Source organism: Vibrio sp. 10N.261.54.A5, from assembly GCF_041471145.1.
Classification (GTDB): domain Bacteria; phylum Pseudomonadota; class Gammaproteobacteria; order Enterobacterales; family Vibrionaceae; genus Vibrio; species Vibrio crassostreae_C.
The window spans coordinates 1,002-58,672 of the sequence record NZ_JBFRNU010000058.1 but is presented as its reverse complement, the minus strand read 5'-3'; the positions used below and the strand labels follow the sequence as shown (position 1 = coordinate 58,672).

General features: G+C 44.5%; 51 protein-coding genes and 2 tRNA genes (1 of these 53 only partly in view). 22 read left to right on the top strand and 31 right to left on the bottom strand.

Annotation, left to right across the window (positions count from 1 at the left end; all coding sequences use genetic code 11):
• Together recB and recD are read left to right on the top strand one after the other, a co-directional pair.
• A protein-coding gene (recB, locus tag AB4329_RS18115) for an exodeoxyribonuclease V subunit beta (protein ID WP_372138966.1) crosses the window boundary here: on the top strand, positions 1-2,792 show its 3' portion. It extends 883 nt beyond the left edge of the window; 2,792 of the gene's 3,675 nt are visible here — the last part of the coding sequence; its start codon lies beyond the left edge, outside the window; it ends in the stop codon at positions 2,790-2,792.
• Positions 2,792-5,002, top strand: a complete 2,211-nt coding sequence (gene recD / locus AB4329_RS18110) for an exodeoxyribonuclease V subunit alpha (protein ID WP_372138964.1) — start codon at positions 2,792-2,794, stop codon at positions 5,000-5,002. Before recB ends, recD begins: the two co-directional genes overlap by 1 nt.
• Positions 5,003-5,083: 81 nt before the next feature.
• On the opposite strand, the gene AB4329_RS18105 is transcribed toward recD, so the two are convergent.
• Positions 5,084-5,275: a hypothetical protein gene (locus AB4329_RS18105; RefSeq protein WP_046224581.1), complete on the bottom strand. Its 192-nt coding sequence runs from the start codon at positions 5,273-5,275 to the stop codon at positions 5,084-5,086.
• Positions 5,276-5,558: 283 nt separating this feature from the next.
• Complete coding sequence (argA, locus tag AB4329_RS18100; RefSeq protein WP_017064194.1) at positions 5,559-6,896, bottom strand: amino-acid N-acetyltransferase; 1,338 nt, start codon at positions 6,894-6,896, stop codon at positions 5,559-5,561.
• Positions 6,897-7,057: 161 nt separating this feature from the next.
• Here argA and AB4329_RS18095 point away from each other — a divergent pair, with 161 nt between their 5' ends.
• The 4 genes from AB4329_RS18095 (at position 7,058) to csdE (ending at position 10,114) form a co-directional block, all read left to right on the top strand.
• Entirely contained in the window at positions 7,058-7,531 is a 474-nt protein-coding gene (locus tag AB4329_RS18095) for a DUF2850 domain-containing protein (RefSeq protein WP_017064193.1), read from the top strand.
• An 81-nt stretch (positions 7,532-7,612) separates the two neighbouring features.
• Positions 7,613-8,725 carry a murein transglycosylase A gene (mltA, locus tag AB4329_RS18090; RefSeq protein ID WP_017059898.1) on the top strand — a complete coding sequence of 371 codons (1,113 nt, stop codon included), beginning with the start codon at positions 7,613-7,615 and terminating at the stop codon, positions 8,723-8,725.
• Between the two features lie 113 nt (positions 8,726-8,838).
• Positions 8,839-9,648 (top strand): tRNA cyclic N6-threonylcarbamoyladenosine(37) synthase TcdA, encoded by an 810-nt coding sequence (tcdA, locus tag AB4329_RS18085; RefSeq protein ID WP_065676375.1) that lies wholly within the window; start codon positions 8,839-8,841, stop codon positions 9,646-9,648.
• 37 nt (positions 9,649-9,685) lie between these two features.
• Positions 9,686-10,114, top strand: a complete 429-nt coding sequence (gene csdE, locus AB4329_RS18080) for a cysteine desulfurase sulfur acceptor subunit CsdE (RefSeq protein ID WP_017059900.1) — start codon at positions 9,686-9,688, stop codon at positions 10,112-10,114.
• An 83-nt stretch (positions 10,115-10,197) separates the two neighbouring features.
• Here csdE and csdA read toward each other — a convergent pair whose 3' ends face one another.
• The 3 genes from csdA to AB4329_RS18065 all read right to left on the bottom strand — a co-directional run bounded on the left by csdA (position 10,198) and on the right by AB4329_RS18065 (position 13,317).
• On the bottom strand, positions 10,198-11,409 hold the full coding sequence (csdA, locus tag AB4329_RS18075) for a cysteine desulfurase CsdA (protein ID WP_372138963.1): 1,212 nt from the start codon (positions 11,407-11,409) through the stop codon (positions 10,198-10,200).
• A gap of 87 nt (positions 11,410-11,496) precedes the next feature.
• The gene (gene panE, locus AB4329_RS18070; protein WP_372138961.1) at positions 11,497-12,390 is read right to left on the bottom strand and encodes a 2-dehydropantoate 2-reductase; all 894 of its coding nucleotides are present in this window, start codon (positions 12,388-12,390) and stop codon (positions 11,497-11,499) included.
• A 111-nt stretch (positions 12,391-12,501) separates the two neighbouring features.
• Positions 12,502-13,317, bottom strand: coding sequence for an outer membrane protein OmpK (locus tag AB4329_RS18065; RefSeq protein ID WP_102320250.1), 816 nt, complete (start codon positions 13,315-13,317; stop codon positions 12,502-12,504).
• A 586-nt stretch (positions 13,318-13,903) separates the two neighbouring features.
• On the opposite strand from AB4329_RS18065, the gene AB4329_RS18060 reads away from it, so the two are divergent.
• Entirely contained in the window at positions 13,904-15,250 is a 1,347-nt protein-coding gene (locus AB4329_RS18060) for a DUF4397 domain-containing protein (protein ID WP_372138960.1), read from the top strand.
• Positions 15,251-15,317: 67 nt separating this feature from the next.
• Here the strand turns inward: AB4329_RS18060 and AB4329_RS18055 are convergent, their stop codons facing one another.
• The 4 genes from AB4329_RS18055 to AB4329_RS18040 form a co-directional block, all read right to left on the bottom strand.
• Positions 15,318-16,676, bottom strand: coding sequence for an AmpG family muropeptide MFS transporter (locus AB4329_RS18055; protein WP_372138958.1), 1,359 nt, complete (start codon positions 16,674-16,676; stop codon positions 15,318-15,320).
• 53 nt (positions 16,677-16,729) lie between these two features.
• Positions 16,730-17,278 (bottom strand): peptidylprolyl isomerase, encoded by a 549-nt coding sequence (locus AB4329_RS18050; RefSeq protein WP_017059906.1) that lies wholly within the window; start codon positions 17,276-17,278, stop codon positions 16,730-16,732.
• Positions 17,278-17,847 carry a YajG family lipoprotein gene (locus AB4329_RS18045; protein ID WP_017059907.1) on the bottom strand — a complete coding sequence of 190 codons (570 nt, stop codon included), beginning with the start codon at positions 17,845-17,847 and terminating at the stop codon, positions 17,278-17,280. Before AB4329_RS18045 ends, AB4329_RS18050 begins: the two co-directional genes overlap by 1 nt.
• Before the next feature lie 66 nt (positions 17,848-17,913).
• A complete protein-coding gene (locus AB4329_RS18040) occupies positions 17,914-19,065 on the bottom strand; it encodes a methyltransferase (protein ID WP_017068516.1) in 1,152 nt (383 codons plus the stop codon).
• Positions 19,066-19,239: 174 nt separating this feature from the next.
• Here AB4329_RS18040 and bolA point away from each other — a divergent pair, with 174 nt between their 5' ends.
• The 9 genes from bolA (at position 19,240) to nqrM (ending at position 27,359) form a co-directional block, all read left to right on the top strand.
• Positions 19,240-19,548 (top strand): transcriptional regulator BolA, encoded by a 309-nt coding sequence (gene bolA, locus AB4329_RS18035; RefSeq protein ID WP_017064186.1) that lies wholly within the window; start codon positions 19,240-19,242, stop codon positions 19,546-19,548.
• Between the two features lie 521 nt (positions 19,549-20,069).
• Positions 20,070-21,410: a Na(+)-translocating NADH-quinone reductase subunit A gene (locus tag AB4329_RS18030; RefSeq protein WP_372138956.1), complete on the top strand. Its 1,341-nt coding sequence runs from the start codon at positions 20,070-20,072 to the stop codon at positions 21,408-21,410.
• Positions 21,411-21,415: 5 nt separating this feature from the next.
• A complete protein-coding gene (locus tag AB4329_RS18025) occupies positions 21,416-22,660 on the top strand; it encodes an NADH:ubiquinone reductase (Na(+)-transporting) subunit B (RefSeq protein ID WP_010439046.1) in 1,245 nt (414 codons plus the stop codon).
• Complete coding sequence (locus tag AB4329_RS18020) at positions 22,650-23,417, top strand: Na(+)-translocating NADH-quinone reductase subunit C (protein WP_017059911.1); 768 nt, start codon at positions 22,650-22,652, stop codon at positions 23,415-23,417. Before AB4329_RS18025 ends, AB4329_RS18020 begins: the two co-directional genes overlap by 11 nt.
• Positions 23,417-24,049 (top strand): NADH:ubiquinone reductase (Na(+)-transporting) subunit D, encoded by a 633-nt coding sequence (locus AB4329_RS18015; RefSeq protein ID WP_008223083.1) that lies wholly within the window; start codon positions 23,417-23,419, stop codon positions 24,047-24,049. The genes AB4329_RS18020 and AB4329_RS18015 overlap by 1 nt, the downstream gene beginning before the upstream one ends.
• 7 nt (positions 24,050-24,056) lie before the next feature.
• A complete protein-coding gene (gene nqrE / locus AB4329_RS18010; RefSeq protein ID WP_009848375.1) occupies positions 24,057-24,653 on the top strand; it encodes an NADH:ubiquinone reductase (Na(+)-transporting) subunit E in 597 nt (198 codons plus the stop codon).
• A gap of 29 nt (positions 24,654-24,682) precedes the next feature.
• Positions 24,683-25,909, top strand: a complete 1,227-nt coding sequence (gene nqrF, locus AB4329_RS18005) for an NADH:ubiquinone reductase (Na(+)-transporting) subunit F (RefSeq protein WP_017631923.1) — start codon at positions 24,683-24,685, stop codon at positions 25,907-25,909.
• Between the two features lie 174 nt (positions 25,910-26,083).
• Positions 26,084-27,088, top strand: a complete 1,005-nt coding sequence (locus tag AB4329_RS18000; RefSeq protein WP_017059913.1) for an FAD:protein FMN transferase — start codon at positions 26,084-26,086, stop codon at positions 27,086-27,088.
• 16 nt (positions 27,089-27,104) lie between these two features.
• Positions 27,105-27,359 carry a (Na+)-NQR maturation NqrM gene (nqrM, locus tag AB4329_RS17995; protein ID WP_009848378.1) on the top strand — a complete coding sequence of 85 codons (255 nt, stop codon included), beginning with the start codon at positions 27,105-27,107 and terminating at the stop codon, positions 27,357-27,359.
• Between the two features lie 135 nt (positions 27,360-27,494).
• Here the strand turns inward: nqrM and AB4329_RS17990 are convergent, their stop codons facing one another.
• Positions 27,495-28,733 (bottom strand): response regulator, encoded by a 1,239-nt coding sequence (locus AB4329_RS17990; RefSeq protein WP_102333772.1) that lies wholly within the window; start codon positions 28,731-28,733, stop codon positions 27,495-27,497.
• Between the two features lie 164 nt (positions 28,734-28,897).
• Between AB4329_RS17990 and dinB the strand changes: the two genes are divergently transcribed.
• The gene (gene dinB / locus AB4329_RS17985; RefSeq protein ID WP_017071277.1) at positions 28,898-29,974 is read left to right on the top strand and encodes a DNA polymerase IV; all 1,077 of its coding nucleotides are present in this window, start codon (positions 28,898-28,900) and stop codon (positions 29,972-29,974) included.
• A gap of 64 nt (positions 29,975-30,038) precedes the next feature.
• On the opposite strand, the gene AB4329_RS17980 is transcribed toward dinB, so the two are convergent.
• Entirely contained in the window at positions 30,039-31,973 is a 1,935-nt protein-coding gene (locus AB4329_RS17980; protein WP_372138954.1) for an ATP-dependent DNA helicase RecQ, read from the bottom strand.
• 145 nt (positions 31,974-32,118) lie between these two features.
• Here AB4329_RS17980 and AB4329_RS17975 point away from each other — a divergent pair, with 145 nt between their 5' ends.
• The 3 genes from AB4329_RS17975 (at position 32,119) to AB4329_RS17965 (ending at position 35,108) form a co-directional block, all read left to right on the top strand.
• Complete coding sequence (locus AB4329_RS17975; protein ID WP_017059917.1) at positions 32,119-32,592, top strand: GreA/GreB family elongation factor; 474 nt, start codon at positions 32,119-32,121, stop codon at positions 32,590-32,592.
• An 88-nt stretch (positions 32,593-32,680) separates the two neighbouring features.
• A complete protein-coding gene (locus AB4329_RS17970) occupies positions 32,681-33,457 on the top strand; it encodes a YggN family protein (RefSeq protein ID WP_137001977.1) in 777 nt (258 codons plus the stop codon).
• Between the two features lie 289 nt (positions 33,458-33,746).
• Positions 33,747-35,108, top strand: a complete 1,362-nt coding sequence (locus tag AB4329_RS17965; RefSeq protein ID WP_372138953.1) for a sodium-dependent transporter — start codon at positions 33,747-33,749, stop codon at positions 35,106-35,108.
• Positions 35,109-35,312: 204 nt separating this feature from the next.
• Here AB4329_RS17965 and lipA read toward each other — a convergent pair whose 3' ends face one another.
• The 12 genes from lipA to leuS all read right to left on the bottom strand — a co-directional run bounded on the left by lipA (position 35,313) and on the right by leuS (position 48,077).
• Positions 35,313-36,278 (bottom strand): lipoyl synthase, encoded by a 966-nt coding sequence (gene lipA / locus AB4329_RS17960; protein WP_017064177.1) that lies wholly within the window; start codon positions 36,276-36,278, stop codon positions 35,313-35,315.
• Between the two features lie 4 nt (positions 36,279-36,282).
• Positions 36,283-36,942: a lipoyl(octanoyl) transferase LipB gene (lipB, locus tag AB4329_RS17955; protein ID WP_004737632.1), complete on the bottom strand. Its 660-nt coding sequence runs from the start codon at positions 36,940-36,942 to the stop codon at positions 36,283-36,285.
• 195 nt (positions 36,943-37,137) lie between these two features.
• Positions 37,138-37,416, bottom strand: coding sequence for a DUF493 family protein YbeD (gene ybeD, locus AB4329_RS17950; protein WP_026084358.1), 279 nt, complete (start codon positions 37,414-37,416; stop codon positions 37,138-37,140).
• 232 nt (positions 37,417-37,648) lie between these two features.
• The gene (locus AB4329_RS17945; protein WP_017068508.1) at positions 37,649-38,830 is read right to left on the bottom strand and encodes a serine hydrolase; all 1,182 of its coding nucleotides are present in this window, start codon (positions 38,828-38,830) and stop codon (positions 37,649-37,651) included.
• 93 nt (positions 38,831-38,923) lie between these two features.
• Entirely contained in the window at positions 38,924-39,763 is an 840-nt protein-coding gene (locus AB4329_RS17940; RefSeq protein ID WP_136974115.1) for a septal ring lytic transglycosylase RlpA family protein, read from the bottom strand.
• A gap of 3 nt (positions 39,764-39,766) precedes the next feature.
• Positions 39,767-40,888, bottom strand: coding sequence for a rod shape-determining protein RodA (gene rodA / locus AB4329_RS17935; protein WP_017062334.1), 1,122 nt, complete (start codon positions 40,886-40,888; stop codon positions 39,767-39,769).
• The gene (gene mrdA, locus AB4329_RS17930) at positions 40,888-42,780 is read right to left on the bottom strand and encodes a penicillin-binding protein 2 (RefSeq protein WP_372138951.1); all 1,893 of its coding nucleotides are present in this window, start codon (positions 42,778-42,780) and stop codon (positions 40,888-40,890) included. The genes rodA and mrdA overlap by 1 nt, the downstream gene beginning before the upstream one ends.
• A 6-nt stretch (positions 42,781-42,786) precedes the next feature.
• On the bottom strand, positions 42,787-43,257 hold the full coding sequence (rlmH, locus tag AB4329_RS17925; RefSeq protein ID WP_017068506.1) for a 23S rRNA (pseudouridine(1915)-N(3))-methyltransferase RlmH: 471 nt from the start codon (positions 43,255-43,257) through the stop codon (positions 42,787-42,789).
• A 3-nt stretch (positions 43,258-43,260) separates the two neighbouring features.
• A complete protein-coding gene (rsfS, locus tag AB4329_RS17920) occupies positions 43,261-43,578 on the bottom strand; it encodes a ribosome silencing factor (RefSeq protein ID WP_004735247.1) in 318 nt (105 codons plus the stop codon).
• A 66-nt stretch (positions 43,579-43,644) separates the two neighbouring features.
• Entirely contained in the window at positions 43,645-44,670 is a 1,026-nt protein-coding gene (gene holA, locus AB4329_RS17915) for a DNA polymerase III subunit delta (RefSeq protein WP_372138950.1), read from the bottom strand.
• A 12-nt stretch (positions 44,671-44,682) separates the two neighbouring features.
• Positions 44,683-45,321, bottom strand: coding sequence for an LPS assembly lipoprotein LptE (lptE, locus tag AB4329_RS17910; RefSeq protein WP_372128354.1), 639 nt, complete (start codon positions 45,319-45,321; stop codon positions 44,683-44,685).
• 179 nt (positions 45,322-45,500) lie between these two features.
• Complete coding sequence (leuS, locus tag AB4329_RS17905; protein ID WP_048614215.1) at positions 45,501-48,077, bottom strand: leucine--tRNA ligase; 2,577 nt, start codon at positions 48,075-48,077, stop codon at positions 45,501-45,503.
• 263 nt (positions 48,078-48,340) lie between these two features.
• Between leuS and AB4329_RS17900 the strand changes: the two genes are divergently transcribed.
• Entirely contained in the window at positions 48,341-48,811 is a 471-nt protein-coding gene (locus AB4329_RS17900) for a zinc ribbon-containing protein (protein ID WP_372138949.1), read from the top strand.
• Positions 48,812-48,901: 90 nt separating this feature from the next.
• On the opposite strand, the gene lnt is transcribed toward AB4329_RS17900, so the two are convergent.
• The 5 genes from lnt to miaB form a co-directional block, all read right to left on the bottom strand.
• Entirely contained in the window at positions 48,902-50,419 is a 1,518-nt protein-coding gene (gene lnt / locus AB4329_RS17895) for an apolipoprotein N-acyltransferase (RefSeq protein ID WP_065584440.1), read from the bottom strand.
• A gap of 32 nt (positions 50,420-50,451) precedes the next feature.
• Complete coding sequence (gene corC / locus AB4329_RS17890; RefSeq protein WP_012603382.1) at positions 50,452-51,342, bottom strand: CNNM family magnesium/cobalt transport protein CorC; 891 nt, start codon at positions 51,340-51,342, stop codon at positions 50,452-50,454.
• Between the two features lie 120 nt (positions 51,343-51,462).
• Positions 51,463-51,924 carry an rRNA maturation RNase YbeY gene (gene ybeY, locus AB4329_RS17885; protein WP_012603383.1) on the bottom strand — a complete coding sequence of 154 codons (462 nt, stop codon included), beginning with the start codon at positions 51,922-51,924 and terminating at the stop codon, positions 51,463-51,465.
• Positions 51,925-53,046 (bottom strand): PhoH family protein, encoded by a 1,122-nt coding sequence (locus tag AB4329_RS17880; RefSeq protein WP_017062327.1) that lies wholly within the window; start codon positions 53,044-53,046, stop codon positions 51,925-51,927.
• Between the two features lie 163 nt (positions 53,047-53,209).
• Entirely contained in the window at positions 53,210-54,634 is a 1,425-nt protein-coding gene (gene miaB, locus AB4329_RS17875) for a tRNA (N6-isopentenyl adenosine(37)-C2)-methylthiotransferase MiaB (protein WP_065584439.1), read from the bottom strand.
• Between the two features lie 308 nt (positions 54,635-54,942).
• On the opposite strand from miaB, the gene AB4329_RS17870 reads away from it, so the two are divergent.
• Complete coding sequence (locus AB4329_RS17870; RefSeq protein WP_017064167.1) at positions 54,943-56,118, top strand: 2-octaprenyl-3-methyl-6-methoxy-1,4-benzoquinol hydroxylase; 1,176 nt, start codon at positions 54,943-54,945, stop codon at positions 56,116-56,118.
• Positions 56,119-56,186: 68 nt separating this feature from the next.
• On the opposite strand, the gene AB4329_RS17865 is transcribed toward AB4329_RS17870, so the two are convergent.
• The 3 genes from AB4329_RS17865 to AB4329_RS17855 all read right to left on the bottom strand — a co-directional run bounded on the left by AB4329_RS17865 (position 56,187) and on the right by AB4329_RS17855 (position 57,608).
• Positions 56,187-57,233: a lactonase family protein gene (locus AB4329_RS17865; RefSeq protein ID WP_017071286.1), complete on the bottom strand. Its 1,047-nt coding sequence runs from the start codon at positions 57,231-57,233 to the stop codon at positions 56,187-56,189.
• A gap of 158 nt (positions 57,234-57,391) precedes the next feature.
• A tRNA-Leu gene (locus AB4329_RS17860) sits at positions 57,392-57,476 on the bottom strand.
• A 55-nt stretch (positions 57,477-57,531) separates the two neighbouring features.
• Positions 57,532-57,608 (bottom strand) — tRNA-Met (locus AB4329_RS17855).
• Positions 57,609-57,671: the final 63 nt, after the last annotated feature.

The window sequence follows — 57,671 nt, the reverse complement described above, 5'->3', positions numbered from 1 at the left end:
ATCAATATCCAGATAAGTTAGAGAAGTTCTCGCAAGCCACTCTCATTGAAAAAACACCGAAAGGCACTGCACCTCAGCATGCAGTTTTCGAAGCGATTGAAGATTTCTTAAATCACCCAGCCGACTTGAAAGCTCCATTGCTGGCACATGCGATTACCCATTGTCGAACTATGCTAGCAAAGGCGAAACAGCAAAAGCAGTGGTTATCATTTGATGATTTGTTGACTCAGTTATCTGCGTCGATTGATGTCGATGAGCAGTCCTTGCTGGTGGAAAGAATTCGCACACTCTACCCAGTTGCAATGATCGATGAATTCCAAGATACCGATCCACTGCAATACAGTATTTTTAGCCGAATCTATCTTGATAATCCGCAGTGCGGCTTGTTTATGATCGGTGACCCAAAGCAGGCGATTTATGGCTTCCGTGGCGCAGATATCTTTACCTATATCAAGGCGAGAAACCAAGTTAGTGCTCACTACACCTTAGGCACTAACTGGCGCTCAAGTGCCGATATGGTCAGTGCAGTAAACCAAGTGTTTATGAATTCGGACAGCCCGTTTATCTACGATCAAGACATTCCATTTTTGCCCGTTGCTGCCAGTCCATCAGCCGACAAACGCCAATGGGTGATGAACGGAGAAACTCAGCACGCACTTACCTTTTGGCTGCAAGAGGCTGAAGATAAGCCATTGCCGAAAGGTGAATATCACAAGGCAATGGCAGAAGCGACAGCGAGTCAAATTCAAACTATTCTGACCGCTTCTCAAAATCAACAAGCCTATTTTGATAACGGCAAAAAACAACATGCCGTGAATGCGGGTGATATTGCTGTTTTGGTTCGAACCGGTAGTGAAGGTCGTCTGATTAAGAACGCGTTGTCGGAACAAGGCATTGCGAGCGTGTATTTATCCAACCGAGACAGTGTGTTCACCAGCTTGGTCGCACAAGATATTCAACGTTTGTTGCAGGCGGTGCTGACACCTGAAAATGACCGAGCATTACGCGCCAGTTTAGCGTCGGAGTTGTTTGCTCTGGATGCCGCATCATTGGATGAACTCAACAACGATGAAGTGGTGTGGGAAAACGTCGTTAACGAGTTTAGAGAATATCGTAAGTTGTGGCTTCAGCGCGGCGTGTTGCCAATGCTTCGCAGCGTGATCAGTAAACGACATCTCGCGGAACGCTTACTGGAAGAAGAAAATGGTGAGCGCTCACTCACTGATTTAATGCACATTGGCGAATTGTTGCAACAAGCAAGACAAGAACTCGACAGTGACTATGGCTTGTTGCGTTGGCTGGCTGAAGCAATCTCAGATGCACAAAATGGTTTAGGTGGCAGTGACGACGACATTCAACGCCTTGAATCAGAAAGAAACTTGGTTCAAATCGTTACCATTCATAAATCGAAAGGCTTGGAATATGACTTAGTATTTTTGCCGTTCGTTGCAAGCTATCGTGAAGCGAGTGAAGGTAAGTTCTACGACCATGATTCAGACACCACAGTACTCGATATTACTGGCAGCGACAGTGCCTTAGCGCAAGCCGATAAAGAACGACTAGCGGAAGATTTGCGCCTGGTTTATGTAGCGCTGACTCGTGCGGTTTATGGCTGTTTTATTGGTATAGCGCCACTGCGTAAAGGGCGTTCAACCAAAGAATCGACAGGCGTGCATTTGAGTGCGATGGGCTACTTGGTTCAAAACGGACAAGAGCAGGGTATTGCCGAATTGCATCAAGCTCTAACGGCAATTGAAGGCAAAAATTCAAGTGTGCTGTTAGCCGAAACACCAACCGCTCATGAACAGGTGTTTGTACAAACAGAGCAAGTGAGTGACGACTTACATGCTAATGAACTCAAGGCTTCAATCGACCGAGCTTGGCGTATCACCAGTTACTCGGGGCTTGTAAAGCAAGGCAGTCACGGCGCGAGCCATGACGCGACCATTGAGGTGTCTGGTTTTGATATTGACTCGGCTGATGAGCAGGATGAGTCTGAGTTGATTGAGCCTGAACGCTCTATCTTTACGTTCCCTCGTGGTGCTCGCCCAGGTACTTTCTTACACACCTTGTTTGAGGAGGTTGAATTTACCGAGCCAGCAACCAGTGAACATAACACGCAAGTAATCACTCACTTATTAGAATCAGAGCAATATGAATTAGAGTGGCTACCTGTGCTTCAGCAACTGGTCGATACAGTGCTGAACACCGCATTAGACGGCAAGAACTTAAAGCTAAGCGAGAAAGACTCGACGCAACGTTTAGTTGAGATGGAATTCTTACTGCCGATCGAAGTATTGGCTGCATCTGAACTGAATCAAACCATTCAATATCACGATCCATTGTCAGCCAAAGCGGGCGATCTAGGTTTCCAAACCGTGCAAGGTATGTTGAAAGGCTTCATCGATTTGGTGTTTGAGCACCAAGGTAAATACTATGTACTCGACTGGAAATCGAATCACTTAGGAGATGATGTTGCTGTCTACCATGGCGAGGCATTGAAATCGGCGATGGCCGACCATCGCTATGATTTGCAATATCAAATCTATGCATTGGCGTTGCACCGTTTCTTACGCAGCCGCGTTGCCAATTACAGCTACGAACAACATTTTGGTGGCGTGTACTACTTGTTCTTACGAGGAATGGACGGCCAATCTCAGCAAGGTATTTTCTCGGCGAAACCAACACTGGCTTTACTTGATGAAATGGATCAATTGATTGACGGTAAAGTGATAGACAGACGTTCGGCACAATTGAATGACGATGAAACTGGACAGATGGGGCTTTTATAATGACAACAACGACCACTAATACCGGCATAGATACTGCGAACACAGCAAAGCCAGTTTCACTTATTCCTGAGCAACTGATGGATGTACTCCAGTTTCTTGCGGATAAGGGTTCTATTCGTCAGTTGGATTATCAATTTGCCCGTTTTCTTGCTCAGCAAGCCACGAGCTACCCTCAAGAGATCGGCTTTCTCGCGGGGGTAGTGAGCCATGAATTAGGCAAAGGACACATTTGTACTCAGCTTATACAGCAGCATACGACAGGCCCTGAACTAGCGGCAGATCTTGCTCAGTTACTTGGGTTATACGGTGAAACTGCACTGCAATTGAACCAAAAACTGTTGGGTATTGATTGGGTGGCTGTGCTTCAATCATCAAACTTAGTGGGAACGACCAACGATTGTGTTAAGCCTCTAATGTTCGATGGGCAGCGTGTCTATTTACAGCGTTATTGGAACTACGAAGTTGTGTTGGCTGAGACCTTAAACCGTTTAAGTAAGCCGGTAGAGTTCAATACTGAGCAGAAAAAAGCGCTGACTGAAACGCTCAATCTGCTTTTTGCACGTAGCTATCATTTTCTGTTTAACGCCTTAGCCAAGGCTGAAGCAAGCCAACAAACGTCTCAGGTATTACGCCAACAATTGGTGTGTGACCATCTTGATATTGTGAATGAGCAGGCTTTAGATTGGGGATCAATCGACCAAGCGATTGTACAAGCTAAGCAGGTAACGGACTTAGATGTGTTGGACGACTTGGTGCCGTTATCGGCATGTTTGAACTGGCAAAAAGTGGCAGCCGCGGTGGCGCTGAGTCGTCGCTTTGCGGTGATTTCCGGTGGGCCGGGTACCGGTAAAACGACCACAGTAACCAAATTACTGTCGGCGATGATCGAGCAATCGCTCAGCCAAGGTAAAACGCCAACGATTAAGCTGGTGGCACCGACAGGTAAAGCGGCGGCGCGTTTAACCGAGTCGATTGGTAAAGCGATTGAGCAGCTGCCATTAGCGCCTGAAGTGAAGGCCAACATACCAACTGAATCGAGCACGTTACATCGATTACTCGGCGCGATTCCTAACCGTGCTGAGTTTAGACATAACCGACGCAATCCACTCCACCTTGATATCTTGGTAGTGGATGAAGCTTCAATGGTTGATCTGTCGATGATGTATAAGCTGGTGGATGCACTTCCTGAGCACGCAAGGCTCATCTTATTGGGTGATAAAGACCAACTCGCTTCAGTAGAGGCAGGTGCTGTGCTCGGTGATATCTGTTCATTCAACTCTGCAGGGTACAGCACAGCGCAAGGCAATTTGATTGCAGAGATGACAGGTTTTGATGCGATAGCTAAACCAAGACAAGACAAAGCTGGAGCGGTGAATCCGCCTGCGATTGCGGATAGCTTGTGTATGCTGCAGAAGAGTTATCGTTTCGATGCGCGCTCCGGTATCGGTCAGCTGGCAAAAGCAATCAATAATGGTTCTGCGAATCAAGTAGACCAAGTGTTTGCCAAAGGTTTTGGCGATATCGAAAACCACCCTCTGTCGAGTGACAGCTATAACCTGATGCTGCGTACTTTGGTTAACGAGTATGGTGCGTACCTCAATAGAATGAATGTGCCGTTGGAAGAGTTAGAAACTCAAGAAGCGAGAGCGAAATCGGTACTCGATTTGTTCAGCCAATGCCGACTGTTGTGTTCCATTCGTGAAGGGGATTTTGGTGTTAAAGGCCTCAACCACAGAATTGAAAGAGCACTGGCCGCAAGGCGTTTGGTGAGCCCTCATAATGATGAGCTGTGGTATCACGGACGTCCTGTTATGGTGACGCGAAATGATCATGGCTTGGGTTTGTACAATGGTGATATTGGTATCTGTATGCTTGAGGCGGGTTCTAGTCAACCTGACTTAACCCCTCGTTTGAAGGTCTATTTTGAGTTGCCCGATGGCAGCGTAAAAGCTGTGCTACCAAGCCGAGTGCCCGATCATGAAACGGCTTATGCAATGACAATACACAAATCTCAGGGTAGTGAATTTGATCTGACCTTAATGATCTTGCCGCCAGATTTCAGCCCTATTTTAACGCGGGAGCTTATCTATACAGGTATTACACGTGCGAAGAAACGACTGATGATGTTCAGCGATACAAATGTGTTGAAGCGTGGGATTAAGGTGAAAACAGAGCGAGTGAGTGGTTTAGGCAGTCGCTTAACGAATTAGTCGTTATGGACGGCTAGAGAAGGTTTTGAACTTAGGGCTAGACAAACACAAAGCAACCATCCTTGGTTGCTTTGAGCGTTATTAGGAATCAGAGCCTAAAAACGCTCGAGTAAACGATATGTGGTTTATCTTGTACTTTGCTTGGCAATTCAAAATAAACTCTTTTAGATTCTCGCTAACAGGGAACACGCAGTGTACGTCTAGCCCTTCTAAGAATTGGTTATCAGCCATATCCCAAAAACTTTGCAGCGAGTTACAAACAATGGTTCTCATATCAATATTGCTCTTTTTGCTGTTTATATTAACGAGCAGAGCTAATGTTAGCGTGCTGGCCGTCAACGGGTATAGCAATCCGTGCAGTGACCACCTCAATGAGTTCGACATGACTATCGAGATGGCAATTCCAATAAAAACATTTGTTAAGATTATTAAAGCGTCTAAATTCTATACAATTATACGTGTGAGTGAAAGTGCATAGTTAATAAATCTCATATAGAAAACGATTACATTTGCAATTATTTTTCCTTTGAAGTGAGATTTTAGTCCAAAACTTTATTTACACATTTAACGCTAAGATTTTTGAGTTACGTTGATAGTTGTACAGCCCCTGTTTTTCCATCGGTAGCTCATCAACTCCGATCTCGTAAAACCCTTGTTCACGGAACCAATGCAGGCTATGTGTGGTTAAAACGAAAATTTGGTCGATATCACGAGACTTCGATTGATGACGCATGTAGTCCAGTAATATTTGCCCGCGGTTGCCATCACGATAATCAGGATGAATAGCCACGCACGCCATCTCCGCCATATGATCTTCCGGGTATGCGTAAAGCGCTGCGCAACCGATAATCAGTCCGTCTTTTTCGATAATCGTAAAGCGGTGAATCTCTTGTTCCAATTGTTCTCTTGAGCGACGAACGAGAATGCCTTGTTCTTCCAAAGGACGAATAAGGTCAAATATGCCACCAATATCGTCAATCTGAGCTTGTCTTACTTGCTCGGCACTCGCCATGACCACTTGGGTTCCAATACCGTCAAAAGAGAACAACTCTTGGATTAATGCGCCATCTACCTTGTAGCTGATTAGATGACAACGAGGCACACCAGCTCGACAAGCGGAGATCGCTCCTTTCAAGAAGCGCAGTGTTCCTGTGCTCATGTCTTCGGCAGGATTTTGAGATTCCGTTAATCGTTCTAGAATTTGCTTGGCATCTTTAGGGAAGAGTTCGGCGAGCACGTTACCGCGTTCATCTGTTACCCCTTGTTCGGAGCAGAAGCCAATCAGCTTGTCGGCCTTTAGACGAATAGCAACTTGGGTAGCGACCTCTTCAGAAAGTAGGTTAAAGCTTTCGCCTGTCACGGAGCTGGCAATAGGGCCAAGCAGTACAATTGAACCTTGGTCAAGCGTGCGATTGATCCCTTCGATATCGATTCGACGAATACGCCCGCTGTGGCAATAATCCGTACCGTCATCCACGCCAAGCGGTTGAGCCGTAATGAAGTTACCACTCATAACATTGAGTTGAGTGCCTGCCATCGGCGTGTTGTTTAAGCTCATTGAGAGGCGTGCGGTGATGGCAAGTTGAAGCTGTCCAGCAGCCTGCATAGCGACGCCCAAAGAATATTCATCAGTGACCCTAATATTCTTGTGATAAGGCGTATGGCAATCTTGCTTGGCGAGCAATTGGTTGATCTGCGGTCTTGCCCCGTGAACGAGAACAATCTTTACTCCAAGGCTGTGGAGCAAGGCTATATCACTAATAATGTTACCAAAGTTCCTGTCGGCAACGGCTTCGCCTCCCAGCATAATGACCATGGTTTTGCCACGGTGAGCATTTACGTAAGGGGTTGATTGTCTGAAACCTTTTACTAGCGCTGTACTTCTTAATTTCACAGAACAAGTCCATTTTGTTTATTTATTCGATAATTTAGCATTTAAATTCAAATGTAAACAACACCTTTTTGGAATAAAGCGCAAACTATTCTTATCTAGGCTTCAATATATAAACTGTCTCAGTGTAGAATGCGCATAGCATCCTTATGAGTAGTCACCGAATGCAACAAGCTCCAGCAACAAAGAACAAAATCGATGAGATAACCAAAGGTCTCTACAGCGAAGCTGATCAGCGCAATCAATCTAAGTTGAAGCGTAAGATCATTGAACGCTGTTTAATGGTTCTAGCCTTAGTGGGTTCGTTTGCGGTGGTTTCTTTGTTCGGCGATGTGCTTTCCCGAGTGCAAAATGCGGCGACGCCCGACAATCTGATATACGGCACTTGGATAGAGCAAGATGTTGCACATTATGCGACCGATGAGTTTGTTCTGAATGCTAATGGTGTGTCAGTTCGTGGGTCTGTTGTTTCGACGAGCTTTGACTTTGATGGAAACTACTTTGAATACAAGGCGGGTGATAAAACCTATCGCTTCCGCATGACCAATTCTGACAATACAGAAATGGTGCTCGATTCTGACAGTCACTACAATCCCATCTTCCGCCTTAAGGGCCATATCGATAACTCCGTCCGATAGGTTATCTTCTTGTAAACTCTTACAATCTAAGATTGTGTTATCTGACTGTTTTTGTCATCCTCGATGCATAGAATTTTTAGGATGACTCTTGTGATTAAAAAATGGCTTCCCCTTGTCGCTGCCTCTTTGTTATTTGGCTGTGCTCAACCCACTGATCTTGCTCAGCAACACCTTGATGACGAATTTCCTCGCACCTTGAATAAGGTCGATCAGGTTGAATCCAATAAACCAAGAGACTACACCGCATTTGCAGAACAAGCTGAGATGGTGGTTTCTAAATCCCCTTCGATGGCTAAAATCTATGAGCCGCTTTATCAACAACTCAATGAGTGGGCGATGCTGAGTGGAGATCCAAGCGAGCTAGCGAATTTTGGCGTTCAAACCGCTCAACTAGGTGGTGGTGATAAACAAGGCAATGTTTTGTTCACGGGCTACTTTTCTCCTGTGATGGAGCTGCGCCACGAAGCGAATGAAGAATACCGTTACCCTGTTTACGGGCTTCCTGAGTGTGGCAAAGAGTGTCCAACACGCGAAGAGATTTACAACGGCGCATTAGAAGGTCAAGGCCTTGAGTTAGGTTATTCAGCAAACCGCATCGACCCATTTATGATGGAAGTGCAGGGCAGTGGATTTGTGCACTTCGGTGATGATGACACGCTGCAGTATTTCGCCTACGCGGGTAAGAATAATAAAGCTTATGTGAGCATTGGCCGTGTTCTGATTGAACGAGGCTTAGTTCCACGCGAAAAAATGTCGCTAAAAGCAATCAAAGAGTGGGTATTGGCAAACGATCCTGAAGTAGTGAAAGAGCTGCTTGAGCAAAACCCATCTTTCGTGTTTTTTGAAGCGAGAGACGACCTATCTGTGATGGGTAGCGCGGGCATTCCTCTATTACCGATGGCGGCGGTAGCGGGCGATCGCTCTATCTTACCTATGGGAACACCGATTCTTGCTGAGGTTCCACTACTGAATGCTGATGGTACTTGGAGCGGCGCTCATCAACTAAGACTGCTATTGGTTTTGGATACGGGCGGCGCGGTTAAGCAAAACCATTTGGACCTTTACCACGGCATGGGCCCTCGAGCGGGTACAGAAGCGGGCCATTACAAGCATTTTGGTCGTGTGTGGAAGCTCGGTTTAGATGGCAGCGCAACTGAAGCGCCTTGGGCTTTGCCTCCTGAAAAGGTTGAGTAAGCTACAATAAAAAAGGGCATTGAAAGCGAATCGCTAATCCCCTAGACTTTTTATTCAAGAGTGCGTATAAAACGCACTCTTTTCTTTTTCTCAGAAATAAATTGGCGGCAACAATGCGTGAATTGACCACTCCAGCTTCAGAAAACTATGACCAACGATTTGGTGGCACTCGTCGCCTATATGGCAATAGTGAAGTCGACATACTTAGAGCTGCACACGTGTGCGTGATCGGTATTGGCGGTGTAGGTTCATGGGCGGTTGAAGCGCTTGCTCGTACTGGTTTAGGTGAGCTGACTTTGATCGATATGGATGATGTGTGTGTGACCAACATCAACCGTCAGATCCACGCAATGTCGGGTACCGTTGGTAAAAGCAAAATCGAAGTGATGGCAGAGCGCGTTAAGCTGATTAACCCTGAGTGTAAAGTTAACTTGGTTGACGACTTCATCGGCCCAGACAATCAGGCTGAATACCTATCGAAAGAGTTCGACTTTGTGTTAGATGCGATTGATAGCATGAAAGCTAAGGCTTCACTGTTGGCATATTGTCGTAGCAACAAAATTAAGGTGATCACCACCGGTGGTGCGGGTGGTCAAATCGATCCCACTCAAATCAAAGTGGCTGATCTGACTAAGACGATTCAAGATCCGCTAGCGAAGAAGCTAAAAGATACCCTTCGTCGTCATCATAACTTCCCTAAGAATCCAGCACGTAAGTTTGGTATCGATTGTGTGTTCTCAACTGAACAGCTGAAATACCCTCAAGCTGACGGCAGTGTATGTGCTGCGAAAGCGACAGCAGAAGGTCCAAAACGCATGGATTGTGCGACGGGTTTTGGTGCGGCAACGGTTGTAACAGCGACGTTTGGCTTTGTGGCTGTTTCACGTATCGTCGAAAAGCTGATTCAAAAGCACGCTAAGTAACGTCTTTTACTCAATTAACAATCGACTGGATATTAAAATGACCACATTCCCAAGCTCTCCATTCGGCACTGAAATTACCAGTGATGATATCGTCGCGAAGATGCAGACATTCAGCGGCTGGGAAGACCGTTATCGCCAAGTGATTCAATGGGGTAAGAAACTGCCAACGATGCCTGATGAACTGAAAAGTGAGCAGGTGATTGTCTCTGGCTGTGAAAGCCAAGTGTGGTTGGTTTCTCAAAATATCGACGGTGTTTGGCACTTTTGTGCTGATTCTGATGCGCGTATCGTTCGCGGTCTGATTGCTTTGGTGATGGCTGCGTATGATGGAAAAACATCAGAGCAGGTTCAAGCGTTCGATATTGATGGTTACTTTGAACAAATCGGTCTAATTACCCACCTTAGCCCATCTCGCGGTAATGGACTAAAAGCGATTGTTGCTCAAATCCAAGAGCTAAGTGCTTAATACCTCCTAGATACACAAAAGCAAAAAGGGTTGACGTTAAACGCCAACCCTAAATAATTTCGCTACTCGTTATTCTTTACTATCTATAGCATATCAACGGCTTTTTCTATCGCCGCTACGAGCTTTTCAACATCATCCATGTTGTTGTAAATACCAAATGAAATTCGAACCGTTCCTTTCACATTAAGTGCATCCATTAATGGGTGAGCACAATGATGTCCTGCACGTACTGCGATACCTTGCTGATCCAGTAGAGTCGCTATATCTTGATGGTGAACACCATCCATCACAAAAGTAATCACGCTTGCGTTGTGTTGATACCCTAAAATCTGAATGTCATCTAGTTTACTGAGCGCAAGATAAGTCTCGTGTTGTAGCTGGTGGATATGATTTTCGATATCTTGTTGTGCAAAACCACTTAACCATTCTATTGTGGTGCTTAAGGCAATCGCTCCCGCCACATTTGGTGTGCCCGCTTCGAATTTGCCAGGCAGTTCTGAAAAAGTAGTGCCAGAGAAAGAGACGCGCTCAACCATTTTGCCACCGCCATGCCAAGGTGGCATCGCTTCTAACAATTCAATCTTTCCATAAAGCACACCTATACCTGCAGGGGCATAGAGCTTGTGCCCAGAGAATACGTAGAAATCCGCACCTAAAGCAGCAACATCAATAGGCTCATGAACGATACCTTGCGCGCCATCTACCACCACAATTGCATTCATCTTGTGTGCTTTTTCTATGACAGCTTCAATTGGCTGACGAGAACCCGTTACGTTGGTTACCTGAGCTAATGCAACAATCTTGGTTCGTTCATTTAAAAGCGTATCAAACGCGACTAGGTCAAATTCGCAATCCGGTGTCATCGGTACTTTAACGACTTTAGCCCCGGTTTGTTCTGCCACAATTTGCCAAGGAACTATGTTAGCGTGATGCTCCATTTCACTCACTAAGATCTCATCGCCAGGCTGAAGGGTACTTCTTGCATACGTTTGAGCAATTAGGTTGAGCGCTTCGGTTGCACCGCGAGTCCAGATGATCTCTTTTGAAGAGCTTGCACCGATAAACTGAGCGACCTTATCTCTGGCAGCTTCAAACTGACTGGTCGCGTTCGCTGTTAAGCTATGGCTACCACGGTGCACATTGGCATTCTGCTTCGAGTAATATTGGCTAATGGCATCAATAACCACCTGAGGCTTCTGTGTCGTCGCCGCGCTGTCTAAGTAAATCAACGGTTGTTGATTGATGGTTTGGGATAGCGCAGGAAACTGCTCTCGGATGTGATTGATATCAAGCATCTATTCTTACCTAAAATCTTGGAAATTGGTGCCAGCGTTATGCTTAGCGGTATTGTTATTTTATCGCGACTTGTTGACCGTTGCTGACTAATCTTGATGATTCCAGCTATTTTCTTGCTCTTTGACTTGAGCAAACAGCTTTTGGTTAACAGGAACCTTTATGCCGTGCTTAAGTGCTGTCTTGATTAGATGGCCGCTAATGAAGTCGACCTCTGTCTTGCGTTGGTAAAACATATCCTGCTTCATGGATGAGTTGTTCTGCGCCGTGGCTTGGATGACCTGCTTGACACTTGCTTCTAATCCGTCGAATGAACAAGCGATCTCTTCGGCTTGCATAACTTGTGTTAGCTCTTCAACGATAGAACTTAAAATACCCTCAAACCTTTGGTCTGCAAGTTCACCATTCTTGATTTGTTCCAACCCTGTCAGTGGATTGATAGCACAATTGATGGCGAGTTTAGCCCAAAGCGCGGTTTCTATTTGTGGGTTCCAACTCACAGCGGGGAGAGCATCATCCAATACATCAACCAAAAACGTGCACTGTTGACCCGTTTGGTTAAAAGCACCCAATTGGGTGTGGCCTAACCCTGTATGAGATACATGATTACGGCTGGGTTTGAATGCGGCTTGAGTCGTGGTCGCCAATACAACGGGGTAACCATCGACTTGAGTAGCAATATTATCGACCGCGCCCATTCCGTTATGCATGAACATGAGAATGGTGTCAGAGTCGAGATATTGAAGTAACGGAGTGGTGGCTTCTTCTACTTGCCAAGCCTTGACTGTGAAGATAACCAAATCACTCGTTGATAGCTTGTCGATATTGTTATTGCTGAAGGAAAGTGAAGTTTGCTCATCAAGTGTTAGGTCAATTGAGGTTTCAGGGGAGCGACTCAACAAAGAGACATTATGACCAGCTTGAAGTAGTTTTATCGCCCATAAAGAGCCGATAGCTCCAGGTCCAACAATAGTGATGTTCACAGCAATACCGAGATAAGAAAGTGATGCTGCAAGGATAGCTAGGCATTAAATGAAAGCAATAAAAAATGGCACCCTAGGGTGCCATTTTGGAAACTTTTCTTAGAAGTTCGATTAGAACTTGTAAGTTACTGCAACGTAGTGACCTACGCCAGAAGAATCAGCTTGTGAAGAAGCGTCCCATGGTAGGTCTGCACCATCTTTAAAGCCGTATACATCGCTGTATAGTTTCAGGCCGTAACCAACTGCAAAACGATCTGAGTGCCAGTAGATACCGTTGAACATTGCGCCGCCGTTGCTTACTTGAGCGTACTCATCTTTCATACCGAATTGGTAATCAATGTAACCTTGGTAAGAGATGAATGAACCGTTCTCGAAGAAGTAGAATGGCTTGAACCAGTTAGTCGAGATTTGGAAACCGTTCCAATCTTTTTGGTTTGAGTCGTATGTACCGTAAAGGTTTAGACCCATTTTACCGAACCATGGAACCATTACGTCAGAACCTAGACCAACTTTCTGAGTGTTAACACCACCGTTGTTACCATCCCACTCGAAAAGAGTTGAAAGGTATAGTTCTTCAACTGGACCGAAAGAAAGGTCTTTACCAGTTAGGCCGTCAAGAGACATACGAGGAGCAAACTTCATGAAGATTTTGCCATCTTTGTCTGCTTTGTCGCTGCTTGAGTCTGATGTTAGGTTAAATACATCAACATAGCCGTAAAGGTCGAAGATTCCAGAGCGACCACCAAATTCCATCTCTAGGTAATCATGAGTAGATTCGTAAGGACCTTTCTCGTTGATTGCACCCATGATGTTGAACTGCATCCATTTGTAATCGTTTTTATGGATGTCGCCGTCAGAATAATCCGCTGCCATTACTGGAGCAGAAGTTGCTGCAAGTAGGCCAAGAGTTAAAAGTGATTTACGCATAATGGAACTCTCTATGTTTGAAATAAGTAACCCGCTAATCCGTGCGTGTTTATGATGTCCGAATGCCGAGCATAATAGCGATTTTGTTCTCAAATAAAAGTGAGACAGAGTGAAAATTACAATTATTAAGGTGAGGTTGATCACACTAATGATCTAAATGATGGAACTTTACGGTGGCAATGCATATTGATGCACCTCTAATTCTATTGATTTTGTGAAATTCGATTATTTTGTGGATAAATAGGTGAAATACTGCGCTAAGCAAACGATTCTACTAATTAGAGTGATATGCATATCAAAATCAACAGTATTCTTTTCTAAGCGTTTTCTCTTAAAAAATGACTCATTCAAACCACCTCTTAATCTCGTCTTTGATCTATTTTTGACCAACAGCGTAGTGGAGTTGGAATCAATTGATGGACAACTCATGTGATGACTGCCTAGGGATTTGAACCTAGCTACTTTTTGAATCACGGAGAATTAAAGACAGTTCACTGCACTAGATTTTGAAATACTTTTTAAAGATTAGTTATTGGACTAATCATTTGTGTGACGAACTGGTCTAACTTTTTTGGAGAGAAGACCGATGAAATATTCACCTATACTCGCTGTAGCGATATCAGCCCTTTTCATTGTTGGGTGTGATGATGACGATGAACCAACAACTCAACTACAAGCTGTACATGCATCGCCAGATGCGCCTTTAGCTAACGTTTTAGTCAATAGCCAGGCTCGTTGGAGCGGTGTCGATTATGCTCAGGCATCCGGATACGCCTCAGTAGATCAAGGACAGACAACTCTTCAAGTCGATGTTCAACTCCCAGGTGACGCTGTTGCTACTGTTATTTCTCCAAGCCAATTCGATTTAAGCGGTGAATTAGATTACACCGTGATGGTTGTAGGCGACGCCGATGGATCCAACAATCCTGTAGAGGCTTTGGTTGTTACTCGCCCTGCTGCAGGAACGGCAACAAGTTCAAGCCTAGATGTGCAAGTAGTACACGCGGCAACAGGTGTTGGCGATGTAAATCTGTATGTCACTGGTCCTAGTGATCCATTGGGCGCACCGTTAGGGACTTTAGCTTATAAAGATTTTACTGACGTGCTGAATATTCCAGCTGGTCAGTACCGAGTAAGATTAGAAACAGTGAGCGGAAGTGCTATTGCTTTTGATTCTGGAGAGATAACTCTGGCTGGCGGTAGCGAGCTAACGATCGCGGCTGTGCCAAGAGCTGACTCCAATAGCACTTCTCCAGTAAAATTGATGGTAATGGACGGTTCGGGCTCATCTTTAATCTACGACATGGCAGAAACTGCAGAAGTAAGAGTCGGTCATCTCGTTGATGGCGCCCCAGATGTAGATGTTTTTGTCAACGGAGCTGCATTTGCACCTCTTGCTGATTTGATGTTTAAAGAGATCCGCGGTTTTATCGATTTAGCCGCAGGAAGTTATGACATTGACATCTTTGCTGATGGCACTACAACCAATGCACTGATTGATGCAGATGGAGTCGCGGTATTTGCTGGTATGGATTACAGCATCTATGCAGTAGGGACGGTAACTCCACTGAGTTTGGAACCATTGGTTATTCCTGAAAACCGTCGTCCGGTTGCGACCAGCGCGGTGCTAAACATTACCCACGCCGCTGCTAACCCAATAGCGGCTTCGGTGGATATTTACTTAACAGAAAACGCGGGGATCTCTGGTAGCACTCCAGCGCTAAGTGATGTGAAGTTCAAAGATTACGCGAATGGTATTTATGTGGCAGCGGGATCTTACTACGTGACAATTACTGTAGCAGGAGACCCAACTACTGTTGCCATTGACTCTGCGCCTGCAACTTTGGCTGACGGTGTTGTTTATCAAGTCGTCGCGATTGATGACTCGATGGGTACGGGTTTTAACCTAATTGTCAGTGAAACAACAGACTAGATCTGAAGACAGAACGTAGAAGAGGGTAGATCAATGCTACCCTCTTCTTATTTGTTTTCTTTTACTCTTATTCGTGGTTGTTTTTGGCTTTTTCTAATAAATCAGTGAAAAAGTGGCGTAACGAGTAGAGCATGATCAAACTTGGAATCACCATAAGTGCGGTCAGTATAAAGAAGGTTGACCAATCATTGAGGTAATCGACCAATTCACCACTAAATGAAGCCAGTGTTGTTCGACCGAAGTTACCCAAGGATGCGAGTAATGCATATTGGGTTGCAGAGAAGGCCTGCCCGGTTAATAGTGTTAAGAAAGAGACAAACGCTACGGTTGAAAACGCAGTTGTAAAGTTATCGACAATGATGGTTGCCAAGAACAAGGTTTCACTCGGGCCAGTGTGAGCGATCCACGCAAACATTAGATTACTGGCCGCCATTGCCACACCGCCGATCATCAGTCCGCGTACAATACCGAATTTCACATTGAAGACACTGCCTACCAAAGTGAAGAATATCGTCGCACCCCAACCAATTAACTTGGAGTAGTGGCCGATTTGTTCATTGCTAAAGCCGATCTCTTTATAGAAGGGAATCGACATTCTGCCTAAGAAGGCCTCACCTATCTTAAACAGGAATACGAACAGCAGTAGGGTGATGGCAACTTGAACTCCGTTTCGTTTGAAGAAGTCATAAAACGGTTCTAACACGGTAACACTGAACCAAGCCACGACTTTCGAACCGACAACCTTATTGTGGCGTTGCTGAGCCTGTTCTTGCAGGGCTTCGCGTTGTGTATTTGGCTCTCCGACAAAAAGAGTAAACAGCATTAGTACGATAACGACGCCTGCCATTCCGTAATACACGCCATTCCAACCGATTGAGTCTGCGTTAATAAAGGCAAGGTAGCCTGGTAGAGAATACCCCGTCCACCAACCAATTACGGCCATTGCAGAAGCTTGCGGCAGTTTTGATGCTTCGGATTTTGGGAAGGTATCAATACGAAATGCATCAATCGCGATGTCTTGCGTGGCTGAGGCAATGGCAATAGCGAGCGCCAACATTGAAGTAAACGCCAAGTTCTCTGCGGGATTGACGCCTGCGATGAATAAGGTACCGATTAAAACAATGGATTGGCAGAAAAAGATCCAACTGCGTCGCTGGCCGAGTATTGCGTGAAGCACCGGCAGTTTTACTCGGTCTACCAATGGTGCCCATAGAAAGTTAATCGCATACACGGCAAACACACTGCCAAAGTAGCCGATGGCAGCACGCGTTAAACCTGCATCTTTTAGCCAACCAGACATATTGGATCCAATAAGAACCCATGGGAAGCCACTCGAACAGCCGAGCATAAACACCCAAAGTAGGCGTTTATCTAGGTAGCTGCGGAAAGTCTGCATCCAAGAAAGAGAGGGAGTGCCTGATGACATAGGGCGTCCTTGTGTAGAAAAACGCCCTTAAGAAATAAGGGCGTTAGATTGGATTACTTAAGAAGGGTCACTTTAGTGATGACGATTGGGTCAACTGGTATGTCTGACATGCGGCCCATTCGCTTGGTTGGAATCGTTGCCATCTTTTGAACAACATCAAAACCTTCAGTTACTTTGCCGAATACAGCGTAGCCTGGGTTGCTACCTTTTGCGTTCAAGAAGTCATTATCAGAGAAGTTAATGAAGAACTGACGAGTTGCAGAATCTGGCGCATTAGTACGAGCCATCGCGATTGTTGCTGTATCGTTCTTCAAGCCATTGCTGCCTTCATTCTTGATAGGAGCGTAAGTTGCTTGTTGATTCATCTCTTGATCGAAGCCGCCACCTTGAGCCATAAAGCCAGGAATAACACGGTGGAAGATAGTGCCTTCGTAGCTGCCGTCAGCAACGTATTTTAGGAAGTTCTCCGCACTAACCGGTGCTTGTTCTTGGTTAAGCTCAATAGTGAAGTCGCCTAATGTTGTTTCCACGTTTACTTTAGGACCAGCCCAAACGCTCACGCTCACTAGCATTAATGCGATAGAAGATAAAATACGACCCATTAGAAACGTTCCTTCATGTAAGTTTGTAGCTCTTGGTCGTTAGCGATCTCAGTAAGAACCAAGTTGATCACGTCATTAAGAACCATAGAGATGTCGTCGTTAGATGCACTCAATGCACCAGTGCGTGTTGCAGTGCCGTTGAATGTTTTAACTAGTTTGCCTTCAGGCGTTTCAGCCGTAACTTCAAGCGTTACTTTACCGTCCATTTTGTTTTCCATAATGGTGTGCTCTACGGTAACGAGTGCTTCTTGAATCTCTAAAACAATCGAGTTTTCACTGTTTACGCTCGCACGAAAACCTTGAGACTCTAACTGCTGTGCAACAGCATTTTCTAGAGAAATACGCATGTTTTGCTTAGCGTGAATTGGCTGAATGTTTGAACGGCCACTATCAACCAATGCAACATATTGAGCGGCACGAACATCTTTACTGGTTAGTGTGTATGTTTTGCCTTGTACAAGGTTGCTTGAGCTTAGTGAAGCTTCTGGCATTACATTGATCTGTTCTTGCTGAGGGGCTGAACATGCTGTCAAAGCCATAATAGAAGCAGCCAAAATCAGTTTTTTCATTCCTTTATCCTTTCTAAATTCACACCAGAAGCTCGGTATCTTAAATTCTTGTGAAGTCGTTTCTGCTTATTTATTAAAATTCGCAGGTTCTCTTGTTGCTTGTAATATCTCAAATTTTTGGTTTAGTTCAAGCGTTTCAACGTTAGCTTCACCAAATAGTCTTGCTAGTTTGACATCGTATCCGAGGTGTCGGTTGCCAATAACAATTAATTTGCCTCCGTTGCTAAGAACATGCTTTGCATCACAGAACATTTGCCATGCAATGTGGTCTGTAATCGCTTGTTGCTGGTGGAACGGAGGATTACACATAACTAAGTAAGTGCTGTTCTTCTTGAAGCCATCTAGACAGTTGTTGGCGATGAACTGGAAGTTGCCTTCTTCACCAAGGTTATCCTTGACGTTTTGGCGCGCCGACTCCACCGCCATAAAGCTTTCATCCACACAGGTGATACGAGCTTGTGGGTTCAATTGCCCTGCTTTTACACTCAATACACCGTTGCCACAGCCTAGATCGATGATATGACGTAGCTCAGGATCTTGTGGGATGTGCTCTAGCATATAGCGAGCGCCTTGATCGAGTGCTTCCCCTGAGTAAACATTTGGTAAATTTTTCAGACGGATATCTTCACCGTCCACATCCCATTCAACAAAAGGCTCTACTGTTTGAATAGGCTGGCAGTTTGGAGACGAGAATACTAAGCGGTGTTTTTTCTTCGCTAGTGATGTTTTGGTTTCGCCTAGGTACTTTTCGAACAGGTTAAGCGTAGAAGTGTGAATCTCTTTTACCTTGTTGACGCCGATCACTTGGCAGCCTTCAGGCAATGCTTGGCGTAGCTGGCTCAGTTGCCAGATTAGGTGACGATTTGTTTTTGGCAGCTGCATGATCACAAGGTCGATACCGTGTGGGATATCATCCATCGTGTTCAAGAAGTTCACTCGGTTACTTTGATTGCGCTGCAAGTTTTTCAGGGCACCGCGATGAGAGATAAATGAGTCGCTCATCATGGTGACATCATGATCTTTCGAGAACCAAGCGGATAGGGCACCGAAGCTGTCGTTCATGATCAGGATGTGTTTGCCAGGTTCGAGGTTCATCTCTTCAACATGACTGATCAGGTATTCGTCGCCCGCATCCCAAGCTTGAAGGGTTTCATTTGAACGTTTCGGGAAACGATGTAAGGTTAAAGTTCTATCGTGAAGGGTAAGTTCGGTTTTCATTGCTTGAGATACTTATGTAAGAAATAACAAAGATATTGTCTCAAATGCAGGCTGAACAAGATAGAAAAAACTCAACCAAACCTACGCCATTCGCTATCAAATACTCAGACAGTCGACCGCTTAGGGTTTATACTCATCCCACGGATAATGCCAATACGTTATTAAGGAATCACAATGATCCAAGAAGTTATCGAAACAAAATTGCACAATGAGTTTTCACCAAGTCATTTAAACGTGGTTAATGAGAGCTATATGCACAATGTTCCGGCCGGTTCTGAGAGTCATTTTAAAGTGATTGTTGTCAGTGATGTGTTTGAAGGATTGCGTCTTATTGCTCGTCATCGAGCGGTAAATAAAGCTCTTTCAGAAGAGCTAGCGAATAATATTCACGCACTGTCCATTCACACTTATACAAAAGATGAATGGATGAAGCAGCTCGATAACGTGCCAGACAGCCCTATGTGTATGGGTGGTGGCAAGTAACACAGCGAGCATATTGACAAAAGGTGGTGATGCCGCCTTTTTTGTCGCCAAACCTATGTGTTTTTCGTTGTTATATCACTCAAACTGATGGCAATTTGAACGACTAAAAATACCTACAATGAGTAATGTTTTTATTAACAGTGTTTCAACATAACTCGTAAAATAATAGTTTGTGACAGAGTATTAATCTCTTGTTTAAAACACGTTTCAAAAGCCATTTTATCTGTGCGGCTCGTCAAATTTATACATATTTGAGAGTCCATATGCTTCAAATCTCACCAAATAAACGCGGTATTCAAGTTATTGGTCATGGCATCAAGTTGTCAAAAAATGCTAGAATACGGCACCTGATAAATCTCACATAATATTTGTGATGAGTTTATTAATGTAATGTTGCGATTTTGGTATCTCAAATTTACCAAAACCGGACACTGTAATGTCGTGTCTAAGGGCGATTTTAAAACGTCCTGAATTTACGCAATTAAAAGAATCTTTTTCCCGATAAAGTAGTGCAAGTGCGTATGATTACAATAAAGAAGGGTTTGGATCTTCCTATCGCAGGAACTCCATCCCAGGTGATTAATGATGGTAAGTCCATCACTAAAGTCGCCTTGCTTGGCGAAGAGTACGTTGGTATGCGTCCTACGATGCATGCTCGCGTTGGTGATGAAGTGAAGAAAGGCCAAGTTCTTTTTGCAGATAAAAAGAACCCAGGTGTTGTATTTACTTCTCCAGCAAGCGGTAAAGTTATTGAAGTGAACCGTGGTGCTAAGCGTGTTCTTCAATCAGTAGTGATTGAAGTAGCAGGCAATGAGCAAATCACGTTCAATAGCTATGAAGCTAACCAACTAGCAAGTATTGACCGTGAAACGGTTAAAGCTCAGTTAGTTGAGTCTGGCGCATGGACCGCTTTGCGAACTCGTCCGTTCAGCAAGGTTCCAGCAGTTGATTCTGAAACTCAGGCTATTTTCGTTACTGCTATGGATACTAATCCGCTAGCAGCTGAGCCAGAATTAATCATTAACGAGCAGTCTGATGCTTTCGTTGCTGGTTTAGATCTTCTTTCAACTCTGACTAACGGTAAAGTGTACGTTTGTAAAAAAGGTACTAGCTTACCTCGTTCAGCTCAGTCTAACGTTGAAGAACATGTTTTTGATGGCCCACACCCTGCAGGTCTTGCAGGCACGCATATGCATTACCTATATCCGGTAAATGCACAAAATGTAGCGTGGAGCATTAACTACCAAGACGTTATCGCATTCGGTAAGTTGTTCCTTACTGGTGAGATTTACTCTGAGCGTGTTGTTTCTCTGGCTGGTCCAGTAGTTAATAACCCACGCCTAGTTCGTACTCAAATTGGTGCTAGCCTTGAAGAGTTGACGGACAGCGAGTTGATGCCAGGTGAAGTTCGCCTGATCTCAGGTTCAGTATTATCTGGTGTTCACGCTTCAGGTCCACATGCTTACCTTGGCCGTTACCATCAACAGGTTTCGGTTCTTCGTGAAGGTCGTGATAAAGAGCTATTTGGCTGGGCTATGCCTGGTAAGAACAAGTTCTCTGTTACTCGTTCATTCCTTGGTCACGTGTTTAAAGGTCAGTTGTTCAACATGACAACGACAACAAACGGTAGTGATCGCTCTATGGTTCCAATTGGTAACTACGAGAAAGTAATGCCATTAGATATGGAGCCTACTTTGCTGCTTCGCGATCTATGTGCTGGCGACGTTGATAGTGCACAAGCACTTGGTGCGCTAGAGCTAGATGAAGAAGATTTAGCACTGTGTACCTTTGTATGTCCTGGTAAGTACGAGTACGGTCAGTTACTTCGTGAATGCCTAGATACAATTGTGAAGGAAGGGTAATTTTCATGGGCCTTAAAAAGTTTATTGAAGACATCGAGCATCATTTTGAACCAGGTGGTAAACACGAAACGTGGTTTGCGCTTTACGAAGCTGCAGCAACACTTTTCTACACACCAGGTACAGTTACAAAGAAAAGCTCGCATGTCCGTGATAGCGTTGACTTAAAACGTATCATGATCATGGTTTGGCTTGCGGTATTCCCAGCAATGTTCTGGGGTATGTACAACGCAGGTGGTCAAGCTATTGCAGCACTAAACCACATGTATTCAGGTGCAGAACTAGTTTCTATCATTGATGGTAACTGGCACTACTGGCTAACCGAAATGCTTGGAGCCTCCTTAGGAGCCGATGCAGGTTGGGGCAGTAAGATGCTCTTGGGTGCGACTTACTTCTTACCTATCTACGCGACGGTCTTTATCGTTGGTGGTTTCTGGGAAGTACTGTTCTGTATGGTGCGTAAGCACGAAGTTAACGAAGGTTTCTTTGTTACTTCTATCTTGTTCGCGCTTATTGTTCCGCCAACACTTCCTCTATGGCAAGCTGCACTAGGTATTACCTTCGGTGTTGTTGTTGCTAAAGAGATTTTTGGTGGTACGGGTCGTAACTTCCTAAACCCTGCACTTGCTGGCCGTGCGTTCCTGTTCTTTGCATATCCTGCACAGATTTCAGGTGACGTAGTTTGGACTGCAGCTGACGGTTTCTCTGGTGCAACTGCGCTTAGCCAATGGGCTCAAGGCGGTGGTAGTGCACTAATGAATACAGTATCTGGTGAGACGATCACTTGGATGGATGCGTTCATTGGTAACATCCCAGGTTCTATCGGTGAAGTATCAACGCTTGCACTTATGATCGGTGCTGCAATGATTGTATACATGGGCATTGCTTCATGGCGCATCATTGCTGGTGTAATGATCGGTATGATTGCTGTATCAACATTGTTTAACGTGATCGGTTCTGACACTAATGCAATGTTCAGCATGCCTTGGCACTGGCATCTAGTTTTAGGTGGCTTCGCATTTGGTATGTTCTTCATGGCAACAGACCCTGTATCAGCGTCATTTACCAACGGTGGTAAATGGTGGTACGGCATCCTAATCGGCGCAATGTGTGTAATGATTCGTGTAGTTAACCCTGCATACCCAGAAGGCATGATGCTTGCGATTCTATTCGCAAACCTATTTGCTCCTCTGTTTGACCACGTTGTAATCGAGAAGAACATTAAGCGGAGACTAGCGCGCTATGGCAAGTAATAACGATAGCATTAAAAAGACGCTGTTTGTTGTTATCGCATTGAGCCTAGTGTGCTCAATCATCGTTTCAACAGCTGCAGTTGTTCTTAAACCTAAGCAACAAGCTAACGCGGTTCTAGATCAGCAAACTAAGATCCTTGAAGTTGCGGGCATTGAACTTGCGGGTAATATCCCTGAACTGTACGCAGAGAACATTGAACCTCGTCTAGTTGATTTCGCTACTGGCGATTTCGTTGACGGCGATGCTGCTGCATACGACCAACGTAAAGCGGCAAAAGATCCAGCTCAGTCAATCAAGCTTTCAGCTGAAGATGACATCGCTAAGATCCTTCGTCGTGCTAACACGGGTACTGTATACCTTGTGAAAGATGGCGCTGAAACTTCTAAAGTTATCATCCCTGTTCACGGTAACGGTCTATGGTCAATGATGTACGCATTCGTTGCGGTAGAAACTGATGGCAACACAGTTTCTGGTATCACTTACTACGAGCAAGGTGAAACTCCTGGACTTGGTGGTGAAGTTGAGAACCCATCTTGGCGCGCTCAATTCGTTGGTAAGAAATTATTCGACGAAAACCACAAACCTGCTATTCAGGTTGTTAAAGGTGGCGCTCCTCAAGGTTCTGAGCACGGTGTAGATGGCCTTTCTGGTGCAACACTGACTAGCGTTGGTGTTCAACATACATTTGACTTCTGGTTAGGTGATATGGGCTTTGGTCCGTTCCTAGCAAAAGTTCGTGACGGAGGTCTGAACTAATGTCTAGTGCAAAAGAAATTAAAAAGAGCATCTTAGCGCCGGTGTTGGACAACAACCCAATCGCGCTACAGGTTCTTGGTGTGTGTTCTGCTCTTGCGGTAACCACTAAGCTAGAAACAGCATTTGTTATGACTATCGCGGTAATGTTCGTTACTGCTCTGTCTAACTTCTTCGTTTCTTTGATCCGTAACCACATTCCTAACAGTGTGCGTATCATCGTTCAGATGGCAATTATCGCATCACTAGTAATCGTGGTAGACCAAGTGCTTAAAGCATACCTATACGATATCTCTAAGCAGCTATCTGTATTCGTAGGCCTAATCATTACTAACTGTATTGTAATGGGTCGTGCTGAAGCATTCGCAATGAAGTCTGCGCCAATCCCATCTCTAATCGATGGTCTTGGTAACGGTCTTGGTTACGGTTTCGTTCTTATCACTGTTGGTTTCTTCCGTGAGCTTCTAGGCTCTGGCAAACTATTTGGTATGGAAGTACTACCTCTAGTGAGCAACGGTGGTTGGTATCAGCCAAACGGCTTGATGCTTCTAGCACCTTCTGCATTCTTCCTAATTGGTTTCTTGATTTGGGCAATTCGTGTGTTCAAACCAGAACAAGTAGAAGCGAAGGGGTAAGGTAGTCATGGAACATTATATTAGTCTGCTAGTTAAATCGATTTTCATCGAAAACATGGCGCTTTCTTTCTTCCTAGGTATGTGTACATTCCTAGCGGTATCTAAGAAAGTTAAAACTTCTTTTGGTCTTGGTGTTGCGGTAGTTGTAGTACTTACAATCGCTGTTCCTGTAAACAACCTTGTTTACACACACATCCTGAAAGAAAACGCGCTTGTTGAAGGTGTCGATTTAAGTTTCCTTAACTTCATCGCATTCATCGGTGTTATCGCGGCACTTGTACAAATCCTAGAGATGGTTCTAGACCGTTTCTTCCCACCTTTGTACAACGCACTAGGTATCTTCCTTCCACTGATCACAGTTAACTGTGCAATCTTTGGTGGTGTATCTTTCATGGTAACTCGTGACTACAACTTTGCTGAATCTGTTGTTTACGGCTTCGGTTCTGGTGTGGGTTGGATGTTAGCTATCGTTGCTCTTGCGGGTATCCGTGAGAAGATGAAGTACTCTGACGTACCTCCAGGTCTTCGTGGCCTTGGTATCACGTTCATTACTGTTGGTCTGATGGCGTTAGGCTTTATGTCTTTCTCTGGTGTTCAACTGTAGGGTAAGCACCCAGTAATAAGGAATAACAAATGCAAAGCATTATTCTTGGCGTAGCGATGTTTACCATTATTGTATTGGCTCTAGTACTAGTGATTCTTTTCGCTAAATCTAAGCTAGTACCATCAGGTGACATCACTATTGCTGTAAACGGCGACCCTGAAAAGGCGATCGTTACTCAACCTGGTAGCAAGCTACTTGGTGCCCTAGCTGGCGCTGGTATCTTCGTATCTTCTGCTTGTGGTGGCGGTGGCTCTTGTGGTCAGTGTCGTGTAAAAGTTAAGTCTGGTGGTGGCGACATCCTTCCAACTGAACTTGATCACATCACAAAAGGTGAAGCTCGCGAAGGCGAACGTCTTGCATGTCAAGTTGCTATGAAAACTGACATGGAGATTGAACTAGACGAAGATATCTTTGGTGTTAAAAAGTGGGAATGTACTGTTATCTCGAATAACAACGAAGCTACTTTCATCAAAGAACTTGCTCTAGCGATCCCTGAAGGTGAAGAAGTTCCGTTCCGCGCGGGTGGTTACATTCAGATTGAAGCTGAACCACATCACGTGAAATACGCAGATTACGATATTCCTGAGGAATACCGTGGTGACTGGGATAAGTTCAACTTGTTCCGTTACGAATCTATCGTTAAAGAGCATTCGATCCGTGCTTACTCTATGGCTTCATACCCAGAAGAGAAAGGCATCATCAAGCTTAACGTGCGTATCGCAACTCCGCCGCCAAACAACCCTGACGTAGCTCCTGGTGTGATGTCTTCATACATCTGGTCTCTTAAAGAAGGCGACAAATGTACTATTTCTGGTCCATTTGGTGAGTTCTTTGCTAAAGACACAGACAATGAAATGGTATTCATCGGTGGTGGTGCAGGTATGGCGCCAATGCGTTCACATATCTTCGACCAACTTAAGCGTCTTAACTCTACTCGTAAGATGTCTTACTGGTACGGTGCACGTTCTAAGCGTGAGATGTTCTACATTGAAGATTTCGATGGCCTAGCGGCTGCAAACGAGAACTTCGTGTGGCACTGTGCTCTGTCTGATCCTCAACCAGAGGACAACTGGGACGGTTACACTGGTTTCATCCACAATGTACTGTACGAAAACTACCTGAAGGATCACGAAGCTCCTGAAGATTGTGAGTACTACATGTGTGGTCCACCGATGATGAACGCTGCTGTTATCGGCATGCTGAAAGATCTTGGTGTAGAAGATGAAAACATCCTACTAGATGACTTCGGTGGTTAATCCACTTAAGTGATTGATATTATGGCTGACTCCTACGAGTCAGCCATTTGTTTTTCTAAGACAGCTTTTGACAACATACTGGCTTATATAAGAAAGAGTAAGGCATTCAAAATACCTATTTTTTACTCTTATTTTTCCTTATATAAATCCTCAACATTAGACAGGAGTAAGCAAGTGAGAATTTGGCTTGTTGCATTAACTTCTTTGATTTTTCTTGCGGGCTGTGAGCAGTCAAGAGAGCAAGTGCATTTGAGTGGCCCAACGATGGGCACGAGTTACAATATTAAATACATCAATGGTGATGAATTTCCTGAGTCTAATGAAGTTCATACAGAGATCGATCGTCTACTTGAAGAAGTAAACGACCAGATGTCGACTTACCGTGAAGATTCCGAATTAAGCCGTTTCAACCAGCATAAAGGTGCGGATGCGTTCGAAGTATCTGAGCAAACAGCGACGGTTGTGAAAGAAGCGATTCGTTTGAACGGTCTTACTGAAGGAGCTCTGGATGTAACGGTTGGTCCGTTAGTTAACTTATGGGGTTTTGGTCCTGAAGCTCGTCCTGAAGTTGTGCCATCAGATGAAGAGCTGGCGGCTCGCAAGGCTAAGATTGGTATCCATCATCTTAGTGTTGAAGGCAACATGTTGAAGAAAGACCTACCTAACCTGTATGTCGATCTATCCACGATTGCAAAAGGTTGGGGTGTTGACGTCGTCGCTGACTACCTTGATTCTATCGGTATTCACAACTACATGGTTGAAGTTGGTGGCGAAATTCGTCTGAAAGGTTTAAACCGTGAGAACGTGGGCTGGCGTATCGCGATTGAGAAACCAAGCGTTGATGAGCGTAATATCCAAGAGATCATCGAGCCGGGTGATATGGCTATCGCAACCTCTGGTGATTACCGTAACTATTTTGAACGTGATGGTGTTCGTTACTCACACATCATCAACCCTGAAACAGGAAAGCCTCTTCACCATAAAGTGGTTTCTGTGACTGTTTTAAACCCGTCTTCAATGACTGCAGACGGCTTATCTACGGGCCTTATGGTCTTAGGTGAGGAAAAAGGAATGGAAGTCGCAAACCAACATAACATCCCAGTGTTCATGGTGGTAAAAACAGCAGATGGCTTTAAAGAAATTGCTTCTGAAGCATTTAAGCCATACTTAGGTAAATAAGGTAAGCGAGATAATTATGAATACATTTCTGATTACATTTGGTGTTTTTCTTGCAGTAATCGCAGCGATGTCAATTGGCTACATTATCCAAAAGAAAGTTGTGAAAGGTAGCTGTGGCGGTTTGGGTGCTGTTGGTATTGATAAAGTATGTAACTGCCCTGAACCTTGTGACGCGCGTAAGAAGCGTGAAGCACGTGAAGCTTACCGTGAAGAGAAGCTGGCTGAGCGTCAACAAAAAGAAGCGGCTTGGAGTAAAGACCGTATCGCTTAATTGGTGACAGTCATAGGGGATAGAGTTATCTATGCCCTCAAATTGAAAAGCTCAAGATTATCGTCTTGAGCTTTTTTAGTTTTGAGGTCTAGCAATTAATCTTGGTATACCAAAAATGGAAACAGAGGCGAATGACTATTGTTCGATTTGCATGCTGTTACGCGCAAACACTAGTTGGTTTCTACCTTGCTCTTTTGCCGTATAAAGAAGCTCATCAGCGGCTTTGATCTGCTCATCTAGCTTCGCGTCTAAATCGGTTACGCCGATACTGATACTGACCTTGATTCTTTGAGAGTCATGCTCAACAACATGGCTTTCAATGGCTTCTCTCATGGACTCTAAGTTGTCAACAAAGCTCTCAAACGAACCACACGACTGAATACAAAACTCTTCGCCACCGAAGCGTACAGCAACATCATCTTTAAAATGGTCTTTGATGATCTTGCCGACTTCCACGAGGACTGCATCACCACCATCGTGACCGTAGGTGTCGTTCACTTTCTTGAAGAAGTCGATATCCATCATGGCTATACTGCGCTGCTCACAACCTTTACATGTTTGATTGAACAGGTAACGACGGTTCCATAAGCCAGTAAGAGCATCCTCGTTGGCATGTCGAAATAGCTCGTTGGCCGCTTCTTTCATATCAAGCAGTTGATGGATACGGCAAAAAAATTCTTCTTGGTTAAAAGGCTTGTAAAGGAAGTCGTTAGCCCCCGCTTTAAGGAATCGAGCTGTCATGGTGCGATCATCGCTGCCTGATAACCCTAGAATAGCCAACTGGTTTCTGTCGTGATCGCGTCGTATCTCACGGATCATCGCTATACCGTCTTTCTTCGGCATATCATGGTCTGTAACAACGAACGTAATATCGGGATCGTTATGAAGGAGCTTTAATGCTTGTTCGCCATCTTCGGCTTGGATAGTTTGGATATATTGGTGTTCTAGAAGTTGAGCTATGTAACGGCGAACGACCGCTGAATCATCGACAACCAATGCTTTGTGATGGCGATTATTCGAAATTCTTTGAACCAGGGGAAGTAGGTAGCTTACTGATGACATACTGTCTTTAAGTATGTAATCGATAACGCCTTTGGCTAGGACTTGCTCTCGCAGTTGATTGTCGAACATCCCGGTCAGGACAATGATTTTCTGTTGATAGCCTAAGACGAGATCAATGATCTCGCCGTCTTGGCCGTCAGGTAAACAGTAGTCGAGGACTGCACACAAGAAATCCGTTTCTTGCTCTAAGATCGCTTTGGCTTCTTCTACAGATTCCGCCAACGCAACTTCATAGCCATCGTTCTTAAATTGTTGGTAAAGATAGTTTCTGAATGCGCGACTATCCTCTACCACTAGTATTTTTTCACTCAAAAGCTATCCCTACTTATAGACTAAATACTCGTTAACAATAGTATCAGAAGAGCTCATGGCTATTGAAGAGAAACCTCTTTAGCTGGACTCGAGATCGTTTTAAATCTGATAATAATTGGATTATACTGTTTATAGATACAGTTGTAAGGTCGAGTGATTCCTAGATGTGTAGTGCGGGTGAAGAGAAAGTAAGAAAAATAATTCATGTTGATATGGATTGTTTTTACGCTGCTGTAGAAATGCGTGATAACCCTGCTTACCGAAATCGCCCGTTAGCTGTTGGTGGGCATGAAAAGCAACGTGGTGTTTTGAGTACCTGTAATTACGAAGCCCGCAAGTTTGGTGTTCGCTCTGCAATGCCGACCGGAAAAGCCCTGCAGCTTTGTCCTAATCTATTGGTTGTGCCGGGAAGAATGTCGGTCTATGTCGAGATATCTAAAAAGATCCGTGAAATCTTCTCTCGATACACATCAATCATTGAACCACTTTCCTTGGATGAAGCTTTCCTTGATGTCACCGATTCTAAGCGGTGTCACGGTTCAGCAACACTTATTGCCGAGTCTATTCGCCGTGATATTTGGAACGAACTGAACCTGACAGCTTCTGCAGGAATTGCACCGATTAAATTCTTGGCGAAAGTGGCCTCAGATCTGAATAAGCCCAATGGTCAGTTTGTTATCCCTCCACAAGACGTGCAATCAGTGATCGATGAGCTACCACTTGAAAAGATTCCCGGTGTTGGCAAGGTGAGCATTGAAAAGCTGCATCAAGCAGGTTTCTTTACTTGTAAGGATATTAAAGAGTCTGACTATCGAGACCTCCTACTCAAGTTTGGCCGTCAAGGTGCATCACTCTGGAAGCGCAGTCATGGCATTGATGATCGAGAAGTTATCATCGAGCGCGAGCGAAAATCGGTAGGCGTAGAGCGCACCTTCACTCAAAATATTTCAACTTACGCTGAATGTTGGCAGGTAATCGAAGACAAGCTATTTCCTGAACTCGAGACTCGCTTAGAAAAGGCTAGTCCAAGCAAAGCGATCATCAAGCAGGGCATTAAGCTCAAGTTCGCCGATTTTCAACAAACCACGATTGAGCACATCCACGCCTCTCTCGATCGTGAACACTTCAAAGAGCTGCTTAGTGAAATACTGAAAAGACAACAAGGGCGAGAGATACGCCTACTTGGTTTAAGTGTAATGCTGCAACCCAAAGACCAAATGCGTCAGTTGAGCTTCTTTTAAAGATAATGAGTGAGATGAATACCGACTACGCTTCATAGCCTAGTCGGTTTTTTATAAGTAAGAATTACCTAGGAAGTTGTTTTACTCGCGCTAAGGTATCACTGAACGGTTGCTGCTCTAGCTTGCCGTAACCGACCATTTTACTGGCTTTGAGTTTGGTTGAAAGCGGGGTGGCTATTCCACATAAGAAGCGAGTAATTGCCTCGTCGGTAATCAGTTGTTGGCTAGCCGAAATAAACTCATGTATCCATGTCATCACCGTCTCATCATCGATAGGTTCAACATCAACGGTTGGTAAGATTGCCACTTCTCCTCGACATACAGAGCAGTGACCGCAGTTTGTTGGTGCTTTATCATCGGCAAAATAACTCGCAAGGCGTGAGCTTAGGCAAGTATCTGCCTCAAAGAAATTCAGCATTTGGTTAAGGCGGTTTATCTCGCTGTTTTCTTTTGCTTTAAACAACTCAGTTAGACGCTCTGACAGTTGCATCATATCTTCAGAAGTATTGTGGATCGCGTAGACATCGGTGATCTGCTTGCTCTCCAATTCAATCCAACCTTGTTCATTGAAGTAATCGATAGCTGCAATTACGCGCTGACGATCGGCTTGGAAGTGTGTCCAAAGCGCATCGAAGTCGATTTGGCACCACACTCTTGCTTGAGGAGAGCATTGGAAAATCGCTTCGACAAATTGACGACGTTCACTTTGAAATTGCTCTGTGATCTGCTGTTTCGGACGAATGAACTTAAATTTGTAGTCTGCGAAGTAGCTGTACTTGGGCTCAATCACACCTTCAATTTCGAGATACACCAGTAGTGTTTTTAGCGGTAACTGACGAATGTTGGATTCACGTGATAGTTGATTAAGCATGATCTCCCATTGATTCGAGCCAGAAGCGCCAATGTTTTGATTTTCGTAGATCTCTTTTAATACCGCTTGGATCGATATGTTGTCTGGCGTATCACCAAAAACGAAGTTCTCGAGTGTGCTTAAACCGTGTTTGTTAGCCAGTAAAATACATTCAGACGCTTGCCCATCTCGACCAGCTCTGCCGATCTCTTGTGAGTAGTTTTCGATCGATTTTGGTAAGTCAAAGTGAATCACTCGGCGAATGTTGGACTTATCCACGCCCATACCAAACGCGATAGTTGCGACGATACAGCTCACGTCATCATTCATGAATTGGTGTTGAATAGCATCTCTATTTTCAGGCTTAAGACCCGCATGGTAAGCCACTGCATTAACGCCAGCATTGCGAAGCTGCTGAGCCACCATCTCTGCCGTTTGTTGAAGGGTGACATAAACAATAGTCGGAGCGAGAGAAGCTTGGTTAACCACATTGCACAAGGTTTCTAGCTTACTGGTTTGTTCACAAGGTTGAATCGACAGATCGAGATTTTGACGATAGAAACCCGTAACCACAACGCGCTCCTCATCAATTTCAAACTTTGACTTCATATCTTGGATAACCGCTGTAGTCGCAGTGGCTGTCAGTAGTAGAACCTGAGGAATGTTGAGCTGTTTTTGGTATTGAGGAAGCTTCAGGTAGTCGGGTCTGAAGTTGTGTCCCCATTCTGAAATACAGTGCGCTTCATCGACCACAAGCAGTGAGATCGACACTTGGGAGATAAACTGACGAAAGCGTTCGTTCTTCAAGCGCTCGACGGAGATCATGAGGATCTTGGTGTCACCGTTACGCACTGACTGCATAACCTGCTGTGTGGTTTGTCGGTCTTGGCTTGATTCGATTGCCGCTGCGCTAATGCCTTTACTGTGCAGGAAAGCGAGTTGGTCTTTCATCAAGGCTAACAGTGGCGATATCACCAAGGTTAAGTGCGGTAACTCTAATGCTGGTAATTGATAGCACAGCGATTTACCTGAGCCTGTCGGGAATATCGCGGCAGTCGAGTGACCAGATAGAACGTTATCAATGACTTGCTTTTGCCCATTGCGCAGTGAGTCGAATCCGAATACTTGTTTTAGCTTCTGCTCAATCATTTATGTTCTACCTGAGTTATTAAGTGTCGTATTGATGCTAAAGCGGGCGCCCATTCATGATAGCGTCGCTTGATGAATCAAATGTCTTGCACCTGATTGTACCTAATTCTATTCTGTAGCTCCTATAGAAAAGCACCCCAATAGTATGAATAAGTCTGAGCTTCGCCAAATAATCATAGAGCAACTTGAATCCCGATTACGTATCGCACAATCTGCTACTCAACGCGCTATTGATGCTGCGACAGATGAAGAGACAGTGCCTGAACATAAGTACGATACATTGGCATTAGAAGCTTCGTATCTCGCCCATGGTCAAGCGGTGAGGGTACAAGAGTGTGAAGACGATATTCAGTGTTATCGTAACTTAGTGTTGCGTGATAGTGAGAAGGTTACGGTGAGCAGTTACGTTGTGGTCATTGACGAGCATGATCAATATAAACACTTTTTTATGGGGCCGAGAGTCGGCGGACTTTCTGTCACGTGGAATGAGAATGAGATTGCCATCGTGACGGCAAATGCACCTTTTGGCCAGGCTCTAATGGGTAAAGAAGTTGGTGATGAGATTGAGTTTAAGGTCGCAGATAAACAGTTTTGCTACGAAGTTATCTCTATCGACTAACTAACTGACTAATAGATATAAAACGTTTCTCTGACAAAGGAGCATATACCAAGGGTATAGTAATCTGTCAGATTGATGAGAGGATGTTATGAAAAACAATGTATTTATGAAAAACAGTGTATTAATTGCATCACTAACAGCGGTTATCGCTGTTGTGAGCTTGCCAACGTTTGCTGCTCAGTGTCGAGTTGATTTGAAGAATGAACTACGAATTGATGACCAAAAAGTCGAAATCCATCAAGTGAATGGTGATACGGCCGTTTTTGATGATAACAACGACCTCTATATTCATGGTGAGAAGGTTGAGCTTGATGCCGACCAACAAGCGGCGATTGAGAAATATCGCGAAAACATGAGTGAGTACTTACCTCGAGCGAAACAAATGGCCAACGATAGCTTAGCGTTAGCCAATGACGTGATTGATGATATCGCGGCTAGCCTGGATTCACCTGAGTCATTTGATAATGTAAAAGAATCAATGAAAACCTACTTTGCAGAACTGGAAGCGCGTTATTACAAAGATGGCGAATTAGTGTTGCCTGCAGAAAGCTTTGATTCGATGGCCAATGGTTGGTCTGAAGATTTCGAGAAGGCGAAAGAAATCTTTAACCAAGAATTTATCTCTAGCGCTTTTAATGCGATGTCAGAAAAAATGAAACAAGACGGTGGCCTAAACCTGACTGAACTGGCTGACAGTATGGCTGAATTAAAGCTGAAAGTTGAAGAGCGAATGAAAGAACACTCTCAACAAGTACAGGAGGAAGCGAATGAGTTCTGTGATTCACTTGATGAGATGGCAGAACAAGAGCAAGAACTGCATGAAATCATTCCGAACTTAAAAGATTACCAAGTCTTCACAATTTAATTCGAGTCTAGTGATGAATAGTAAGAGCACCGGTCGGTGCTCTTTTTGTTTGTATAAATGGAACCACACGGCGAGTATTTATCTCAATTCAATCCATTTCCTTCTTAAGCCTACTGCTTCGCTTTGTTGCTTATAATTGAACGATAAGACTGGTTTTTTGTTAATTTTGTTGTTCTAAATAGCGCATTGATTGTAAAAATCAGAGAATTGTTCATTTATTGGTTGTGCCTATCATTGCTTTTTATTACTGTACTTCTCAACTAGTTCACTGATTTTTAATGCGGGCGATATGGACCAACAATCTTCCTCTTCAAGAGAGTACTTTAGCTCTCGTTTAGGTTTTATTTTAGCAGCGGCTGGTGCAGCGGTTGGCTTGGGTAATATTTGGGGTTTCCCGACTCAAGTTGCTAGCAACGGTGGTGGCGCTTTCCTTTTAGTCTATTTGATCATGATCTTCGTGGTTGCTTTCCCTATGTTGGTGGTTGAGATGGCTATAGGCCGTCACGGCCAAGCAAACCCAGTTGATAGCATGCGATCTTTGACGACAAACCCTTTGGGTAAGAAAGTCGGTGAGTTTGTCGGTTGGGTTGGACTGAGTGTACCAAGCGCAGTGTTGGCGTTTTACAGTATTGTTGGTGGCTGGTTGATCTGTTTCCTAATTGGTGCGGTCGCGGATCTTATCGGCCTAGAAGCGATTGCTGATTGGTTTAAGGGCTTCAGTGTTGAGCGCAACGTATTTGGTACCGTCGTGTTCTATGTACTGACTATCTTGATTGTGCAGGGCGGTGTTAAGCAAGGCATCGAGAAATGGTCGACTCGTTTGATGCCTGCGCTGTTTGTTTTATTTGGCTTATTGTTTGTTTACATCATGACGCAATCTGGCGCGATGGAAGGCCTAAAACATTACCTTATTCCAGACTTTGAGAAAGTGTGGGATAGAAAGCTGATTCTAGCAGCGATGGGACAAGGCTTCTTCTCGCTCACCATTGGTGGCTGTTCAATGTTGGTTTATGGCTCTTACTTAAGCAAGAAAGAGAACCTACCAAAAATGGCGATGAACGTAACTCTGGTGGATACTGCTGTCGCTTTTATTGCTGGATTAGTGGTGATGCCAGCAATGTTTGTTGCGATGCAAAAAGGCGTTCAAATCTACGCTGAAGACGGCTCACTATTAAGCTCTGACACTCTAGTATTCACGGTTTTGCCGTTGATGTTTGATAGTTTAGGTGTGCTTGGACAGATCTTTGCGATTGTGTTCTTTTTACTACTAACGATTGCTGCACTGACTTCTTCGATTTCGATGCTTGAAGGCCCGGTTGCGCTAGTGAGTGAGCGTTTCAATACTAGACGAACGCCAACAAGCTGGGTGATTGGTGGTGCTATCGCGCTGTTTAGTGTGGTGATTGTTTACAACTTTGCTGCGATGTTTGGCATGGTAGCGATGATTGCAACTCAGTATCTTCAACCAGTCGCTGCACTGATGTTCTGTGTGTTTGGTGGTTGGGTATGGAGCCGAGCTTCAAAAGTGAAAGAGCTTGAACAAGGCAGTCCTGATTTTCAACTTGGTTGGTTTGGTAAGGTTTGGCCAATGTATGTGAAGTTTGTGTGCCCAATTTTGGTAGCAACGGTTATCTGGGCATCTTTCGGTTAATGCAGAACCCTATCTGGGCTTTTTGAAATTACCTCCTCTGAACTTGAAATATTAAGCACAAAGCCACTCATAAAGAGTGGCTTTGTTGTTTTTATATAAAGCTTAGTGGCACGAAATATAAAGCTATAGCGGCACGAACAAGATAGAAAAAAGGCGCTGAACATAATATTCAGCGCCTTTGCATTGTTCGTTAAGCAATCGTGATTACTTAATTTCCATACCTTGAGCTTGCAAGTCCGCATGGTAAGAAGAACGTACAAACGGGCCACACGCTGCGTGAGTAAAGCCTAGCTCTAGAGCAATCTCTTTCAGCTCATCGAACTCAGAAGGCGGCACGTAGCGTTCTACTGGTAAGTGGTGACGGCTTGGTGCTAGGTATTGACCTAGTGTCAGCATAGTCACACCATGTTCGCGAAGGTCTTTCAGTACTTGAACGATCTCTTCTTTTGTCTCGCCAAGACCCATCATCACACCTGATTTTGTTGGGATATCAGGGTGCTGCTCTTTGAATTTCTTCAGTAGATCAAGAGACCACTTGTAGTTCGCACCTGGACGCGCTTTACGGTATAGACGTGGCGCTGTCTCTAGGTTGTGGTTGAAAACATCTGGCGGGTTGTCTTTCATTAGGTCAAGCGCAACGTCCATACGACCGCGGAAGTCTGGAACCAGTGTTTCGATACGAATATTTGGGTTGAGTTCGCGAATCTCACGGTTACAGTCAGCAAAGTGCTGAGCACCGCCGTCACGCAAGTCATCACGGTCAACTGAAGTGATTACAACGTACTTCAGTTTCATGTCTTGAATTGTTTTAGCCAGTTTCTTCGGCTCTTCAGCTTCAGGAGCAACAGGACGACCATGGGCAACATCACAGAACGGGCAGCGACGAGTACAGATAGCGCCAAGAATCATAAACGTTGCCGTACCGTGGTTGAAACACTCGGCTAGGTTAGGGCAAGACGCTTCTTCACAAACTGAGTGCAGGTTGTTTTTACGCATTGCTGATTTGATTTCTTGAATACGATGGCTGTCTGAAGGAAGTTTAATCTTCATCCATTCAGGCTTACGTAGAACTTCTTTCTGTTCAGCAGGCATATTCTTTACGGGAATTAATGCCATTTTGTCAGCGTCACGATATTTAACGCCTTTTTCCATTTGGATTGGTTTGCTCATGATTTTATGCTTCTGCTGTAATGTTACTGGTGGCTTGAATGTCTACTTGGTCATAGCCGAGTAGCTCTACGAGCTCTTGTATTAACTGTTGCTCAACGTTTTCTAGTTCACTTGGTCCGCCGAGTTGGCTTACCTGCGCCATTTCCATACCTTGGTAACCACATGGGTTAATACGTAGGAATGGAGACAGGTCCATATCGACGTTGAGTGCTAACCCGTGGAACGAGCAGCCACGTCGAATACGTAATCCAAGTGAACAGATTTTCTTGCCATCGACATAAACACCAGGAGCGTCAGGTCGGGCAGCTGAATCTATATTGTAAGCTTTCAGAGTATTGATTACGAGGTTCTCGATATGAGTAACCAAATCACGTACTCCGAATTTCTTGCGGCGGATGTTAATCAGAAAGTAAGCCACTAATTGGCCTGGGCCGTGATAAGTCACTTGGCCACCGCGATCGCTTTGTATTACAGGGATATCACCAGCATTTAATACATGCTCAGCTTTGCCTGCTTGTCCTTGAGTGAAGACAGGGTTGTGTTCAACCAACCAAACTTGGTCTACGTCTTCTTCCGTGCGTTCGTCTGTGAACTTATGCATGGCTTTCCATACAGGTTCGTAATCCTGACGGCCTAATTTTTTTACGATTAGCTTATTTTGCAAAGCTGCACTCCCTCAAGGATTAATAAAGTGAACGCATTATAAACGCGAAACATGATTCTAACTACAGACGGACTGCAAGGTTTTTCAACTTTCTTTGTATTTATTGAAAATTAAGTTGAATGAATTTGAGCTAGATAGGGTGCTTTAAACAAAAACAGCGGCAATAAGCCGCTGTTTCTCATGTGTAATCGGAGATTACAGAACCATACGAACGATTTCGATCTCGCCCAGTTCTTTATAAAGAGTTTCTACTTGTTCAATTGAAGTCGCAGTAATATTGATAGAAACAGAGTGGTAGTTACCTTTCGCACTCGGTTTTAGCGTTGGGCTGTAGTCACCAGGAGCATGACGCTGGATCACTTCTAGTACTAGCTCAGTCAGTTCTGGCTTAGCGTGGCCCATTACTTTGTAAGTGAATGAACAAGGGAACTCTAAGAGGTCTTTTAGTTTTGCATCAGAATTGATGTTCATGATTAGCTCCAAAAGGCTAGACTCTCGCAAATTGGCGAAATGTCGATAAAAAGCGTGTTCGGTCAACAGACACGAGTAATAAGGCGGAATATTACGTGTAAATATCACCGAACTCAAGATCAACAAAAGCCGCACATGGCGGCTTTTGGTTCGCTAATGAGTAAATCATGAACTTACTCATTAGGTTAGCTATACAACAAGCTTGGGTTTTACCTAGAACAAACCTTTTGCTTGTTTAGAATAAACCCTTGAACAGAAGAACTAGGTAGTCCCATAGACGGCTGAATAGGCTGCCTTGGTCTACATCCTCAAGTGCTAGTAGTGGGTATTCAGCAACGTCTTCACCGTCTACTTGGTAGAATAGTTTACCAACTACATCGCCTTTGCTGATTGGCGCTTCTAGCTCTTTCTCAAGAACGAAGCTTGCCTTCAGGTTCTTAGCTTGACCACGAGGTAGCGTTACGAAAGTATCTTCGTCGACACCCAGTGCAACTGTGTCCTTGCTACCCATCCAGATCTTCTCTTCTACGAAGGTTTCACCGGCTGTGTGTGGTGCCACTGTTTCAAAGAAGCGGAAGCCGTAGCTAAGCAGTTTTTTGCTTTCTGTTTTACGAGCATTCGCATTCTTGGTGCCCATAACTACAGCCACTAGGCGCATTTTGCCTTCTGTCGCTGAGCTTACTAGGCTGTAACCTGCATTGCTTGTGTGGCCCGTTTTGATGCCATCAACGTTCATGCTCTTATCCCATAACAGACCGTTACGGTTGTATTGGGTGATGCCGTTGTATGTGAATTTCTTCTCTGAGTAGATACGGTACTCGTCTGGTACGTCGCGAATCAGCGCCTGACCAAGTAGCGCCATATCGTAAGGCGTTGAGTATAGGTTCGGGTTGTCTAGACCGTGCACGTTAGCAAAGTGCGTGTCTTTCATGCCGATAGAGCTTGCCCAAGCGTTCATTAGGTCAACGAATGCATCTTCAGAGCCAGCGATGTGTTCAGCCATAGCAACACATGCGTCGTTACCTGATTGAATGATGATACCGCGGTTTAATTCTTCAACTTTAACCGTAGTGCCCACTTCAACGAACATCTTAGATGAATCTGGGAAGTTTTTAGCCCAAGCATTTTCACTGATTACAACATCGTCGTTTAGGTTGATGTTGCCACGGTCGAGCTCTTGGCCGATCACGTAGCTCGTCATCATCTTGGTTAAACTTGCTGGAGAAAGCTGAGTATTCATCTCTTTCTCTGCTAGTACTTTGCCTGAATGGTAATCCATCAGAACAAAACCTTTAGCGGCGATTTGAGGTGCATCAGGAACAACAATAGGAGCGGCGAATGACGATGTAGCTATCGTTGCAGAAAGAGCAACAGAAGTAGCAAAAATCGATTTAACAAGTTTATTAGATTTAATCATTTTGAATGCAATTATTTGGTGAACTATTCATATATTAACAGAATCACTCTGTCACACCAGAGCGCTGATTACCAGAAGTAACTGTTAGATTAATTAGCGAGTTAGGGTGTGTTTTTTTATATAAGCTGACGGGTAACCCATTAGCTTAACTTGTTCTAATTTCTCTTGAGTCAGAGCATAGTCATGAAATGGCCCAATCATCAGACGGTAGTTGTCATCATTTGGCTGCAAGAACGTTGCTACTTCTAGCTTTTCGGCTAGATCTTTCGCTAACTTCTCTGTTCTATCTTCATGTGGAGATGTTGCGACTTGAATAATAAATTGCGGTAAAGCAGCCTTTTTATTTGCGTCGGTTGGCATAGCCACAGTAATGACTTCAATCTCAACATTTGCCGTGCCGGTTCTCAACACATCGAGCTTGTAAGCTGCCGCATAACTAAGGTCAATGATTCGGCCTTCATGGAATGGGCCGCGGTCATTGATACGAACAATCGTCGTTTTGTTATTGTCGGTATTCGTCACTTTTACATAGCTTGGAATTGGCAATGTTTTGTGCGCCGCAGACATCGAATACATGTCATAGATCTCGCCGTTAGACGTTAAGTGACCATGAAATTTCTTACCGTACCAAGAGGCTTTGCCTTTCTCAGTAAACCCTTCGGTCTTCTTTACGATCTTGTAGTCTTCGCCACGTAAAGTGTAATCCGTGTTACCACCTAAACTATAAGGTTCATACTGAGGGTGAGCATCCTCGAGATGCTCTACTGAGATAGGTGCGTCTGGTGCAATATCTGAATCAATATCGTAGCGCCCTGTTGGCTGCTTTGAAGAACAACCATTGATTAAAATCGCTAGCCCTAAGATAGAGGCTATTTTTTTGATTGGCAGCTCATCAACCAAGGATGCTTTTTTTGGAAACGTTGTAATAGACATCGATTAGGTCGCCTTTGAGAATGCTTTTCTGTGTGTATGGATCGACATTAAAATACCAAAACCAGCCATAAGGGTAACCATTGAAGTACCACCATAACTGACTAAAGGAAGAGGAACACCAACCACAGGTAGAATGCCACTTACCATGCCAATGTTTACAAAAATATAAACGAAGAAGCTCAGTACAATACTGCCGCCCATCATTCGACCGAATGCGGTTTGAGCTTGGCTCGCAAGCACTAAGCCACGTCCAATAATAAACAGGTAGATAGCAAGCAAGAACAAGATACCAATCATGCCCCACTCTTCGGCGATGACCGCAAAAATGAAGTCGGTGTGGCGCTCTGGAATGAATTCTAATTGAGATTGAGTGCCTTGCAGCCAACCTTTTCCTGATATACCACCCGAACCTATCGCAATCTTACTTTGAATGATGTGGTAACCCGCACCTAATGGATCTGATTCAGGATCAAAAAGGGTTCTAACACGCACTTTTTGATATTCACGCATCAAGAAGAACCATAGGATTGGGATAAATGCCCCTAATGCGATTGCGGCGCTAGCAATGATTTTCCAACTGATACCAGCCAGGAATATCACGAAGATACCAGATGCGGCGATAAGGATAGATGTACCTAGGTCAGGCTGCTTTGCGATTAGAATCGTCGGTACAAACACCATCACTAGCGAGATCGCTAATGTTTGGAATGTTGGTGGAAGTGAGCGCTTACCGATAAATCGTGCCAGCATCAAAGGCACCGCGAGCTTTAATAGCTCTGACGGTTGGAATCGAACAAAGCCGAAGTTTAACCAACGCTGGGCGCCTTTAGAGGCTTCACCAAAGAACAACACGCCCAATAGCAAGATGACACCACCTACAAATAGCAGTGGTGCCAAGGTTTCATAAGTACGAGGTGAGATTTGCGCTAGGAAGATCATCACACCTAAAGACAGAGCCATGCGCATCGCCTGGCGGTCCATCATCGCAAGGCTTTGTCCGCTTGCGCTGTACATGATCAGCAGGGCAAAGCCCATTAAAACCAGAATGCCAAGCAAAAGCGGCAGGTCGATATGCAGCCTTTCGAATAGGGCTCTATTTCGTCCAGTTGAAGGATCAAGTTTCATTATTTAATTGGCTCACTTTGATAATCTTCTGCAAGGATAATATGGTCTAAAATCCTTCTTACTACTGGGCCGCCGTTAGAAGAACCGCCACCTGCGTTCTCTAGAACGATAGTCACGACGGCTTCAGGATCTTCAAAAGGCGCGTAACCCGTAAAGAGGGCGTGATCGCGTAAGTGCTCTGCGATTTCATCCGCGTTGTACTCTTCATCTTCTTTTAAGCCGAATACCTGTGCGGTACCCGATTTACCAGCGGTTTGGTAAGACATTTTCTGGAATGAACGTCTTGCCGTACCTTTCTTACCGTGGTTAGCCAGCCTCATACCTTCCTGAGCGATATCCCAATACTTCTTCTTAACCCCGGTTAGCGGTGGGTAAGTTTCAATGTCCGACATGATTTGTTCATCGAATGGACGACCGTTATCAATGGTTGAACGAAGTAGGTGAGGTGCGGTTACTTCACCTTCATTGACCAAAACTGATGTGGCTTTTGCAATCTGCATGGGTGTTGCAGTCCAGTAGCCTTGGCCAATACCAACTGGGATGGTGTCACCTTGGTACCAAGGCACACGGTGTCTTGCCATCTTCCAATCACGAGTTGGCATATTGGCTTTGCTTTCTTCATAAATATCGATGCCAGTATAATCACCAAAGCCGAACATCATCATCCATTTGGATATGCGATCAATGCCGAGATCATAAGCAATTTGGTAAAAGAAAGTATCCACTGACTCTTCAATCGCTTTCTCTATATCAACGACCCCGTGTCCCCAACGCAACCAGTCACGGAATGGTCTCGTTTTTGAGTTTGGTATCTTCCAATAGCCTGGGTCATTGCGCGTAGTGTTTGGTGTAATAACACCTTCTTGCAGAGCAGCAACAGCAATGAAGGGTTTGATCGTCGATGCTGGTGGGTAAATCCCTAGCGTGGCACGGTTAACCAAAGGGCGGTTTTTGTCTTGAAGTAGCGCGTTATAGCCTTTAGACGAGATACCATGCACGAATGCGTTTGGGTCGTAGCTTGGGCTCGATACCATGGCTAACACGCCATTGTCTTTCGGATCGAGAACGATAGCTGAACCACGGCGGCCATCAAGTAACTTATGTACGTATAGCTGTAGCTTGATATCTAAGTTAAGTACGATATCTTTGCCTGGAACCGAAGGGACAAATTTGAGGGTACGAATCACTCGTCCACGACTGTTAACTTCGACTTCTTGGTAGCCAGCTGTACCGTGCAACATATCTTCGTAATAACGCTCAATACCCAACTTACCGATATCACGTGTAGCTTGGTAATTGGCGTCTTTTTCTTCTCGCATCAAGCGCTGCATATCACGGTCATTGATGCGCGATACATAGCCTATTACGTGAGTGAGCACATCACCGTAAGGGTAGAAACGCTTCAAAGTTCCCGTAACTTCAACACCTGGGAATTTGTGTTGGTTTACAGAGAAGACGGCAACTTGTTCTTCAGACAGTTGATTAAGAATAGGTACTGATTTAAAGCGTCGTGAATTATGACGATCACGATTAAAGCGCTCGATACGCTCTGGCGGGATCTCAATTAATGCTTGCAGACGAGCAAGCGTGTCATCCATATCTTTAATTTTTTCGGGTATGATTTCTAGATTGAAAACAGGACGGTTTTCGGCAAGAAGTATACCGTTGCGATCGTAAATCAAACCACGGTTAGGGGCGATCGGAACGACCTTGATACGGTTGTCGTTAGAACGAGTTTTATAGTCTTGGTATTGATTGACCTGAATGTTGTACAGGTTAACAACCAACATCGACATCATGACTATGATCCCCGCAAACGCAACAAAAGCACGGCTAGTAAATAGTCGTGCTTCTGCTTTGTAATCGCGGATTTGGCTACGTTTACGTAACATTAACGCTTATTCTCGATGATAAGGGTGGTTAGCAGTGATGCTCCAAGCTCGATACAAGCTTTCAGCCATGATAACGCGTACTAATGGGTGAGGGAGAGTAAGCGCAGACAGAGACCAACTTTGGTCTGCGGCCGCTTTACATGCAGGTGCTAGTCCTTCAGGCCCGCCAATAAGGATAGAAACGTCGCGTCCATCCAATTTCCAACTTTCCAATTGCTCAGCAAGTTGAGGTGTATCCCACTTTCTACCTGGGATATCGAGCGTGACAATACGGTTGCCTTTTGGAACTGCAGCCAGCATCGCTTCACCTTCTTTTTGAAGAATGCGTGCAATATCTGCATTTTTACCGCGCTTTCCTGCAGTAATTTCAATGAGCTCTAATGGCATATCGTGAGGGAAGCGGCGTTTGTATTCTTGAAACCCTTCTTCAACCCACTTTGGCATTTTTGTGCCAACTGCGATTAACTGGATCTTCAAAGCTTAGCCCCAAAGTTTTTCTAGTTGGTACAGCTCACGATGCTCTTCTTGCATAACGTGAAGCATGCTTGTGCCCATATCTAGAACAACCCATTCACCTTCTTGCTGACCGTCCATACCTAGAGGTTGCATACCCGCTTTACGCACTTCATCAGCAACATGCTGTGCAATAGAGGCAACATGGCGTTTAGAGGTGCCAGTACAAACAATCATGTAATCAGTAACGCTTGATTTGCCTTCTACATCGATAGTTACAATCGATTCTGCTTTCATGTCGTCGGCTTTGTCTGCAAGAAAATCTTTTAGTTCTTCACGTAACACTGGGTGTTCCTTTAATCTGAATTTAGCTTTGTTTAGGGCTTGTTGACCCTAGAATATAACACGCTTTTATGCGTGAAATGGTATTGAAGCTGAAGGGATACAAAACTCTACGCTTAACTGATGAATTAGTGGCCAAGGCGACTGCTCATATTGAGTTTTTGTCATCAATTCAGCTTGAGTGAGCAACGCGAACAAAGAGTGTAATTGAGAAATCGAAACTCTTGTTAGCGCGGCGTTATAAAGAGGCTTTTTAGATTGCCAGATACGGTGTTTTTCGAAGACCTGACCAATCGGCATCTGTTTCATTTGTTGCTGCATTTGTAATAGCAGAGCAAGCTCTCGTTGTATGCTACGTAATAAAATGACGGGTTCGACACCTTCAGCTTCTAGCTGACGCAGGATTCGTTGTGCTCGGTTACCTTTGCCTGCCAATAACGCATCACTCCAATGGAATGGAGTAAAATGGTTGTGTCGACTCAGCGATTCTTCTAAGCGTACTAACGTGAGTTTTCCATCTGGGTATTGGAGAGCCAGTTTTTCTAGGCTTTGGGTGAGAGCAAATAGATTACCCTCATGCCATTGCGCCAGCATTTGAATCGCTTCAGGGTCTGGCGTTAAACCGATTTGACGGCAACGCGCTTGGACAAACTGAGGTAACCGACTGACATCTGGCGTTAGGCAACTGACCCAGTGACCCTGATTCGAAAGAGCCTTAAACCACTTAGCGCTTTCTTGAGCTTTGGTGAGCTTAGTGCCCACCAAGATTAACAAGATATCACTGTGGATATGCTCGGAGATTGCGAGTAGCTCTTTCGCTATTGCGGCATTGACGCCTGACTCTGGCAGTTCAAGCTCGATGACCTGACGGCTAGAGAATAGGCTCAGTGCTTGAGTGCAGTCGTAGACTTGATTCCAGTCGAGACTGCTATCAATCGCAAAGCGGTGACGTTCTTCAAAGCCTTGCTGTTTTGCAGCCTTTTGAATCGCTTCTCGGCTCTCTTGCAACAGTAGCGGTTCGTTACCAAAAATTAGGTAAACATTACTCAACTGTTTAATAAGTTGCTCTGATAAGCGGTCAGTAAAAATACGCATCAAATAAACCTATTACTCAGCCGAATCGCTAAGTGTTGGTTGTTCTTCTGAAGCTGGTACGATCTCAACATTCTTGATGTTGTATTGCTTTTCAAGCTCTTTTACTTGAACGTGTTCTAGTGCTTCAAGGTCCATACTGTCTGCAGCGATGTTGGCTTTTAGGCGCGCCATTTGGCGAAGGATTTGGCTAGTTGCTAGCTTGCGCATTTCATCTTCGATCATGTCGCGTTCAACCGACTTTGCGAGGGCTGTTAGCGGGTTATCTAGGTAACTACGGGTAACACTGGTTGAGAACGTTTTTGAGCCAAGATCTGGGATCGTTACTCGGTATGAAGCGTTAAATGTTAGCTCAATTTCGGCGGCACGAGTATTTTGGTATAGCGATAAAGTACGCTCACCAACACTCTCGCTAATGATGTGCAGGTTAGGGGTATTTTCAGCTGGTGGCACAATTTCTACATCATTCATGCGCAGTTGGCCTTTCATCATACGTGTAAACGTACTGTATTGGTCGTAACTGGTTACGGAGATCTTGTTGAGTTCTTCGGGTACGGAGTAATCACCACGCAGGTGGAAACCACAGGCACTTAATAGGCTGACGGTTAAAACAACAACAGTAACTTTCAATGAAGATAGTGAAATCAGGCGCATTATTTGATGGCTCTCATGAAGGTAGAATACTTATTTAAAGGCTTTAGTTCGTTTGAGTGGTTAGGCTCAAGTCTAAAGCGCTTAAATAAGTAGACAGGGCAATTAGCTACCCTGTCTACAGACTGCTTTTGATGAATTAAGTTCGTTAATTCTTTAGCAATTGCATTGTGCTAACGAAATTAGTTAGCAACGATGTTTAGAAGCTTACCTGGTACGAAGATAACTTTACGGATAGTTAAGCCATCTAGGAACTTCTTAGCGTTCTCATCGTTTAGACCAAGCTCACGAACTTGCTCTTCTGTTGCATCAGCAGCAACGGTTAGTTTCGCACGTAGCTTACCGTTGATCATAACAACGATAGTTTTCTCGTCTTCAACTAGCGCTTTCTCATCGAAAGTTGGCCATGTTGCTGAGTCTACGTTTGATTCACCAAGTGCAATCCACATTTCGTAAGAGATGTGTGGCGTCATTGGGTAAAGCATGCGTACTACCGCTTTTAGCGCTTCGTCAAGGATTGCACGGTCTTGTGCAGACTCTTGAGGTGCTTTCGCCAGCTTGTTCATCAGTTCCATGATTGCAGCGATTGCCGTGTTGAACGTTTGGCGACGGCCAATATCGTCCGTTACTTTCGCGATAGTTTTATGGATATCACGACGAAGTGCTTTTTGGTCGCCAGATAGCGCAGAAGCATCAACAGATTCAGCAGCACCCTTAGAAGAGTGAGCGTGAACCAATTTCCAAACACGTTTAAGGAAGCGGTTAGCCCCTTCAACGCCAGACTCTTGCCACTCAAGCGTCATGTCTGCAGGTGATGCAAACATCATGAATAGACGTACTGTATCAGCGCCGTACTTGTCTACCATCTCTTGTGGGTCGATACCGTTGTTCTTAGACTTAGACATTTTGATCATGCCTGAGTGTTCAACTTCACGACCTTGATCGTCGACTGCTTTTTCGATGCGACCTTTACCGTCACGTTCAACCGTTACGTCAGTCGGTGCAATCCACTCTTTGGTGCCTTTTTCGTTTTCGTGATAGAACGCGTCAGCCAGAACCATGCCTTGACATAGTAGTTGCTTGAACGGTTCATCAGACGTCACGTAGCCAGCATCACGTAGAAGCTTATGGAAGAAACGAGAGTAAAGCAGGTGCATACAAGCGTGCTCGATACCACCAACGTATTGGTCAACTGGTAGCCAGTAGTTTGCTTTCTCTGGATCTAGAATGTCGTCTGCTTGCGGTGAACAGTAACGTGCGTAGTACCAAGAAGACTCCATAAACGTATCGAACGTGTCAGTCTCACGTAGAGCGGGTTCGCCGTTGAATGTTGTTTCAGCCCAAGACTTGTCAGCCTTGATTGGGCTCGTTACGCCATCCATTACTACATCTTCAGGAAGAATGACTGGCAGTTGGTCTGCTGGTACTGGGTGAACTTCACCGTCTTCAGTGGTTACCATTGGGATTGGAGCGCCCCAGTAACGTTGACGAGATACACCCCAGTCACGTAGACGGAAGTTTACTGTCTTCTTACCTTTGCCTTCAGCTTCAAGCTTCGCAGCAATTGCATCGAATGCTTCTTGGAACGCAAGACCATCGAATTCACCAGAATCAAACAGTACACCTTTTTCAGTGTAAGCCGCTTCAGACACGTCTAGTTCAGAACCATCTTCAGGTTTGATTACTGGGATGATATCGATGCCGTACTTAGTTGCGAACTCGTAGTCACGTTGATCGTGAGCAGGAACCGCCATTACCGCACCTGTGCCGTAATCCATAAGTACGAAGTTTGCTACGTATACAGGAACAACACGACCGTTAAGAGGGTGGATAGCCGTTAGGCCAGTATCCATACCTTTCTTTTCCATCGTTGCGAGTTCAGCTTCAGCAACTTTAGTGTTACGACACTCTTCAACGAATGCAGCAAGCTCTGGGTTGTTCTTCGATGCTTTCTCTGCAAGAGGGTGACCTGCAGCGATACCAACGTAAGAAACACCCATTAGTGTATCTGGACGTGTTGTGTACACTTCTAATGGTGCTTCTTCGCCGTTAACAGCGAAAGATAGCTCAACACCTTCAGAGCGGCCGATCCAGTTGCGCTGCATGGTCTTAACCATTTCAGGCCAACCTTCAAGGTTGTCTAGATCGTCTAGTAGCTCTTGAGCGTACTCAGTGATTTTAATAAACCACTGTGGAATTTTCTTTTGCTCTACTGGAGTGTCACAACGCCAGCAACAACCGTCTTCTACTTGCTCATTTGCCAGTACTGTTTGGTCGTTTGGACACCAGTTCACTGAAGATGTCTTCTTGTAAACCAGGCCTTTTTCGTAAAGCTTAGTGAAGAACTCTTGTTCCCAACGGTAGTACTCTGGAGTACACGTTGCGAATTCACGGTTCCAGTCGTAACCAAAGCCTAGAAGCTTAAGCTGGTTCTTCATGTACTCAATGTTTTCGTAAGTCCATGGTGCAGGTGCTGTATTGTTTTTAACAGCGGCGTTTTCTGCAGGTAGGCCGAATGCATCCCAACCAATTGGCTGCATTACGTTTTTGCCTTGTAGACGTTGGAAACGAGATACCACATCACCGATGGTGTAGTTACGCACGTGACCCATGTGCAGTCGGCCACTTGGGTAAGGGAACATAGAAAGACAGTAGAATTTTTCTTTGTTTGGGTCTTCACTTACAACGAAAGTCTCGCTGTTATCCCAGTGTTGTTGAACCTTTTGTTCAATCTCTTGCGGGTTATATTGTTCTTGCATCGATGGTATCCGGTTATCTTGGAATTTGTGAGTTCGGTTAGAACAGAATCTTACAGATCGTCATAGAATACCTAAAGGAGCTGAGTACAACAATAGTTATACCCTTCATACTTGCAGTTGCCGCTTAGTAGATTGTGTAATTTTCACTGAATTTCGCAGGGCAACTATACTTAAGAGTATGAATTGCATTTGTTTGTAAGCGGGAGTGCATTGCAGCGCATCCGTTTGCTCACTAAAAGGTTGGTTATCTTAAGGAGGTTGTTATGCCGAAGAAAAAAGCGCTCTATGAAGAAGTCGTCGAAGAGGTGATTGAAACGCTGAAGCATAGCCCTGAAGAGCTCAACAACAAAATCGAAACGTCGGGCAAGTTTGCGAAAGCAGCTAATGATATGACTAAAGATGAGCTTTCATTGATCTCTGCCTACGTGAAGTCGGACTTAAAAGAGTTTTCCGAAAGCTATGAAGAGAGTAAAAGCGGTCCATTCTATTTGATGATTGCGGACTCTATTTGGCAAGGGCTGTTGGATATTACTGATCGTACTAAGGTGGAATGGGTTGAACTGTTCCAAGACTTAGAACACCAAGGCTTGTATCAATCGGGTGAAGTCATTGGCTTGGGAACCTTAGTATGTGACGAGTGTGGTCACCAAACCGAATATAACCACCCAACCAATATCATTCCATGCATTAAATGTGGTTCTAAAGGGTTTAGTCGTAAAGCCCTTAAACCGTAAGCTTCTGAACAATAGCGTATCAACGCAAAACCACAGCAATGAAAAAGGGTTGACCCGATCAGTCAACCCTCAAATCACTTTTCGTCGAATCTAGCTTTTTGGCTTTCTAATTACCCAACCAATCACCAAGCTGAGCATCGCCCAGATATACAGTGGCCAAGTACCTACTGTGTGATAAGGCGTTTGACCATCCGTTGAAATGAGTTCAGCTTTTAACACTGCCGTTTCAAACTGAGGCACTTGCTTGATTATATTGCCTTTGTAATCAGTAACTGCCGTCACACCGTTGTTGGTCGAGCGAATAACCGGCTTACCAAGCTCCAGAGCACGCATCTGTGCAATTTCCATATGTTGCAGAGGGCCAATCGAACGACCAAACCACGCATCGTTAGAGAGCGTTAAAATAAAGTCAGTCTCGTCGGTTACGTTCTGTCTAACTTGATCATTAAAGATGATCTCATAACACAGTGCCGGCGCTAAGTGACGACCATTTGCCACTATGTTTGGTTGAACAAAGTCGCCACGGCTAAATGATGACATTGGCAAGTTAAAGAAAGGTGCTAATGGACGCAAGATATCTTCAAACGGCACAAACTCACCAAATGGTAACAGGTGGTGTTTATGGTAGCGTTCGTCTGGATCGTAGCTGTACTCACCGTATGGATTCACACCGAGAGAAAGAACACTGTTGTAGTATTTCTTATCTTCAGACTGATTCAGCACACCGGTAATGATCGAACTGTTGTTCATCTTCGCTGCGCTATCCAAGTTACGTAGGAAAGATGGGATCTCAACTTCGAATGCTGGAATAGCCGCTTCAGGCCAGATGATGATATCCGCTCCCCAGTTTTCTCTGCTTAGGTCGGTGTACTTCATCATGGTTGGCCAGCGATGACTCGGTAGCCATTTACTGTCTTGATCGACGTTGCCTTGTATCAAGACGACTGACGTGGTTTTTTCAGGGTTCGGCGTGACCCAGTCGATGTTGCGAATACCAAAGCCTGCGCTAAATACGACAGCGGGAATGATAGCGATGCTCCAAGCCCGGTTAACAATCGCATAAGTGAATGCAGAGGCTGAAACAATGATCGCTAAAGTTACTAGCTCTACGCCGCCAATCGGTGCAAATGAACCCAATGGCGAATCGATTTGGCTGTAGCCTAACCAAAGCCAAGGGAAGCCCGTCATTACCCAGCCACGCAGCCAATCACAGACTAGCCAGAATGCAGGAGCTGCAAGGAAAAAGCGGCTTAGGTTATTGGCAGGGAAGAATTTATTCAAACCCCAGGTAAATAGCCCTGAATAAACGGCTAGGTAGCCAACAAGCAATGCCATCAAAAATAGGTTGGCTGCCAGTGGCATGCCGCCAAAACCATCAATGCTGACGTATACCCAGCTGATACCTGTGGTGAATTGACCTAAACCCCATGCGTAGCCAATCCAAAGCGCACTTTTAGGAGAGCGGTTGTGGATCAGTAACAGCAACAAAGCTGGGCTGAGAATAGCAAGAGGCCATATAGAGTATGGAGCGAATGAAAGGGTGGTTATAGCGCCAACAAAAACGGCCGCAAGCGGCCGTAATAGGCGATGAATAAAGGTATTAGTCATCTAATTTCTGTCATCTCTTTAGAGAGAAGTTGTTATTCTTCGATAGTCGGAAGAGGCTGTTCGTCAGGAATGGTTACCTGTAGCTGAATCACACGACGGTTATCTGCTGATGTTATTTTGAAATGGTAGTTTTCGATTTCTACAATTTCGCCACGAACCGGCAGGTGGCCGAGTGCTGTCATAACCATGCCGCCTACCGTATCCACTTCGTCGTCACTAAAGGCAGTGTTAAACGTATCGTTGAACTCTTCAATAGTGGTTAAAGCTTTTACAGAGAAGGTATGCTTACTCAGCTTACGAATATCTAGCTCTTCTTCATCGTCGAACTCGTCTTCAATTTCACCAACGATTTCTTCGAGGATATCTTCAATGGTTACCAGGCCAGAAACTCCACCAAACTCATCGACAACGATAGACATGTGGTAACGCTCTTCTTGGAACTCCTTAAGCAGGCGATCAACTCGCTTACTTTCAGGAACAACCACGACAGGGCGAATCACTTGTTCGATATCAAATGGAGCACTTTCTGAACCCAAATACTTAAGTAGGTCCTTCGCTAATAGAATGCCTTCAACATGGTCTTTATCTTCACTGATCACTGGGTAGCGAGAGTGTTGAGCATCAGTAATGAGCGCAATCAATGTATCTAGATCATCTGTGCGTTCAACTGTAACCATTTGAGAGCGAGGCAGCATGATATCGCGTACTCGCATCTCTGAAATTTCCATAACACCCTCGAGCATGTCGCGTGTGTCGTGGTCAATTAGGTCATTAATTTCTGAGTCGCGGATTACATCTACGAGCTCTTGGCGATCTTTTACTTCACCTTGAAATAGTTGGCCTAGGCGTTCAAAGAAGGACTTTCTACTCGGACCTTCAGATTTTTTACTTCCCTCAGAAGTGGGGGGGTTACCTTCGTTCATGATTTCTCAAAAAATAACGCTATCAGAAGTGTGATAGCACACGTTACAACTCAGATTCCTGTGAAAATCACAGGTTCGATGAGTTATTGTTTCTCTGCAACCTACTTTACTAGAATCAATTTACTTTTCTAGAATGTAAGGGTCTTCAAACCCCATAGATTGCATGATTTCTGTCTCGAGTGACTCCATCTCTTCAGCTTCATCATCTTCGATATGATCATAACCTAGCAGATGCAGACTGCCATGTACAACCATATGAGCCCAGTGTGCTAGCAGAGGCTTACTTTGCTCTTCTGCTTCTTTTTCGACAACTTGGCGGCAGATAATGAGGTCGCCCAGTAGATCTAACTCGATCCCTGGAGGAGCTTCGAATGGAAAAGACAACACGTTAGTTGGCTTATCTTTGCCACGATATTCATGATTGAGCTGGTGGCTTTCTTGTGTATCAACGATACGAACCGTCAACTCAGCGTTCTCTTGAAACTGAGGAATTGTCTTGTCCAACCAAAGCTGAATATCTTGCTCAGTTGGAAGACCTTGCTCATTTTCGACCGCTAATTGCAGGTCTAGTTCAATAGACATCTATTTATCACCTTGTTCTGCAATTACAGAGCTATTTTGTGTTGCTAATTGTGTCGTAACTACCTGCTGAGCCTCAAGAAGTTTGGCTTCACGCTCTTCACGTTTACGCTTTTCAAACTCTTTGCGCTCTTTCTGGTCTTTTGCTTCCCACTTCTCGTATGCGTTGACGATACGAGCAACTACAGGGTGACGAACGACGTCTTCAGACATGAAGAAGTTAAAGCTAATGTCGTCGACTTCATTGAGCACTTCAGTCGCATGGCGTAAGCCTGATTTTGCACCACGAGGTAAATCGATTTGCGTAATATCACCTGTGATCACAGCGCGTGAGTTAAAACCGATACGGGTTAAGAACATCTTCATCTGTTCTACCGTGGTGTTTTGGCTCTCATCAAGAATGATAAACGCATCATTCAATGTACGACCACGCATGTAAGCCAGTGGCGCAACTTCAATTACGTTACGTTCAATCAGCTTCTCAACTCGCTCAAAGCCAAGCATCTCAAACAGCGCATCGTAAAGTGGACGTAAATATGGGTCTACTTTTTGGCTTAAATCACCCGGTAGGAAACCAAGCTTCTCACCGGCTTCAACAGCAGGGCGCGTCAATAGAATGCGACGAATCTCTTGGCGTTCAAGTGCATCAACTGCTGCAGCAACGGCTAAGTAGGTTTTACCTGTACCTGCTGGCCCAATACCAAAGGTGATGTCATGAGTCACCATGTTCATTAGGTACTGTGCTTGGTTTGGCGTTCGAGGTTTGATGACGCCTTTTTTAGTCTTAATGGTCACTTCTTTGCCGTAGTCAATTTCAGACTCGACGTGTTGCTCCAAAATGCCTGACTCGGTGATCGCCAGATGTATTTGCTCTGGTTCGATATCGATTATGTTGCCTTTAACTGGAGCCGTTTCAACATAGAGGTGTTTGATGATGTCTAAAGCTGCGGCTGTAGTGTGAGGCTTACCGACAATGGTGAAAAAGTTGCTACGGTAATTAATCTCAACGCCCAGACGACGCTCAAGATGCTTGATGTTGTCGTCAAATGGTCCGCATAAACTTGCCAAGCGCTTGTTGTCTGCTGGTTCTAGATTTATCTCTAAGGTAACGATTTTATTGCTCAAATTAGCCTCTCATTTTGTGCCACTCACTCTTAAATAAAACAAAGAGCAAAAAGCCCGATTTAGACCGGGCTTCTGATGGTGATATCCCTATTTCTAAGATGGTCACTTAGTTAGGTAATTTCAAGCTTTGTGTTTGCGCTTTGTGCTCAAACAGTTGTATTGCCTATGGCGTAAATGTCGCTACACCTAGCTCGTCTTCACGTTTTGTTTTTTCCATCATTTCTGCTGGAGTCATAACAACGCGTAGACCCATGTCTTTTTCTGTGCGAACTAGCTCACCACGTAGTGAGTTGGTGTAAACCTCAGTGATCTTCACATCTACGAATTGACCGATTAGGTCTGCAGAACCTTCGAAGTTCACAACACGGCTGTTTTCTGTACGGCCGCGAAGTTCCATTAGGTTCTTTCTTGATGGGCCTTCAACAAGGATACGTTGCTCTGTGCCTAACATTAGACGAGAGAAACGCATAGCTTGTGTGTTTACCGTTTGCTGCAGTTCGTACAGACGATCTTTCTTCTCTTGTGCTGGTACATCACATGGGTAATCTGCCGCTGGCGTACCTGGACGTGGAGAGAAAACAAAGCTGAAGCTCATATCGAAATCAACGTCTTTAATTAGCTTCATTGTATCTTGGAAGTCTTGCTTAGACTCACCAGGGAAACCAACAATAAAGTCAGAGCTGATTTGAATGTCAGGGCGAGCTTTACGCAGTTTACGGATAATAGATTTGTACTCGATAGCCGTATGTGGGCGCTTCATCATCGTAAGAATACGGTCACTACCACTTTGTACTGGTAGGTGAAGGAAGCTCACTAGCTCTGGTGTGTCTTTGTAAACTTCAATGATGTCGTCACCAAACTCAAGCGGGTGGCTTGTTGTGAAACGAATACGGTCGATACCGTCGATAGAAGCAACAAGACGAAGCAGTTCTGCGAATGAACAGATATCGCCTTCGTGTGTTGGACCGCGGTATGCGTTTACGTTTTGACCTAGCAGGTTAACTTCACGTACGCCTTGCTCTGCAAGTTGAGCAACTTCGAAAAGTACATCATCCATTGGACGGCTAACTTCTTCGCCACGTGTGTATGGTACAACGCAGTAAGTACAGTATTTAGAACAACCTTCCATGATAGAAACGAACGCCGTCGCGCCTTCAGCTTTTGGCTCTGGCAGGTTATCGAACTTTTCGATCTCTGGGAAAGAGATATCCATTACTGGCTTTTCGTTAGACAGTGATGATTTAATCATCTCTGGCAAACGGTGTAATGTTTGTGGGCCAAAGATAACGTCTACGTAAGGTGCACGTTGACGAATGTGATCACCTTCTTGAGTCGCTACACAGCCACCCACACCGATCACCACACCTTCTTTTTTATCTTTAAGCGTTTTCCAACGACCAAGCTGGTGGAATACTTTTTCTTGCGCTTTTTCGCGGATAGAACAAGTATTCAATAGTAGTACGTCTGCTTCCTCAGGTACTTCAGTTAGCTCATAGCCATTTGCAGCGTTAAGCAGGTCGGCCATTTTTGATGAATCATATTCATTCATCTGACAGCCCCAAGTTTTAATTAGCAGTTTCTTACTCATTATATGTTCGCTCGATCGTTAGTTTAATTTAAGGGAGCAAATCGCCCATTATTCATCCGCTAGCCCCGTTTGTCATAATTCGGTATTCAATTTTATGACAGGCTCTAGCGGCAAGCGGCGTATTGTACTGGTTTCAAAACCGACTGACTAGTAGTCTGAACAAATCTCTTATGTAGTGGTTTTTATTATCGTTAACGCCATATGCCATAAGGGATAACCCTTTTTTCGAATAAGGTTTTTGGTTACAAGTTAGTTATGAAAAAGTACAATCAAAAACAGTCAAAGAATCAAACTGATAAGTACGAAATATGAACAGTTACGATATTGTAGTAGTCGGTGGCGGCATGGTTGGCGCAGCAACAGCAATCGGTTTTGCAAAGCAAGGTCTGAGTGTTGCGGTGATCGAAGGTTTTGCCCCACAAGCTTTTGATGAATCGCAAGCGATGGACATTCGTGTGTCAGCGATTTCTCAAGCATCGGTCGATTTGCTTGAAGATCTTGGTGCATGGCAAAGTATTGCAGCAATGCGAGTGTGTTCTTATAAACGTTTAGAGACGTGGGAGCACCCAGAGTGTCGTACTCGATTTGATGCTGCCTCACTAGACCTTCCTCGTTTGGGCTATATCGTTGAGAACAGACTCATTCAATTAGGTTTATGGTCTCAATTTGATGCCTACGACAATCTCGAACTGTTATGCCCAGAAAAGCTCGATGTGATTGAGTTTGGTGAAATCAATATCGTAAAGCTTCAATCAGGGGCTGAGTTGTCTGCGAAGTGGGTGGTTGGTGCTGATGGTGCGAATTCAGCCGTTCGCCAACAAGCTGGAATTGGCATCACGGCTTGGGATTATCGACAACACTGTATGCTTATCAATGTAGAAACAGAACAACCTCAGCAAGATATTACTTGGCAGCAATTTCTACCAAGTGGCCCTCGTTCATTTTTGCCTTTGTGTTCTCTAACCTCTGACGGTCAAGAAGTCGGGCTGGGCTCGTTAGTTTGGTATGATTCTCCACTGCGTATTAAGCAACTGTCAGCAATGGCCCCTGAAAAACTACGTAACGAAGTACTTACTCACTTTCCTAAAGAGTTAGGTGATATCAAAGTCTTGAATTCGGGTTCTTTTCCTCTGACACGACGTCATGCTCAATCATACTCGAAGAATAACTGTATTTTGGTCGGAGACTCTGCGCATACCATCAACCCTTTGGCTGGGCAGGGTGTTAACTTAGGCTTCAAAGATGTATCAGTACTGCTGGATGTCACCAAAGAAAAGGGTGAATTGAACCAGTCTGTAGCAAGACGCTATGAAGTGATAAGAAGAGGCGACAATCTAATGATGCAAAGTGGCATGGATTTCTTCTACAAGACATTCAGCAACGACATTGGCCCACTTAAGTTTGTGCGTAATGCTGCACTCAAGCTAGCAGAGAATTCAGGCCCGATTAAAGCTCAAGTATTGAAATACGCTTTGGGTCTCTAATTGAGCGTTTAAGACTGCTTATGAAAAGAAGGAGAGCGAATGCTCTCCTTTTTTGTATCAGATGACTACTATCGCTGTTGCGTCACACAAACCGGTGCATCGATCTCTAAAGAGTACCCTGTATAAACCAAAGACCCATCTTCATTATCTCGCTTGAATGAGGTGATGTTGTTGGAGTGCTGGTTGGCGGCGATAAGCCATTTCCCATCGTTCGTTATATGGAAGTCTCTTGGGAATTTGCCTTCAGTGTCGTAGCTATCAATGAAAGTCAGCCTTTGAGTCTCAGAGTCGATTTTGAAGCTACTGATTCTTGATTGGTGTCGACATGACACATAAAGGAATTGCTCATCAGGCGATAGCTTAATCGCAGCTGCGGCTTCTCCCTTCTCCATATTAGGCAATGCATCAATCTCTTCCACTACATTCCAAATGCCTAAAACCTTTTCCAAAGTCAGCAACGTTTCAGAGAGTTCACAGACCACATAGGCTCTGTCTTCAGCTTTGTTAAAGATTAAATGGCGAGGTCCATTGCCGGCGGGCACCTTAATAGACTGCATTGGCTCATCAAGGAACTCTTCTTGCTCTTCATCAAAGCAATAGAAGTTGATGCGATCGGTGCCGAGATCGACAGTCACAAACTGTGGTGAGTTTTGTAAGAACAGGCATTGATGGGCGTGTGGGCTAGTTTGTCTCTCTTTGTTTGGCCCGGAACCAACCATCTGGATTGTTTTGAGTCGTTTATCGATGCTGCCGTTGATACTTAAGCTAAAAATATCGAATGTGCCTGATGAGTATTGCGACGTGATAGCAAACTTATTGTGTGGATCTATCGCGACGTGACAAGGGTGATCTCCCGAGATGAGGCTTGTATTGTGTGTTAGCTGTGAATCAACATTAGGTATATGAATGAGCTGGGGCTGTTTTTGCTGGTCCACTTCCGATGCAGTATAGATCCCAGTCTTTGTTACAGTAATAAAAGAGGGGTTAGTACATTTGATGATCAGCTCTAGAGGTAATAGTTTTCCTGTTTCTAGATCTAACTGAGTTTGATAAACACCTTGGCTTTTACTTGGTGTATCTGTGTAGCAACCGATCGTTAAGGGGAGGGGTTTCATAGGCTAGTCATACTCAATTAGAAAATGGAGCTGACATTGTCTTATAAAATCGTATTAAAAGTGAGGTTATAGAAGAGAATACTTGGTGACTTGGCTAGCAGATTTGCATATTCCAGATAAAACAAAACCCAGCTAAAAAGCTGGGTTCTATTTAATAATGGTGCGGTCGGAGAGACTTGAACTCTCACACCTCTCGGCGCCAGAACCTAAATCTGGTGCGTCTACCAATTCCGCCACGACCGCAGCAAATCTTTATAGTCATACTGAATATTGGTGATTCAATAAAACGTTGTATAAGTGGTGGCTACTGCGGGATTTGAACCTGCGACCCCATCATTATGAGTGATGTGCTCTAACCAACTGAGCTAAGTAGCCATAATAAATCTAATAGATTCACTATTTGTTCTCTAATGAAAGAGAAATAATGGTGCGGTCGGA

Bases quoted from the DNA above. Each gene is read 5' to 3' on its own strand.
- recD (WP_372138964.1), top strand. From the start codon at position 2,792: ATGACAACAACGACCACTAATACCGGCATAGATACTGCGAACACAGCA.
- AB4329_RS18105 (WP_046224581.1), bottom strand. From the start codon at position 5,275: ATGAGAACCATTGTTTGTAACTCGCTGCAAAGTTTTTGGGATATGGCT.
- AB4329_RS18095 (WP_017064193.1), top strand. From the start codon at position 7,058: ATGCAACAAGCTCCAGCAACAAAGAACAAAATCGATGAGATAACCAAA.
- mltA (WP_017059898.1), top strand. From the start codon at position 7,613: ATGACTCTTGTGATTAAAAAATGGCTTCCCCTTGTCGCTGCCTCTTTG.
- tcdA (WP_065676375.1), top strand. From the start codon at position 8,839: ATGCGTGAATTGACCACTCCAGCTTCAGAAAACTATGACCAACGATTT.
- csdE (WP_017059900.1), top strand. From the start codon at position 9,686: ATGACCACATTCCCAAGCTCTCCATTCGGCACTGAAATTACCAGTGAT.
- csdA (WP_372138963.1), bottom strand. From the start codon at position 11,409: ATGCTTGATATCAATCACATCCGAGAGCAGTTTCCTGCGCTATCCCAA.
- AB4329_RS18065 (WP_102320250.1), bottom strand. From the start codon at position 13,317: ATGCGTAAATCACTTTTAACTCTTGGCCTACTTGCAGCAACTTCTGCT.
- AB4329_RS18060 (WP_372138960.1), top strand. From the start codon at position 13,904: ATGAAATATTCACCTATACTCGCTGTAGCGATATCAGCCCTTTTCATT.
- AB4329_RS18055 (WP_372138958.1), bottom strand. From the start codon at position 16,676: ATGTCATCAGGCACTCCCTCTCTTTCTTGGATGCAGACTTTCCGCAGC.
- AB4329_RS18050 (WP_017059906.1), bottom strand. From the start codon at position 17,278: ATGGGTCGTATTTTATCTTCTATCGCATTAATGCTAGTGAGCGTGAGC.
- AB4329_RS18045 (WP_017059907.1), bottom strand. From the start codon at position 17,847: ATGAAAAAACTGATTTTGGCTGCTTCTATTATGGCTTTGACAGCATGT.
- AB4329_RS18040 (WP_017068516.1), bottom strand. From the start codon at position 19,065: ATGAAAACCGAACTTACCCTTCACGATAGAACTTTAACCTTACATCGT.
- bolA (WP_017064186.1), top strand. From the start codon at position 19,240: ATGATCCAAGAAGTTATCGAAACAAAATTGCACAATGAGTTTTCACCA.
- AB4329_RS18030 (WP_372138956.1), top strand. From the start codon at position 20,070: ATGATTACAATAAAGAAGGGTTTGGATCTTCCTATCGCAGGAACTCCA.
- AB4329_RS18025 (WP_010439046.1), top strand. From the start codon at position 21,416: ATGGGCCTTAAAAAGTTTATTGAAGACATCGAGCATCATTTTGAACCA.
- AB4329_RS18020 (WP_017059911.1), top strand. From the start codon at position 22,650: ATGGCAAGTAATAACGATAGCATTAAAAAGACGCTGTTTGTTGTTATC.
- AB4329_RS18015 (WP_008223083.1), top strand. From the start codon at position 23,417: ATGTCTAGTGCAAAAGAAATTAAAAAGAGCATCTTAGCGCCGGTGTTG.
- nqrE (WP_009848375.1), top strand. From the start codon at position 24,057: ATGGAACATTATATTAGTCTGCTAGTTAAATCGATTTTCATCGAAAAC.
- nqrF (WP_017631923.1), top strand. From the start codon at position 24,683: ATGCAAAGCATTATTCTTGGCGTAGCGATGTTTACCATTATTGTATTG.
- nqrM (WP_009848378.1), top strand. From the start codon at position 27,105: ATGAATACATTTCTGATTACATTTGGTGTTTTTCTTGCAGTAATCGCA.
- dinB (WP_017071277.1), top strand. From the start codon at position 28,898: ATGTGTAGTGCGGGTGAAGAGAAAGTAAGAAAAATAATTCATGTTGAT.
- AB4329_RS17980 (WP_372138954.1), bottom strand. From the start codon at position 31,973: ATGATTGAGCAGAAGCTAAAACAAGTATTCGGATTCGACTCACTGCGC.
- AB4329_RS17975 (WP_017059917.1), top strand. From the start codon at position 32,119: ATGAATAAGTCTGAGCTTCGCCAAATAATCATAGAGCAACTTGAATCC.
- AB4329_RS17970 (WP_137001977.1), top strand. From the start codon at position 32,681: ATGAAAAACAATGTATTTATGAAAAACAGTGTATTAATTGCATCACTA.
- AB4329_RS17965 (WP_372138953.1), top strand. From the start codon at position 33,747: ATGGACCAACAATCTTCCTCTTCAAGAGAGTACTTTAGCTCTCGTTTA.
- lipA (WP_017064177.1), bottom strand. From the start codon at position 36,278: ATGAGCAAACCAATCCAAATGGAAAAAGGCGTTAAATATCGTGACGCT.
- AB4329_RS17945 (WP_017068508.1), bottom strand. From the start codon at position 38,830: ATGATTAAATCTAATAAACTTGTTAAATCGATTTTTGCTACTTCTGTT.
- AB4329_RS17940 (WP_136974115.1), bottom strand. From the start codon at position 39,763: ATGTCTATTACAACGTTTCCAAAAAAAGCATCCTTGGTTGATGAGCTG.
- rodA (WP_017062334.1), bottom strand. From the start codon at position 40,888: ATGAAACTTGATCCTTCAACTGGACGAAATAGAGCCCTATTCGAAAGG.
- mrdA (WP_372138951.1), bottom strand. From the start codon at position 42,780: ATGTTACGTAAACGTAGCCAAATCCGCGATTACAAAGCAGAAGCACGA.
- holA (WP_372138950.1), bottom strand. From the start codon at position 44,670: ATGCGTATTTTTACTGACCGCTTATCAGAGCAACTTATTAAACAGTTG.
- lptE (WP_372128354.1), bottom strand. From the start codon at position 45,321: ATGCGCCTGATTTCACTATCTTCATTGAAAGTTACTGTTGTTGTTTTA.
- leuS (WP_048614215.1), bottom strand. From the start codon at position 48,077: ATGCAAGAACAATATAACCCGCAAGAGATTGAACAAAAGGTTCAACAA.
- AB4329_RS17900 (WP_372138949.1), top strand. From the start codon at position 48,341: ATGCCGAAGAAAAAAGCGCTCTATGAAGAAGTCGTCGAAGAGGTGATT.
- lnt (WP_065584440.1), bottom strand. From the start codon at position 50,419: ATGACTAATACCTTTATTCATCGCCTATTACGGCCGCTTGCGGCCGTT.
- corC (WP_012603382.1), bottom strand. From the start codon at position 51,342: ATGAACGAAGGTAACCCCCCCACTTCTGAGGGAAGTAAAAAATCTGAA.
- ybeY (WP_012603383.1), bottom strand. From the start codon at position 51,924: ATGTCTATTGAACTAGACCTGCAATTAGCGGTCGAAAATGAGCAAGGT.
- miaB (WP_065584439.1), bottom strand. From the start codon at position 54,634: ATGAGTAAGAAACTGCTAATTAAAACTTGGGGCTGTCAGATGAATGAA.
- AB4329_RS17870 (WP_017064167.1), top strand. From the start codon at position 54,943: ATGAACAGTTACGATATTGTAGTAGTCGGTGGCGGCATGGTTGGCGCA.
- AB4329_RS17865 (WP_017071286.1), bottom strand. From the start codon at position 57,233: ATGAAACCCCTCCCCTTAACGATCGGTTGCTACACAGATACACCAAGT.